The 56,444-nt window shown below is 39.7% G+C and carries 42 protein-coding genes, 1 CRISPR repeat array and 1 riboswitch (1 of these 44 only partly in view); of the genes, 23 read left to right on the plus strand and 19 right to left on the minus strand.

The features are described 5' to 3' along the window. The 8 genes from ABDZ97_RS04960 to ABDZ97_RS04995 form a co-directional block, all read left to right on the plus strand. Window positions 1–306, plus strand: the 3' end of a protein-coding gene (locus ABDZ97_RS04960; protein WP_343785462.1) for a hypothetical protein. Its footprint begins 447 nt before the window's first position; only the last 306 of its 753 coding nucleotides appear in the window; its start codon lies off the left edge, out of view; its stop codon occupies window positions 304–306. A gap of 46 nt (window positions 307–352) precedes the next feature. Further along, on the plus strand, window positions 353–823 hold the full coding sequence (locus ABDZ97_RS04965; RefSeq protein ID WP_343785463.1) for a hypothetical protein: 471 nt from the start codon (window positions 353–355) through the stop codon (window positions 821–823). 86 nt (window positions 824–909) lie between these two features. Beyond that, window positions 910–1,485: a Crp/Fnr family transcriptional regulator gene (locus ABDZ97_RS04970; protein WP_343785464.1), complete on the plus strand. Its 576-nt coding sequence runs from the start codon at window positions 910–912 to the stop codon at window positions 1,483–1,485. 70 nt (window positions 1,486–1,555) lie between these two features. After that, a complete protein-coding gene (locus ABDZ97_RS04975) occupies window positions 1,556–2,014 on the plus strand; it encodes a carboxymuconolactone decarboxylase family protein (protein WP_343785465.1) in 459 nt (152 codons plus the stop codon). A 163-nt stretch (window positions 2,015–2,177) separates the two neighbouring features. Then, entirely contained in the window at window positions 2,178–2,747 is a 570-nt protein-coding gene (locus ABDZ97_RS04980; protein WP_343785466.1) for a GNAT family N-acetyltransferase, read from the plus strand. 227 nt (window positions 2,748–2,974) lie between these two features. Then, window positions 2,975–4,285 (plus strand): carboxypeptidase-like regulatory domain-containing protein, encoded by a 1,311-nt coding sequence (locus ABDZ97_RS04985; protein WP_343785467.1) that lies wholly within the window; start codon window positions 2,975–2,977, stop codon window positions 4,283–4,285. A gap of 50 nt (window positions 4,286–4,335) precedes the next feature. After that, on the plus strand, window positions 4,336–4,866 hold the full coding sequence (locus ABDZ97_RS04990; RefSeq protein ID WP_343785468.1) for a hypothetical protein: 531 nt from the start codon (window positions 4,336–4,338) through the stop codon (window positions 4,864–4,866). A 201-nt stretch (window positions 4,867–5,067) separates the two neighbouring features. Beyond that, on the plus strand, window positions 5,068–6,108 hold the full coding sequence (locus ABDZ97_RS04995) for a collagen-like triple helix repeat-containing protein (RefSeq protein WP_343785469.1): 1,041 nt from the start codon (window positions 5,068–5,070) through the stop codon (window positions 6,106–6,108). Here the strand turns inward: ABDZ97_RS04995 and ABDZ97_RS05000 are convergent. The 10 genes from ABDZ97_RS05000 to ABDZ97_RS05045 all read right to left on the minus strand — a co-directional run bounded on the left by ABDZ97_RS05000 (window position 6,105) and on the right by ABDZ97_RS05045 (window position 22,327). Next, entirely contained in the window at window positions 6,105–7,430 is a 1,326-nt protein-coding gene (locus tag ABDZ97_RS05000; protein WP_343785470.1) for a 1-acyl-sn-glycerol-3-phosphate acyltransferase, read from the minus strand. The genes ABDZ97_RS04995 and ABDZ97_RS05000 overlap by 4 nt on opposite strands. Window positions 7,431–7,465: 35 nt before the next feature. Continuing rightward, entirely contained in the window at window positions 7,466–8,491 is a 1,026-nt protein-coding gene (locus tag ABDZ97_RS05005; RefSeq protein ID WP_343785471.1) for a PorP/SprF family type IX secretion system membrane protein, read from the minus strand. An 11-nt stretch (window positions 8,492–8,502) separates the two neighbouring features. Next, a complete protein-coding gene (locus ABDZ97_RS05010; RefSeq protein ID WP_343785472.1) occupies window positions 8,503–12,678 on the minus strand; it encodes an HYR domain-containing protein in 4,176 nt (1,391 codons plus the stop codon). Between the two features lie 152 nt (window positions 12,679–12,830). Next, window positions 12,831–13,508, minus strand: a complete 678-nt coding sequence (locus ABDZ97_RS05015) for an LOG family protein (RefSeq protein ID WP_343785473.1) — start codon at window positions 13,506–13,508, stop codon at window positions 12,831–12,833. A 6-nt stretch (window positions 13,509–13,514) separates the two neighbouring features. Continuing rightward, complete coding sequence (gene uvrA, locus ABDZ97_RS05020; RefSeq protein ID WP_343785474.1) at window positions 13,515–16,307, minus strand: excinuclease ABC subunit UvrA; 2,793 nt, start codon at window positions 16,305–16,307, stop codon at window positions 13,515–13,517. A gap of 76 nt (window positions 16,308–16,383) precedes the next feature. Further along, window positions 16,384–17,436 carry a glycosyltransferase family 4 protein gene (locus tag ABDZ97_RS05025; protein ID WP_343785475.1) on the minus strand — a complete coding sequence of 351 codons (1,053 nt, stop codon included), beginning with the start codon at window positions 17,434–17,436 and terminating at the stop codon, window positions 16,384–16,386. A gap of 23 nt (window positions 17,437–17,459) precedes the next feature. Further along, window positions 17,460–18,008 carry a dTDP-4-dehydrorhamnose 3,5-epimerase gene (gene rfbC / locus ABDZ97_RS05030; RefSeq protein ID WP_343785476.1) on the minus strand — a complete coding sequence of 183 codons (549 nt, stop codon included), beginning with the start codon at window positions 18,006–18,008 and terminating at the stop codon, window positions 17,460–17,462. Next, on the minus strand, window positions 18,005–20,353 hold the full coding sequence (locus tag ABDZ97_RS05035; protein ID WP_343785477.1) for a GumC family protein: 2,349 nt from the start codon (window positions 20,351–20,353) through the stop codon (window positions 18,005–18,007). The genes rfbC and ABDZ97_RS05035 overlap by 4 nt, the downstream gene beginning before the upstream one ends. Before the next feature lie 4 nt (window positions 20,354–20,357). Then, window positions 20,358–21,137, minus strand: a complete 780-nt coding sequence (locus tag ABDZ97_RS05040; protein WP_343785478.1) for a polysaccharide biosynthesis/export family protein — start codon at window positions 21,135–21,137, stop codon at window positions 20,358–20,360. Between the two features lie 23 nt (window positions 21,138–21,160). Continuing rightward, the gene (locus tag ABDZ97_RS05045; protein WP_343785479.1) at window positions 21,161–22,327 is read right to left on the minus strand and encodes a glycosyltransferase; all 1,167 of its coding nucleotides are present in this window, start codon (window positions 22,325–22,327) and stop codon (window positions 21,161–21,163) included. Between the two features lie 123 nt (window positions 22,328–22,450). On the opposite strand from ABDZ97_RS05045, the gene dacB reads away from it, so the two are divergent. The 6 genes from dacB (at window position 22,451) to ABDZ97_RS05075 (ending at window position 27,053) form a co-directional block, all read left to right on the plus strand. Then, a complete protein-coding gene (gene dacB, locus ABDZ97_RS05050; RefSeq protein WP_343785480.1) occupies window positions 22,451–23,917 on the plus strand; it encodes a D-alanyl-D-alanine carboxypeptidase/D-alanyl-D-alanine endopeptidase in 1,467 nt (488 codons plus the stop codon). A 43-nt stretch (window positions 23,918–23,960) separates the two neighbouring features. Continuing rightward, window positions 23,961–24,557 (plus strand): LemA family protein, encoded by a 597-nt coding sequence (locus ABDZ97_RS05055; protein WP_343785481.1) that lies wholly within the window; start codon window positions 23,961–23,963, stop codon window positions 24,555–24,557. A 5-nt stretch (window positions 24,558–24,562) separates the two neighbouring features. Beyond that, the gene (locus ABDZ97_RS05060) at window positions 24,563–25,000 is read left to right on the plus strand and encodes a TPM domain-containing protein (protein ID WP_343785482.1); all 438 of its coding nucleotides are present in this window, start codon (window positions 24,563–24,565) and stop codon (window positions 24,998–25,000) included. Then, a complete protein-coding gene (locus tag ABDZ97_RS05065) occupies window positions 24,976–25,779 on the plus strand; it encodes a TPM domain-containing protein (protein WP_343785483.1) in 804 nt (267 codons plus the stop codon). Before ABDZ97_RS05060 ends, ABDZ97_RS05065 begins: the two co-directional genes overlap by 25 nt. 51 nt (window positions 25,780–25,830) lie before the next feature. Beyond that, window positions 25,831–26,304: an SRPBCC family protein gene (locus ABDZ97_RS05070; protein WP_343785484.1), complete on the plus strand. Its 474-nt coding sequence runs from the start codon at window positions 25,831–25,833 to the stop codon at window positions 26,302–26,304. 101 nt (window positions 26,305–26,405) lie between these two features. Then, window positions 26,406–27,053 carry a hypothetical protein gene (locus tag ABDZ97_RS05075; protein ID WP_343785485.1) on the plus strand — a complete coding sequence of 216 codons (648 nt, stop codon included), beginning with the start codon at window positions 26,406–26,408 and terminating at the stop codon, window positions 27,051–27,053. Between the two features lie 55 nt (window positions 27,054–27,108). Here ABDZ97_RS05075 and ABDZ97_RS05080 read toward each other — a convergent pair whose 3' ends face one another. Continuing rightward, window positions 27,109–28,611, minus strand: a complete 1,503-nt coding sequence (locus ABDZ97_RS05080) for a T9SS type A sorting domain-containing protein (protein WP_343785486.1) — start codon at window positions 28,609–28,611, stop codon at window positions 27,109–27,111. A 143-nt stretch (window positions 28,612–28,754) separates the two neighbouring features. Here ABDZ97_RS05080 and ABDZ97_RS05085 point away from each other — a divergent pair, with 143 nt between their 5' ends. Then, entirely contained in the window at window positions 28,755–29,762 is a 1,008-nt protein-coding gene (locus ABDZ97_RS05085; RefSeq protein WP_343785487.1) for an SRPBCC family protein, read from the plus strand. A 43-nt stretch (window positions 29,763–29,805) separates the two neighbouring features. On the opposite strand, the gene nadC is transcribed toward ABDZ97_RS05085, so the two are convergent. Together nadC and ABDZ97_RS05095 are read right to left on the minus strand one after the other, a co-directional pair. Beyond that, window positions 29,806–30,642: a carboxylating nicotinate-nucleotide diphosphorylase gene (gene nadC / locus ABDZ97_RS05090; protein ID WP_343785488.1), complete on the minus strand. Its 837-nt coding sequence runs from the start codon at window positions 30,640–30,642 to the stop codon at window positions 29,806–29,808. A gap of 25 nt (window positions 30,643–30,667) precedes the next feature. Beyond that, the gene (locus ABDZ97_RS05095; RefSeq protein ID WP_343785489.1) at window positions 30,668–31,054 is read right to left on the minus strand and encodes a DUF4783 domain-containing protein; all 387 of its coding nucleotides are present in this window, start codon (window positions 31,052–31,054) and stop codon (window positions 30,668–30,670) included. 171 nt (window positions 31,055–31,225) lie between these two features. On the opposite strand from ABDZ97_RS05095, the gene ABDZ97_RS05100 reads away from it, so the two are divergent. The 4 genes from ABDZ97_RS05100 (at window position 31,226) to ABDZ97_RS05115 (ending at window position 40,015) form a co-directional block, all read left to right on the plus strand. Then, window positions 31,226–34,828 carry a DUF7948 domain-containing protein gene (locus tag ABDZ97_RS05100; protein ID WP_343785490.1) on the plus strand — a complete coding sequence of 1,201 codons (3,603 nt, stop codon included), beginning with the start codon at window positions 31,226–31,228 and terminating at the stop codon, window positions 34,826–34,828. Next, window positions 34,828–35,850: a PorP/SprF family type IX secretion system membrane protein gene (locus ABDZ97_RS05105; protein ID WP_343785491.1), complete on the plus strand. Its 1,023-nt coding sequence runs from the start codon at window positions 34,828–34,830 to the stop codon at window positions 35,848–35,850. The genes ABDZ97_RS05100 and ABDZ97_RS05105 overlap by 1 nt, the downstream gene beginning before the upstream one ends. Continuing rightward, window positions 35,832–38,081, plus strand: a complete 2,250-nt coding sequence (locus tag ABDZ97_RS05110; protein WP_343785492.1) for a DUF1573 domain-containing protein — start codon at window positions 35,832–35,834, stop codon at window positions 38,079–38,081. The genes ABDZ97_RS05105 and ABDZ97_RS05110 overlap by 19 nt, the downstream gene beginning before the upstream one ends. A 182-nt stretch (window positions 38,082–38,263) precedes the next feature. Further along, on the plus strand, window positions 38,264–40,015 hold the full coding sequence (locus ABDZ97_RS05115; RefSeq protein ID WP_343785493.1) for a T9SS type A sorting domain-containing protein: 1,752 nt from the start codon (window positions 38,264–38,266) through the stop codon (window positions 40,013–40,015). 442 nt (window positions 40,016–40,457) lie between these two features. Here ABDZ97_RS05115 and ABDZ97_RS05120 read toward each other — a convergent pair whose 3' ends face one another. From ABDZ97_RS05120 to ABDZ97_RS05140, 5 genes are all read right to left on the minus strand, one after another. Then, on the minus strand, window positions 40,458–41,108 hold the full coding sequence (locus tag ABDZ97_RS05120) for a TenA family protein (protein ID WP_343785494.1): 651 nt from the start codon (window positions 41,106–41,108) through the stop codon (window positions 40,458–40,460). After that, the gene (gene thiD / locus ABDZ97_RS05125) at window positions 41,095–41,928 is read right to left on the minus strand and encodes a bifunctional hydroxymethylpyrimidine kinase/phosphomethylpyrimidine kinase (protein WP_343785495.1); all 834 of its coding nucleotides are present in this window, start codon (window positions 41,926–41,928) and stop codon (window positions 41,095–41,097) included. The genes ABDZ97_RS05120 and thiD overlap by 14 nt, the downstream gene beginning before the upstream one ends. Beyond that, complete coding sequence (thiE, locus tag ABDZ97_RS05130; protein WP_343785496.1) at window positions 41,925–42,563, minus strand: thiamine phosphate synthase; 639 nt, start codon at window positions 42,561–42,563, stop codon at window positions 41,925–41,927. Before thiE ends, thiD begins: the two co-directional genes overlap by 4 nt. Then, window positions 42,560–43,363: a hydroxyethylthiazole kinase gene (thiM, locus tag ABDZ97_RS05135; protein ID WP_343785497.1), complete on the minus strand. Its 804-nt coding sequence runs from the start codon at window positions 43,361–43,363 to the stop codon at window positions 42,560–42,562. Before thiM ends, thiE begins: the two co-directional genes overlap by 4 nt. Window positions 43,364–43,418: 55 nt before the next feature. Next, window positions 43,419–43,511: riboswitch (TPP riboswitch) on the minus strand. A gap of 260 nt (window positions 43,512–43,771) precedes the next feature. Then, entirely contained in the window at window positions 43,772–44,845 is a 1,074-nt protein-coding gene (locus ABDZ97_RS05140) for a LamG-like jellyroll fold domain-containing protein (protein WP_343785498.1), read from the minus strand. An 11-nt stretch (window positions 44,846–44,856) separates the two neighbouring features. Here ABDZ97_RS05140 and ABDZ97_RS05145 point away from each other — a divergent pair, with 11 nt between their 5' ends. Further along, window positions 44,857–45,012, plus strand: coding sequence for a hypothetical protein (locus ABDZ97_RS05145; RefSeq protein ID WP_343785499.1), 156 nt, complete (start codon window positions 44,857–44,859; stop codon window positions 45,010–45,012). Here ABDZ97_RS05145 and ABDZ97_RS05150 read toward each other — a convergent pair. Further along, window positions 45,009–47,564: a T9SS type A sorting domain-containing protein gene (locus ABDZ97_RS05150; RefSeq protein WP_343785500.1), complete on the minus strand. Its 2,556-nt coding sequence runs from the start codon at window positions 47,562–47,564 to the stop codon at window positions 45,009–45,011. The genes ABDZ97_RS05145 and ABDZ97_RS05150 overlap by 4 nt on opposite strands. A gap of 280 nt (window positions 47,565–47,844) precedes the next feature. Between ABDZ97_RS05150 and cas9 the strand changes: the two genes are divergently transcribed. From cas9 to cas2, 3 genes are all read left to right on the plus strand, one after another. Beyond that, window positions 47,845–52,221 (plus strand): type II CRISPR RNA-guided endonuclease Cas9, encoded by a 4,377-nt coding sequence (gene cas9 / locus ABDZ97_RS05155; RefSeq protein WP_343785501.1) that lies wholly within the window; start codon window positions 47,845–47,847, stop codon window positions 52,219–52,221. A gap of 80 nt (window positions 52,222–52,301) precedes the next feature. Next, window positions 52,302–53,231 (plus strand): type II CRISPR-associated endonuclease Cas1, encoded by a 930-nt coding sequence (cas1, locus tag ABDZ97_RS05160; protein ID WP_343785502.1) that lies wholly within the window; start codon window positions 52,302–52,304, stop codon window positions 53,229–53,231. Next, on the plus strand, window positions 53,203–53,550 hold the full coding sequence (gene cas2 / locus ABDZ97_RS05165; RefSeq protein ID WP_343785503.1) for a CRISPR-associated endonuclease Cas2: 348 nt from the start codon (window positions 53,203–53,205) through the stop codon (window positions 53,548–53,550). Before cas1 ends, cas2 begins: the two co-directional genes overlap by 29 nt. 153 nt (window positions 53,551–53,703) lie before the next feature. Further along, window positions 53,704–56,408: a CRISPR direct-repeat array (repeat unit 46 nt; unit sequence CCTGTGAATCCTCACTAAATGTACTGACTTTGAAGCAATTCACAAC). Window positions 56,409–56,444 lie beyond the last annotated feature (36 nt).

Genomic DNA, 56,444 nt, shown 5'->3' on the forward strand with positions numbered 1-56,444 from the left:
GTAAATGGTGCAAGTTGGTGTCAGGCTACTTATACTTACTATGAGGAAGAACTGGAAAACCATATCATAGACAATGACCCAAACTATGATCCGGATGAAGATGACTTGTCCGAAATACTTGTCGAAGTAGAAGATGATTATGATATTACAAATTATGAGTTGGAGGTATTCAAAGATGAAAATGGAGATACTTTAGAATTTGTTTTTAGGGCTTCTGACATGTGTGGATTTGATATTTTTGGAGATTATTCTGTATTTTTTTCACCAAAAACCAGACTGGTAAGAATATTTTTCCAGTGCACGTAATGCATTAAATAAAAGACCATAACATAGCTATAAGTAATCGGAGTATATGTGTGATTTTAGTACAGGTATAAAATTATGCACCTGTGAAGGTGACAAAATCAGGTATAGAAAACAGGATCTTTATCGGGAAGTCAAAGGAGAATTGGTGAAAATTCCGAATAAGAAAAATGACAAGATCCCGCTAATGTATATTTGGAGATTATTCAGGTACCTTGGAGAGGAGGAAGAGCTTATGTTGGGGCGATACCTGTTTCCTTCTGACGACATCGGGAATGGTCTGAATACTGAATGGATTGCATTAAACCTGAATGTCGAAAATTGTTTTGACTTTGATTATACGCCTTGTGAAGGAGATAATTTGTTTATTACTCAAAATGTTGAGTTAGCTCCTTACATTTCATTTATTTTCAGGAAAGGGGAATGGACTATTGAACATTACGATCCGTTTACGAATAGAATTGAAGTAATAGATGAAGGCAAAGTTTTGGAAATGAAATCTGAAGATGTTACGAAATAAGAAGGTTGTATGAAGGATAAGGTTTCAATTAGATTGAGTGTGCTTACATCGTCAAATACTGGCAAAATCGTGTAGACAAGTATCCAATGACTGAAAATTTAAAAGAACATATCGATAAATTCATCAGCACAAAAGAGCTTGATTTAATTAGGTTGGATGAATTTTTTGAACGCAAAGTAGTAAACAAAAAGCAACTCCTTTTGAAAGAAGGAGCATTATGCAGAGATCTCTTTTTTGTGAATGCGGGTTGTTTGCAAATTTTTTATCTCAAAGAAAACGGAGTAGAGCAAACCATTGATTTTGCTCTTGAGAATTGGTGGATGACTGATTTTTCTGCCTTTTCGCAACAAACCAGCTCCAAATTTTCCATTCGTACCGTAGAAAAAAGTGAAGTTTTGGTGTTAACACATAGTGCCCGAGAAAAACTACTGAAGGAAATACCTGAATTGGAACGCTATTTTCATCTTGTTTTTCAAAGAGCTTTTGCCGCTTCCCAGTACCGAATGAAATTATTGTATGAATACTCACGTGAAGAACTATACCATCACTTTAAGAATAATTTCCCTGACTTTGTGCAACGCGTCCCTCAATATTTAATCGCTTCTTTTCTGGGGTTCACACCCGAATATTTAAGTGAAATTAAGAAACGGAACGTTTCTTAAACCAGCTTAAGAAAATACAATTTGTTTCGTGTAATCTTTGTACTGTATTTAAAAACAAAATTTAAACAGTATGTCTACAATAACTAATCAGGAACAAAGAGTAAACGTAAAAGCATTGGAACCCAATTGCTGGAAACTGATCATCGACATCGAAACCTATTTGGCCCAAACAAGTTTGGATAAAAAGCTAAGGGAATTGATAAAAATGAGAACCTCCCAAATTAATAAATGTGCATTCTGCATTGATTTGCATACGAAAGACGCAATAAAATTAGGCGAATCGGAACGCCGAATATTTGCGCTTAGTGTCTGGGAAGAAAGTCCGCTATTTACTGATAAAGAACGTGCCGTATTACAATTTACCGAAGAAATTACCGAAATCGCAAAACATGGGGTAAGAGAAGCAACTTATCAAGCTGTTAAAAAATACTTTTCTGATCAAGAAATAGCCCAGATTATCATTTCGGTTAATCACATGAATTTTCTGAACCGGATTGCTGTGTCTACAAAAATGGTGCATCCTTCGTGACAAATTGAGAGCGGTAAGGAGCATTCTAAGGGCTGGATCTGGTTAAAAATTCAGCCCGTTTTACTATCTTGGTCTCTTACAATTACATACAGCCTAAAATGAGCCCGCTTCGTTGGCAGGAAACCATAGTAGAAGCCTGAAATGGATTGTGAACAAAATTTAGATGGTTGTTGGAATAGAACAGGTAAACAAATTGAAAGAAAAGTACATACTGAAATCCAAACGACTTGGTTTCCGAAACTGGACAACAGAAGATGTTACAGAATTTGCTAAAATAAATGCAGATCCGGAAGTAATGGAACATTTTCCCAAACCGTTAACTGAGAAGGAAACTTCGGAACTCATAGAGCGACTTCAAAAGCACTACGAGAAACACGAATACACTTATTTTGCGACTGAACTACTGGAAACCGGAGAATTAATAGGTTTTATTGGTTTAGCCTACCAGGAATACGAAACGGTATTCAATCCCTCGACAGATATTGGGTGGCGTTTGAAAAAATCAGCGTGGGGAAAAGGATATGCTACGGAAGGGGCTAAAAGGTGTCTGGAGTTCGCTTGTACGGATTTACAGTTAAAAAGAATCATTTCCACGTGTACAGTTAGAAACACCCGATCGGAAAATGTCATGAAAAAAATCGGAATGAACAAGAAAGGAGAGTTTAACCACCCAAGATTATCGGACTATCCTGATTTTGAGAAGTGTGTTTGGTATGAGTTTAGAAATGAATAGAGCAGGATGAAAAAAGTAATCAGAAAGAGTTTTTAAAAAGTCAAAGGAATGGCTAAAGAAGATTACAAGAACGAATTAGATTCAATAATTTTCTGACTATATTTAATGAGCTGTTGACTTATGTGGCTGAAAGGAGGTCAATAGATAACCAGGATAAGATATATGTAGATTCTTATATCACTGCTACCAGAAGGAGTAATGACCTGCTAGTACTACAATTGAATAGAATGAGATTACTAATAACATTATTTTTTGCGTTGACTTCCTTTTGGGGGTTTGTTCAGGAAAAGGGGCAGATAACAATTGTAGGACGAGTTGTCGATACTGATAATATTCCTCTGATAGGTGCGACCATTCTTGATACAATCACAAAGAAAGGAACAACGACCAACAAACAGGGGATTTTTTATCTGACACTCCCCAAACAAGCTACAACAATTTATATTTCATATCTAGGGTATTATGCACTGGAAAAGAAAATGACGAGAACAGAAATTGATCAATCAAAAAAGGATACGATTTTACTCGCTATTTCGTTAAAACCAAAGACAGAGGAATTGACAGAGGTCGAGATACGAGCAGCTAATATTGCACGGACTTATGATAAACCCAGTACGTTAATTCTTGACTACGATTTTCATCCTGAAGGATTATTTCTGCTACTTTCAGAAGGCAACCAATATAAGCTTAGATTGATAGATGGTAATAGTAACACGTTGAAAGATATTGCTATTCGAAATAATCCGGAGAAATTATTCAGAGACTGTTTTGGTAATTTACACATTCTGTATGCAGACACTGTCTATCAAATCTATGGAGATCAATCTGATTTGAGTTTACTGAATGGGTTTCCAATTAGGAAATTTGAGGAATATCTTTTGCCCTGTGTGGCAGCCTATGACGATGTTCTGTTCTTTGAGGACTATGGTTTACATAATCAATCGATCATTTACTACCTGATTGAAAAGAATAGTAAGAAAAAGAAACTTGTACAGAAAATTGTTGACAAAGAAAGTTTTACTGCTATTGACGACTATTACAGGGAAACAATGGCAGAAGCAGGAATAGCTCCGAGTACAGTAGGAGATAACAGCCTCGCTCAGCAGGATTTTGCCCGAAAAGTAGAAAAAAAGGTATGGTTTTATCAACTTACTTTGAGTAGGCCAATTTATAATCCCTTATGTAAAGTGAGAGACTCAATATTCATTTTTAACCATATAGTGGATTCAGCATTTGTTCTTAATGAACAAGGTGAGTTACAAAGGACTTTTCCGATCGATTATCAGTATAAAAACGGGTGGAAGAATGAAATAATAATAGACTATTCAGGAGAAGAAATATATGTGAAATGCGTAAGAGGTGGATTGGCTTATTTGTTGCAAATTGATCCTGATAGCGGACAAGTTGTGAATGAATTCAAATTAAAGAGGCATGTTTTCCCGGACAAAATAAAAGTACGTGACGGATTCGCGTATTATTTATACAATGAAAAAATGGAATCTGGCAGAATGAATATATATCGCCAAAAAATAAAATAACCATACGGATAACCAGAGCAATTTTTCCTGATAAGTTTTTTATTTCGATAGTGAAATCAAGAGAAGAAGAAATAGTGGTTCAGATAACGGATTTTTGTTTAAAAAACAGATCGTCTCAATTTGACATTTCTCTGGAAGGAACAACGGGCTCAGTGTTTTTATGTATTGATGAAAATAAGTTTCGTCTTGAGGATCACAGGATCTTTCTTTATGAAATAGAAAGGCTTGAACGGCAAGGTAAAATAGCTCTTATTAAAAAGTATAGCCTGAATGAACTGAGCGACAATGAAACCATGCGATTGACTTACAGTTTGTTTGTTCCTTCAAACAATGAAAATGTAAAACACTATCGAATAGCAAACAGATGGAGTCCATTACCTATTATCTCTCTTTTGGGAGCAATTGTTACTCTTATAATTGGTGTATTTATGAAGTACAACAACGTGCTCGCTATGGGGTATGGTACATTATATGGTGGAGGCTATTGGGAGCCTACATTGAACGCAAATATGGTTTTGTTTTTTAGTGGTATGTTTTTTACGATCGGAATAGCTGGCATCCCCTGGAAAAGAAAGCAATAGTTCTAGCGTATAAGAAATAAAAAGGCTGTACAGGTTAAGAGATTACTTATACGGACAAGAAAGTTAATAAACCAATTGAAGTACTGAAAAAGCAATCGACGGAATAACCGTGTGCGGGAACAATCAGAAAGATAAATGTATCGGTATGGCTTTAACCCTTTGATTATTGGCATAATACTTGTTGGTTTACGTGTGTTTATAATGAACCTAAAAGTAGATATGCGTATGAACCGAACGATACTATTCTCTATACTATTGGTGTTATTTCCGACTTTACTGCATGCGCAGAAAGAAGAACTTATTATTGAATACACGGAACCGAAAGAAATGAACTATGGTACAACCGTACGGTTTGATTTTTTTCTGAAGAAGCTCAAAAACGGCAAAACAAGATCCCTGAGTCAATTTTATATTGACAAGTTTGATATCACATGTGAAAATGGAGGATTCGAATTTGTAGAGGAAGAGAATCGTTTGGTGGGATACCTGACTTTAGCGCCCTACCCCGAAAGTTACCTTGATACCATAACACGATTAAACATAAAAATGGAATATGTACAGGATTTAAAAGGGTATACATACACAAAGGAGGTTGAGTATGAATTCAGGCTCAACCGAAAAGGAAAAATTCAATTGGATTTTAGCGGGAATGCCGGAGCAAAAGGAAAATTCGGGAGGAATAAAAAGTTATTCGGTACTTTGTTTTACTATGGTGCAAATGACGGAGAAGATGGAACCAATGGAGTCAATGCCACAGATCTGGAACTTAGAATTTGCCCGTTTTATACCAGCAATGGTGATAGTCTGATTCTTATTCAGGCGATTGATAAGAAAGATTCTATTGTGGCTGTTTACCAGCTTCCTGAATTATATACGCCCATTCATATTGATGTGCGGGGAGGAGATGGCGGAAATGGTGGTAAAGGACAGCGGGGAAGTAATAAATTTAGCCATAAGAGTGATGGCGGAGATGGCGGTAGAGGTGGCAATGGTGGAAACGGAGGGAGTCTGGTTTGCTATATACACCCCGGAATTGCTTTCCTGAAAGAGAATGTGACCGTAGAATTTGCAGGAGGATTACCCGGTAAAGGGGGAGCCGGAGGACGTGCCGGAAAGAGTAAAGCAAAAGCAGAAACTCAATTTGAAGGTGCTCCCGGTGCAGATGGACAGAATGGTCAGCCTGGAATTCCCGGAAATGCTCCGGAAATTCGAATTGAGAAGATGAACTTCAACTGGAACTAAGCTACCGGAATACGGGATTTGATCTTTTCAAGCAATACTGTACGTCTGGAAACAAATTTACCAAGATCTTTCCCCTGAAGTATTTTTCGGATTTTAAGCTCTCTGAAATTGTTCCACCAGAGATGGAATATCACAAACGTAACTCCGGGAACAACAAAATAGTAACCGATAGCTACCCACCAATTGGGGTAAATCAGATAGTAAACCAGAAAGATGAAAAGAATATTATAAATACCGGCAACTGCGAGTCCTGCTACCATTTTCACACTACTCCAGAATACATCTCTGCGAAATGCTTTTTCAATGAGAGGTTTGATGATAAAATAGGAGGGAGCTCCGTGAATAAGACCCAGTAAAGCAAAAGGGAATCCAAGGAAAAGAAGTAAATAGTTTTTCCAGAGACTGATTTTACCTTTGGTAGCATATTCGTAGATAAATCGTTCTTCCAGCCTTGATTTTTTCAACAGACTGAAATAGCCAGTGACTTCTTCTTTTAACTGATCCAATTCTTCTTCCTTGTCCTCTTCGTGCTCATTCATCCATAGGGCAAGATTTCTGGAATATTCCCAGCGCTTTTTAAGCGGAATGGATTCGTCTTTGTTCTCATTATTCATTCCCTTTCGGGTAAGTGACATAATTCCTTCGTGAAGCGAACACCACTCTTTTTTATCGACATGCGTAATCTGGTCACGCATATCTTTCTCTATTCGTTTGGTGATTTCCGAAATCGTCTTTCCAGAATTTTCCAGATAGACTTCTTTAAAGTCATTCAAACAAATTTTTGGACCATAAGCGACAAGGATTTCACTTCTGAATTTTTTCGGGTTTGTATAATTCAACCCGACTGCCTGCATGGAGATTTCTTTTTTCCAGTTACACTTTTCGAGTGCTTCAAATCCCAAACGGACACTTCCTTTTTTTACCGGTTTAAGACGACGGATAAACTTATCATCTGTAAATCCTTCAGCAAACATGATAATACCTCTACCGCGTCGGAGTTCTTTAGCAGCTGTATCGAAAACTTCCTGATTTTTCCGAACAGCATCTTCTCCGTCATGATTTCTGTAGATGGGTAACATGTGTGCACTCCAGAATACCTGCTTCATAACTCCTTTATAGATATCTCCTCTTGTCATAAAATGAACAATAGGATTCTGCCGCACGGCAATAATCAGCGGATCCATGAAGGAACTGGGGTGATTGGAAGCGTATATCGTTCGGTTTACAAAATTCTTTGGTGCACGCACTCTGGCATGACGTTTATAATAGATTCGTAAACTAAAGTTCAGAACAATTTTAAGAATTAAATACAGAGGTCTCATCTATCTTTATGAAAATAGGGCACAAATATACGTTCTTATTCCTCTTCTTTCTTACTTTTATCGATCTCTTTCTCTAATTTCCTGTTTTTCCCGATCATAAAACCAAGCAAAATTTCATGGCTTCCTCCGGATTGAACATTTCTGTATTTGCCTATACCTGCATCATACGAGTACCCGATACGGAAATTCTTGGCAAAATTAGCTCCGGCACTGATGGTAAGAGAACCTGTATTACGATATCCGACTCCTAACCAGGTCATACGTTTGTATTGTACACGAAGCATTCCCTCAAAATTGAAAGGAGCATTTTTAACGGTTCTCATAAATAAAGCGGGAGAAACGGTCCATGTTTCATTCAGATCAATATTTCCTGCAAGATAAATAAAGTGATGGCGTTCAAAACGAGACCCGGTATTGATGCTTTCCACAGCATATTTATTACCAATAACCTGCGTCATGGAATAACCGATTTCGAAGTACTTACTATAAATCATAGTACCGGCCTGCATATCAAAGAAATTCTGATTACCTCCATTGGTAAGCAAATTCATATAAGAAGCATCATTCTGGTGGTACAGATTAACTTTATCCGGGTTCAGTCCGAAGTTACTCCATCCTCCTGATACACCAAAAGACATGTTTACTGATTTCACTAATGGAAAGTGAAAAGAATAAGAAGCTCCCAGACTCATCTTGTTAAAGGGTCCCATTTGATCTGAATATATTCGTCCTCCGACTACATGCTTCAATACGCCTGTTGAAACTTGTGGCGAAGAGAAAAAAGCACCATCCGGTCTGAACTCCTGAAGAGCATTGCCATCTTTCTTGTTAAACTTAATGCGGGAGTGTACCGTACCGAAAATGGTTCTCGGTGCACCGCTGAAGCCTGCCCATTGTTGTCTGAATCCCAGATTAACATCAATTAGTGAAGTCATTCCTGATGCTGCAGGGTTAAAAATATAAGGATTCAGGTAAAATTGAGTAAACTGACTTTCCTGTTGTGCTGTAAGTGTACCTGAAAGTCCTAAAGTAACCAGTGATATGATAAATAATTTCTTCATGATTCTCTCGATTAATAGATAATGCTGATTGTACCTTTCAGAACGGTATCCTGTTCATCATTGAATTCAATTGTATAGTAATACGTTCCCATAGGAAGGGGCTCCCCTTTGTGTGTACCGTCCCAATTGTACGAATAGCCCTTCGATTCGAAAACGAGGTTCCCCCATCTGTTAAATACACGTACCAGACATTCGGGGTGCATAGCGTCCAGGTTATTGAGTACCCAAACATCGTTGTCCCCATCACCATTCGGGGTAATCATATTAGGGAAATCACCGTATTCACTACAGGCTTCTACTATAATTGCAATCGTATCACGTGTAGCAGGACATTCGTGTTTTTTCAGTTCATAAACCAATTGATTGGTTCCGAATCGGATTTCATTCAGATCGGTTATCGGCTCAAACGGAGCAGAAATAAACGCTGTTCCTTCAATGAAGTACCAACGCACAGATGTGGATGCTTCCGGCTGATTTCCTTCAATAGTAATGGCATTATTTTCAAGACATAATGTAATATCTTCTGAAGGTGTCAGAATAGTCGCCTTTTCTGTACGGTATACATTTGCGGTGTCACGAGATACGGGACAGGAACCGTTAGAGACAGACCATACAATTTCATTCCATCCTTGCTCCAGATTTGACGCTGAAGTAATTGCGCTACCAGGATTTGAGAAGACAACATTGCCACTGGTAGAAGTCCAAAGTCCTGACCCAGCTGAAGGTTGACTGGCTGTTAATTGAACAAAATCCAGATCACAGGCATAAACCGAATCAACTGTTGAAGCCGGAAGAGGAAGTTCAAACACTTCAATTACCAACGTATCAGATGAATTACCACACTGAGCCGTAGATACCGTCCACACGAGTTTATTGATTCCGTAGCTCAGGTTGTTAACGCCTGTGGTAGGAGCAAACTGATTATTGAAGGATCCCGATCCACTGAATACAGTCCACTCTCCTGTACCCTGAGCGGGAGGAGTAGCAGAAATTACCGTTGAGATGGTATCACACAATTGTAAGTCCGTACCTGCATCTGCCTGACCTGGGAAATTGAAAATTTCAACTGTAAATGAACAAGAGGCGATGTTACCTGAAGAGTCAGCTACTTCATAACTTAGTGTTGTAACTCCTACTGGGAAATCATCTCCTGAACCAAGATCACTTGTATCTGTTTGCGTTGTAATCGCAATACAATTATCTGTTCCTACAGGTTCTGTAAATGTAACTGTTGGATCACACGACTGAATATCCGATGGACAAGTGATTTGAGGAGCTGTATTTTCCTGAATAAATAATTCGAAAGTACAGGTAGACTCATTTCCGGCTATGTCCTGAGCAGTTAATGTTATCGGATGATGTCCTGTTATCAGGTTTGTTCCCGGAGCAGGAAGCTGAGAAACGGTAAATCCTGAACAGTTGTCACTGACAACAGCAAGCGATGTATAGTCATTTAGAGAAGTAGTACACGCTGTACCGATATCCTCTGTTTGATCTCCCGGACATGTAATGACCGGTGGAGTGGTATCGTCTGCAATCACCTGAACGATACAGGTACCACTGTTTCCGCTTTCATCAGTTAAAGATACCGTCACATTGGTTGTTCCACTGGATAAACTTCCTGCAGCAGGAACTTGCGAGAAGACAAGATTGGCTGTAGCTGTACAGTTGTCTGTCCCCGATGTTACGGACGCTAAGTCCGGAACCGGGTAATCACAATTACTTACAATAGTTGTTGTGTAAGTTGCATCACAGGTTACGTCGGGTAATGTTGCGTCAACTAGCCCTACATTAAAGGAACAAACAGAACTGTTTCCGGATACATCCATAACCGTTAATGTTACATTTTGATTGGCTGTAATAACCGTTCCCTGTACCGGAGATTGTGTGATTGTCAAATCAACAGTTGGTGAGCAGTTATCAGAAACAGAAATTAAGTTTCTGTAATCACCTAATGTTCCGTTACAGAAATCAGGATCTGCTGTTATAGTTGTGTTTGGCGCACACGAAGCAATTACCGGATCAATATTATCTTCTACTTCCAACGTGAAGTCACATTGGGATATGTTATTGTTTTCATCCTCGGCAAAAAGTGTGATAGTATGTGTTCCGATGGCAAGTGATGTTCCAATTGCCGGAGACTGCGTTCTGATGATAGCAGCCTGCGCTGTACAGTTATCGGTTGCTGTTGCATTAACAGCCATATCTGTTACAGTGTAACTGCATGAAGCATCTGTTGAAACCGTAATTGTACTTGATGTACAAAGTATTGACGGGGCAATGTTATCAATCAGATTGATGTTGAATTGACAATCAGATGTGTTCCCTGCTTCATCTTCAGCTTCCATTGTGATACTAATCGTGTTTCCGTGTCCGGATAAAACTGTTCCTGAAGCAGGTGTTTGTGAAATAAGAATATCAGCTACAGCAGAGCAGTTGTCACTTACGGTAACGTCTCCGGAGAAATCAGCCAGTGTCGCCTGACAGTTTGCGTCCAGATTAATTGTCTGGTCTCCCGGACAGGAAATCGTAGGATTTGTATTATCCACCGCAGAGATAGAGAAATTACATTGATCTGAATTCCCTTGCTCGTCTGTCACTGTAATAGTAATCGGATGAATCCCCGCACCGCTAAGGGTTGCACCCGGAGCCGGAGATTGATTAATAACCAGGTCTGCCGGGGCGGTACAGTTTTCAGTAACAATGATAGAACCTGTGTAATCCGGTACGGTAATGTCACAGGAAGCATTTGAATTTACAACCTGATTAACCGGACAGCTTACTGAAGGTGCTGTTGCATCAACAAAAGTTGTATTAAATGTACATTGACTGTTGTTTCCTGCCTCATCTGTTACTGTAATAGTGATAACTTCATCGGCTGTAACAGTGCCGCCGATACCGGGTGATTGAAGTATCGTAAGGTCTCCAAGTGCAGAACAGTTATCTGACACTACAATAGAACCGGTGTAATCTGCGCGAACAGCTTCACAGGAAGCATCTGCTGTTACATTTTGATCGGCTGGACAAGTAACGGAAGGGTTGATCCCGTCTACCAGTGTAATATCAAAATTACAATTGGTTTGATTTCCTGCTTCATCTTCAATGGTCAGTTGTACCGCCTGCATTGTTCCATGTCCGTTCAACGTGGTTAATGGAGCCGGAGTTTGCGTAATTACAAGGTCGCCGGTTGCGGAACAGTTATCCGAAGGAGAAATCAATGTTGAAAAATCCTGAACCTGATATTCGCAGGAAGCGTCAACATTTACGTTCATATCCGATGGACAGCTGACAGTAGGTGCTGTTGCATCAATCAACACAATATTGACAGTACAGGATGTATTATTTCCTGCTTCATCGTATGCTGTTAGATCTACATTAATATTATCAAGATGACCGGATAGCGTATGGGTTAAAGGTGTTTGTGTAAAAACAATATCAACAGAATCGGTACAGTTATCTGAAACAGTAATTAGTCGTTTCCAAACTTCTCCAATATCACCGTTACAGGTGGCTGTTTGCGTAACTACTGTATCACTTAACGGACATGTGATAACCGGATCAATTATGTCTGTTGCTTCAAGTAGCACATTGTCAATAGCAAGTGGTGGAAGATCAATAATTGAATTATCATACGTATACCGGAACCCCAGGTCGAAAGTAGTTCCTTCCAGCGAAGCAGGAAGAGATACAGACGTGGATGACCAACCTCCGGATAGCGTCAGGTTTGAGCCTGATACAACATTCCAGGATGTTCCACCGTCCGTACTATAAACTACTTCGCCATAATCTCCGGGATTTCCACCTATATTATAATCAAAAGTTAAAAGGAGATTGGTTCCGCAAAAAGCATCAACTTCACGGGATAAAATAATTGAACTACTCGCGGAAGTTGAATTTGTATATGTGTATACAGCTCCGCATGGATCTATTAGACCGTCAGTAATATATGCCGAAAAAGTTCCGGCAGATGACGGACCGTTACCGGCACATTCACCCGTTACCCAACTGTTCTCTCCCGGAACCCCATCTCTTGTCCATTCGGGGGATGCTCCCTCGAAGTCACTGGAAAATAGGGTGACGGTTTGCGCCGAGACCGAGAAAATACCTGTTGAAAATAAAATAAATGAACAAAATGCGAATTTGAAAAAAGAATTTATTCGCATTGTTGAAGTAGTTAATACGTTCATAATCATATAGATTCTCAATGATATTAATGTAGCAGTTACATCAAATTTTCTGCTAATATACAATAGTATGGCAATATTTTAAAATATCTGGTGATAATAGAGGAGGTTGAAAGAGAGGGAAAAAAGAAAAGCCTTCCGAAGAAGGCTTTTTGTTAAAAATTCGGACTCAATTCATGTGTCTTATAGAATTCATCGATGTATTGAACAGCATCTTCAGCAGTATCAACGATACTGAACAGATCAAGGTCTTTCGGTGAAATGTTGTTTTCTGATTCCAACATTTCTGTTCGGATCCAATCAATTAATGGCGTCCAGAACTTTTTACCAACCAATACCACAGGTCTGTGATTGATCTTTTTGGTCTGTATTAGCGTAAGAGCTTCGAATACTTCATCCAGTGTACCAAAACCTCCAGGAAGGATAACAAATCCCTGTGCGTATTTTACAAATATCACTTTGCGGACAAAGAAGTAATCAAAGTCCAGAACACTGTCATAGTCAATATATGGGTTGTGATTCTGTTCAAACGGGAGTGCGATATTTAATCCAACGGATTTTCCTCCACCTTTTTGAGCACCTTTATTTCCCGCTTCCATGATACCAGGACCACCTCCGGTGATTATTCCATATCCTTTTCTCGCCAGTTGTTCAGCAATATCTACTCCTATCTGGTAATACGGGTTATCTGGTTTTGTACGGGCAGATCCGAAGATGGAGATACAAGGACCTATACGGGCCATTCTTTCATACCCCTCTACAAATTCAGCCATAATTTTGAATATGGCCCAGGAATCATTGGTTTTAATTTCGTTCCAATCTTTTTTTGTCATTCTTTTTTAGTTTAATTCTGCTGCGAGGTAACGCGCCGTATGTGAAACCTCACTGTATTTTTTTACAATTTCTTCAGGAGTCCCTTCACAAACAATTGTTCCTCCTCCCCGGCCTCCTTCAGGTCCAAGGTCTGCAATATAATCACTAACTTTTATAATATCCAGATTATGCTCAATAACTACGACGGTATTCCCTTCATCCACCAGTCGTTGAAGGACTTCTATCAGCATACGGATGTCTTCGAAGTGCAATCCTGTGGAAGGCTCATCAAGGATATAAATTGTTTTTCCGGTGCTTTTCTTTGCCAGCTCAGAAGCAAGCTTGATGCGTTGCGCTTCTCCTCCTGATAAGGTTGTGGAGGGCTGGCCTAGTTTGATGTAATTGAGTCCTACAGACGAGAGGGTCTGTAGAATGCGATGTATTTTAGGCACTGCTTCAAAAAAGGAGGTTGCTTCTTCGATATTCATTTCCAAAACATCGTTAATCGACTTTCCTTTGAAGCGAACTTCCAAAGTTTCCTGATTATATCTTTTTCCCTGACAGGTTTCGCATTCGACAAGTACATCCGGAAGAAAATTCATTTCCACCACTTTTACACCTGCTCCCAGACAGGTCTCACATCTTCCGCCTTTCACATTGAACGAGAACCGCCCGGGTTTGTATCCTCTGATCTGGGCTTCGGGCAAGCGAGCAAAAAGACTACGGATTTCGTCGAACACCTTGGTGTAGGTAGCAGGGTTAGAACGAGGGGTTCTCCCGATCGGACTCTGATCAATATCAATTACTTTATCAAGGTGCTCTAAACCGGACACTTTCTTATACGGCATAATTTTCTTAACGCCGTTGTAGTAATGATTGTTTAAAAGCGGGTAGAGCGTTTCATTAATCAGTGTTGATTTTCCACTTCCTGAAACTCCTGTGATACAGGTGAAAGTCCCCAGAGGTAGACTTAAAGTAACATCTTTCAGGTTATTTCCGGAAGCTCCTTTCAGTACCAGCTTTTTACTGTTTCCTTTTCGTCTTTTTTCAGGGATTTCTATCGATTTACTTCCGTTCAGATAGGAAGCGGTTAACGATTTGCCTTTTACAATATCTTTATAAGTACCTGTAGTAACGATTTCTCCTCCGTGAATTCCGGCTCCCGGACCGATGTCAACGATACAGTCAGCGGCTTCAATCATTTCTTTGTCGTGTTCTACTACTATAATTGAATTTCCGGTATCACGCAGTTTTTTTAAGGACTCAATTAAACGGGTGTTGTCCCGTTGATGAAGACCTATACTGGGTTCGTCCAAAATGTAGAGTACATTTACCAACTCTGATCCGATTTGTGTGGCAAGGCGGATACGTTGGGCTTCTCCTCCCGATAGAGATTTTGCAGGGCGATTAAGTGTCAGATAATCAAGTCCAACCTGAAGAATGAAGCCTACTCGGTCTTTGATTTCCTTAATGATTTCCCGACCTATAACTTTTTGGGAATCATTCAACAGGGTATCCAGCGAAAGAACCCATTGATTCAAATCGGACATATCAAGTTCTACGATTTCTCCAATATGTTTGTCGCCTATGCGGAAATAATACGATTCCTGACGTAAGCGATGTCCGTTACAAGACGGGCATGTAATTTTATTCATAAAACCATCCGCCCATCTTTTGATCGGAGCAGAAGGGTTCTCTTCGTAATGACGGCTGATAAATCCTGCAATTCCTTCAAACCCTCTGTTGTCATCCTGATTTCCAAAAAGTAGTTCACGGATCAGTTGCTCGTCGAATTCTTTAATTGGGGTTGTTAGTTTATGCCCGTAACGATTAACGATATATTCGATTTTATCCGTGAGGTGTTTGGATTTCAATTCTCCCAACGGAACAATCCCACCTGATTTGATCGACTTCGTATCATCGGGAATAATTTTGGAAATATCAATCTCCGAAACTTCACCCAAACCATTACAATGCTGACAGGCTCCATACGGAGAGTTAAATGAAAACAAGTTGGGTTCAGGTTCCGGATAACTGATGCCTGTCGAAGGACACATAAGCGATCTGCTGAAATAGCGTTCTTCACCTGAATCAGCATCAAGTATAATTAATGAACTATCTCCTTGTTTCATCGCCAACTGGACCGATTCATTTACCCGCTGTCTTTGATTCGAATCTACTTTTATACGATCGACAACGATTTCAATATCGTGAATTTTATACCGATCCAGACGCATTCCTGCCGTAATATCTCTTAGTTCACCATCTACACGTACTTTATTGAAGCCGAGTTTGGTAACTTGTTCAAAGAGTTCGCGATAGTGTCCTTTTCTTCCTTTTACTTTTGGTGCCAGAAGAATCAGACGTTTTCCTTCAAATTGATCAATAATGAGATCTATAATTTGGTCGTCTGAATATTTGATCATCTTTTCTCCGGTCTTGTAGGAATAAGCTTCAGAAACACGGGCGTATAGCAAACGAAGAAAATCGTAAATTTCAGTGATTGTTCCTACGGTAGAACGCGGGCTTTTGGAAACCGTTTTCTGCTCAATGGATATTACGGGACTCAGTCCGTCGATTTTATCCACATCAGGTCGTTCCAGCCCTCCGAGAAATTGCCGGGCATACGATGAAAATGTTTCGATATAACGTCGCTGTCCCTCTGCAAAAATAGTATCAAAAGCAAGTGAGCTTTTTCCACTTCCGGAAAGCCCTGTAAATACCACAAGCTTATTTCTGGGGATTTTCAGGTCAACATTTTTCAGGTTATGTTCTCTCGCTCCGTAAACCTCTATTTGGTTTTTCGCTTCCAGTGCCATACTATTTTTAAAATCGTAAAAGTTACAAAATTAACCAAATGGATCAGTACACGAACACTGAAAAAAATAAAAATCTTTAGTCTTTCTGTTTGTACTTTTTGGTAGTGTAGAATAAGTACCCGAAAACAAGCGGAAAGTATAGGGCTAACAGAGATGCATACACCAATTGACTGGCTGAAATAAGATAAATCATCGTTGCGGCAATACCGGCGGAAAGAACACTTATTACCAGGAAGAAGATGCCTACCTGTTTATCTTTTAGACCTTTGTAGACCAGGTGATGGGTTGTGTGATCTTTTCCACCAACCATAGGGGATTGGCCTCTTTTCAGGCGATTAATGACAACGGTAAAGGTATCAGCTGCAGCAGGTGTAAAGGCAACTAATGCGACAAGCATTCCCAGCCATCTGTGGTTTTCGTAGTGAACTCCGATATTCCATAATGAATCTACCGCTGTGAAAGCGAGATAAAGTCCCAAAAACATACTTCCGGCATCCCCCATAAACATCTTTGAAGGGTTCCAGTTGTAGTATAAAAAACCAATCAGTGCACCGATGACAGAAAAATTCAGAATCAACCAGATAGACGCTGTTTGATTGTGAATCCAGAAGTAACCAAATGAAGAAGCAAGTAGAATTCCAATAGCAGTAACAGAAGAAATCCCATCCATGTTGTCAAGCATGTTGATCGAGTTCATTACACCCACGACCCAGATAACAGTAAAGATCGTGTCAATCCAAAGAATATTGGAAACGGGTAGGTACGTGCCGGTATAGACAAGAATTAATCCGGTGACGACCTGCGCGCCGAGTTTTAGCAGGGGACGGGTGTTATATGCGTCATCTGCAAGTCCCAGAAGAAAAGCGAGAGATCCGGCTGTTAATAAGCCCAAAAGCTTTGAATTCCGAAAAACATCGTCTTCTCCGAAAATAATCGCATAAAAAATTAAAGAAAAAAGAAAGACGATATAGAAACTGATTCCTCCCAAAGAAGGTTTGGTTTGGGCACTCCATCTGATGATGTAATCCTGATAGTTACGGATCCCAAGATTTTTGGAAAATTTCAGCAATATGCCGCATATCAGAATCGACAAACAGATACTAACAACAAAGAAAGCAAAAATTGTCATGGTGGTTGTTATTTGTTGATTGATTAGTAAGGTGATATAAATTCATTAAAAAGCGGGAGTTTTTCATCTTTTGCCGAGATGGTAATTCCACTGACATCCGGCCAGGGGATATCTAGGTCAGGATCGTTCCAGCGAATACCGGTTTCATGCTCAGGAGCATAATAATTGGTGCATTTATACTGGAAAACAGTGTCATCTTCTAGTGTCATAAACCCATGGGCAAACCCTTCCGGAATGAAGAACTGTAGTTTATTGGTGGCATTGAGTTCAATCATCTGATAGCATCCGTAAGTAGGTGAGTTCTTTCGGACATCAACCGCAATATCTAAAACAGCCCCTCTTGTAACACGAACCAGCTTCCCTTGTCCGTAGGGTGGTTTTTGGAGGTGAAGCCCTCTGAGAATATTTTTGCCGGACATAGATTCGTTGTCCTGAACAAAATCGACCCGTAGTCCTGTTTCGATGTGAAATTGATCTTTTCTGAAACTTTCGAGGAAATATCCCCTGTTATCTCCGAATATTTCAGGCTCAAGAATCCAAAGCCCTTCTATTTCTCCTTTTGTAAATTTCATTTCCCAAATAAGCGTTTCCAGAATTTTTGTTTGGGTTCGTCCTCATAATAATTACCATAACCGTAGCCATAACCATAATGGTTGCGTTTCGGGCTCACGGCATTCAGAACTATACTGAGTCCTTTTATTTTCTGTACTTCTATTAATTCTATTACCCGATTGACAAAGATACGTTTCGAATAATTAGCTTTAAATACATAGATAGGGCAATCGGCTTTAGAAAGTAAACCTATTCCGTCAGAAACCAGCCCGACCGGAGGATTGTCAATAACAATTACATCAAATTGTTTCTTTAACTCCTCCAGTGTTTCATTCATCTTTTCGGAAAGAATTAACTCGGAAGGGTTAGGAGGGATAGGACCTGCAGGAATAAAGTAAAGATCTTCCATTGAACTCTTCTGTAAGCAGTCGGAAATTGTATTCTGCCCACTGAGAATCGTACTCATTCCTTTATTGTTAGATGTTTCGAATCCCATGTGTACTTTCGGTTTCCGGAGATCCATATCAATCAGAACAGTCTTCTTTCCGGTCATCGTAAGAATACCGGCAAGGTTAAGACAGACAAATGTTTTTCCCTCTCCTGATATGGAGGAAGAAACAGCATACACTTTAGCTTCGGGATTAATAAAGTTCAGGTTGGTACGTATCCCCCTGAAAGACTCGGAGATCATGGACTTGGGATTGTCCTGAACAACCAGTTTTGAAAATTCTGATTTCTGTTTGTGTTGGGGTATGGCTCCCAAAAAACTAACATTGCGAAGACGGCTCTTCAGATCATCAATCGTATTAACCTCATTATGCATGAAGTATTTTAATGCGATAATTCCCATACTTAAGAAAAGACCGATGAAAAGCGCAGCGCCATATACCATTTTACGGTTGGGGCTTACTGGGCTTGAAGGTTGTGTCGATTCTTTAAGTACAATATTCTTAGAGGCAAACCCTGCATTGGAGATAGAATATACGGAACGTTTATCCATAAGTAGAAGAAAGTACTTTTCATTCAGTTCCTGGATATTGCGGAGACGTGAAAGTTCCATTTTCTTCTTTGGAATCTCAAAAACCTCATTGTCAAACTCCCGCAAACGGATATTCAGAATGTCAATTTTTGAATTCAATCTCTCTTTTAATGCCTTGATGGATAGTTTGATACTTTCAATGCGTTGCTCTATTCTCAGGTTTGCTTTCTGATATTCCGGACTGTCCTTAGTCATAGAGAAAGCGAGGTCTTCCCGATGTTCCAAAAGACGGTGTAAATCTTCCACCTGCGTATACAATGTAGATTCGAAACTGGTACCGATCAATTCAGGGATCAGTTTGTAGATCTCAAGCCGGTTCGGAGTTGACGTGATTCTCTCTTCCAGATTACGCAGTGTCAGTAACTCAAGTTCGATAGCAAAAATCTCATTTGAAACCGTATTGATTCGTTCCGTTAAACTAATTTCAACTTGTTCCGGATTTGATAAATTACTTTCTCGTTGAAATTGCTCAATGCTATCTTTTGAACTGTGTAATTCTCTCTCCAAAGAGTCCAGTTGTTCATCAATAAACCGGAGAATATTCTGAGAAGATTGCTTTTCAAGTTCTTCATCATATTCAAAGAAGGTTGTATAGACCGCCTGAGTTACATCACGACTTAATGCCCCGTTATTACTTCGGTAGGAAAGTTGAATGGTTTGAGCTTCGGGGTTAAGAGGAGCTACGGTGAGGTGAGGAAGGAGGCGTTGGGTGAGACTTTCAATCGTGTTGAAGACGAAATACACCTGATTTTCCTTCATCTCATTTTGCAGCGCAGGCTCATTATTAATTTTGACAGTAATTCTGAAATCAGGATGGTCGATTATCTTTCCCGGTGTAAAATTAATTTGGGTGTCTTTTCCTTTTGAATTGTATTGCAGAAAGTACCTGTTTTCCGAGTGTCTTATAAAAATAGGTTTTTGACAAAGAGAAGAATCTCTCAGCTCATACGCTGAAACACTGAAGGAAGATTGCAAATAGCGTTCTTCGGTGAGGAATTTTCCTTTGGAAAAATAGGAAACATTCATGTTGAGTTTTCCGATTGCCCGATTGAACAAAAATTCAGAGCGCATTAACTCTACAGCCTCGGACAGCCCTTTTTTAGTGTTCAGATTCTCTAATCCGATTACATCTTTTCCCTGGTCTTTGCTTCCAATCTGCACTATGGCTTTAGATTCGTAGATTGGTTTGGTATAGCGAAGGTACATAAAAGCACCCATGAGCAACAAGAGAACAATCAACGGGATCCAGAGCCAATTGCGCTTGAAAACAGCCAGAAGTATTTGTGGCTCAAAATCTTTATTTATAATAAATCCCTTTTCTTCCAACGTTTTATTTCAATGTTGTTATTACAGTTATAATCACTGCTGCTGAACTTATAACCGTGATAATAGGAGCGATTTCCTGTACGACTTCACGACTGATCTGCTTAACAGGTTCAACATATATGTAATCATTTGCCTGTACAATCATGTCTGCATAGTAGAGACCATCCAATGTGGAAAGATCTACCAGATATACTTCCCGTTTCTGAGGAGTCTGACGCATAATTTTAATATGCTTGGATCGTCCTCTTTCGGCAATACCCCCTGCTAACGCCAATGCCTCCATAAGTGTTGTGTTCTGATTGACAAGAGGAACAACAGCGGCTTCAGCTCCGTTTCCGGAAAAGACAATTACCCGCTTATTAATTACCCGTACCTGAACAAAAGGATCAACATATTGAGAACTGTACAATGTTTTTAATGTCTCCTGAGCTTCTTGTATTGTTTTTCCGGATAAAAGTACATCACCAATGACAGGTAATTCTGCAAAACCATCTTTTCGAACGAGATAATCCAGTGATATGTTGGAAGATCGGGCGATAGCTGTTTCGTTCGTATTTCCCCCGGAAGAAAAATCGATAAGCTTGGAACCGTTATTCGTGTAGATTTTAAGTTCAACACGGTCATCCGGAGAAATGCGGTACTCGTACGCAGGAGACATCGGAATGGAATCATATCCGGCAAAGTCCTTTGGCGTCTTGAACATCAGGTTCGAATTCACTCCGCATCCTGTCATCAAAACAGTTAATACCAAAATAATCGGTGTAATGACCTTTATAATCGTCATATCTAGGTTTTGCTTCGCCAAAGTTATCTTTTTTCCAATAATTCTCTATAATAATCCTCCATATTCTTTACCAAACGGGTATAATGGAATTGTTCTCTTACGTGATCCCATCCATTTTGTGACATTTTTTCGCGTAATTTTTGATCTGTGATCAGTTTTTTCAGCTTTTCAGCATATAATTCAAGGTCATTTACCGGAACAATAAAACCTGTTTTCTCATTTGCGACAATGTCTTTGACTCCTCCCACATCTGTTGATATAACCGGCAGACCTCCAGCCTGAGCTTCGATAAGGCTGACAGGAGTACCTTCATTTTTTGAGGTAAGAGCAATGATGTCCATTCCGGAGTTGAATTCTCCGATATTCGTTATCCATGAAGTCATCGTTATGAGCTCCGGGAAATTTGTATTTATTGCATTTACACGCTCGCGAATTGCTCCGGCCTCAGATCCATCTCCGACAATGAATACACGAATGGGGAGCTTCTCTTCACGCATTATCCTTTCTATTACATTCAGAAAAAAATCATGGTCTTTAATAGGAGCCAGCCGTCCTACAATGGCGATAGCAACTTCATGGGGCTGAATCGTATATTTTGCCCGTATTGCAATGCGGTTTTCCTCGTTGTTCACCCTGAATTTGTCAAGATCAAACCCCAGAGGGATAATTTTGATCTTATCTGCGGAACAGATGTTGTGAATTTCACTAAGTTCATGTTTCTGTTGCTCACTTATGGCAATGATTCCTGTCGATTTTTTAGCAAGATTCCGTTCAATTTTTTTGAAAAGAGTGGTTTTTGCTTTTCCGAAGTAAGAATGAAATACATGTCCGTGAAAAGTATGTACGATTACAGGGACTTTACACTTGTAAGCTGCTCTCCTACCTAACGCTCCTGCCTTTGCAGCATGCGTGTGAACAATATCCGGTTTGAATTCACGAATGATTTCTTTTATCTTTTTATAAGCCTTTCTGTCTGACTGAAAATTGGGGTTTCTTTGTAATTCATCGATGATAATGGGTTGTACTCCATACTCCTCGAGTATATGAAGAGAGTCCGTTTCTCCTTCATCGGGAACTCCCCCGATTAGTAAAGTTTCAAATTCATCACTGATAAAACGAGTCAGGAAAGTGGCGTTATACGTTGGACCACCGATGTTAAATCTGTTGATAATGCGTAATACTTTCGGCATAAAATCTGTTATCTTCTTTTGAGATACGTTGATCGGACGGATTTAGATACTAAAAAGTTGTCTTTTTTTTGATCCGGGTAATGAAATGCTGGATTTGCCAACTATAAATTTTATTTTTGAAGTATGAATAGATGGGGTGTTTTAGTAGGGGTGCTGTTGCAGGTAGTGGTTGGTTTTTCTCAGCAGCAGAGTACAAATTCAGTAGAGACAGCTCTGAAAACATTTGTTGCTCAGAAAGATTTGTCAGGAGCTGCTATTTCTTTTCATGCAATTGATCTGGCTTCCGGTGCAACGATTGCCACGCATAATAGTGAAATGGCAATTATTCCCGCCAGTACAGTTAAATTGTTTACAACTGCGACAGCATTTCAGCGATTAGGTCCTTATTTCCGACCTGAAACCAAACTGTACTACACCGGAACAATATCAGAAGAAGGTGTTCTTACAGGGAATATTATCATAAAAGGGGGAGGAGATCCCACGCTCGGGAGTAAGTATTTTACCAAAGACGGTGAAGAACGAGATTTTTTCCACGATTGGGTAAAATCAATTCGTGAATTGGGAATCACAAAAGTAGATGGATATGTGCTTGCGGATGCTTCTGCTTTAGGCTATGACGGAGCTCCAGCGGGATGGACCTGGAGTGATATGGGGAATTATTATGGAGCATGGCCTTCGGGGCTGACCCTCTTTGATAATATGATTAAATTATATTTTTCTACTTCTGATACTGCCGGAGATAGCTCAAGTCTGGATTGTATCGAACCTTATATCCCTGGTTTATATCTAGAAAACAGAGTACAGTCGGCAAGTGTGAAAGGAGATAATGCGTATGTCTTTGGAGCACCTTATTCGAAAGATTGGTTTGTTGAAGGTCGCTTGCCGTTAAAGCAGGAAGATTTTATGGTGAAAGCTGCTAACCCAGACCCTGAGGAATTGTTTGCATTAGAGTTTACATCCGCCTTGAAAAATTCAGGAATTGATGTGAAATATCATTATCAGACTATGCGAAAAAATCAATCCTTTCGGGATTTGTATTACGATAGTGCTGAGCTGATAATGGAGTATAAGGGGAAGGATGTTACCAACATTGCATACTGGGTAAACCAAAGGAGTGTAAACCTCTTTGCAGAACATTTGGTTTGTCTGATTGGATTGCAGAGATTTGGTCAGGGCAATACATCCAATGGTGTTCAGGCAATGGTAGATTACTGGGCGAACAAGATTGATGTCTCTACAATCCGTTTGACTGACGGAAGTGGTCTTTCCCGGTCAAATGCCGTGTCAGCTAAACATTTTACTTCATTATTAAAGTATATGAATAAAGAAGGTGCAGCCCAGTTTGAGAAATCACTTCCGATTGCCGGAAAGTCCGGTACTCTTGCCAGCGTGTGCAGGGGACAGTCTGGTCAGGGAAGAATTTTTGCCAAGAGCGGAACCATGTCGAGAGTAAAGTCGTATGCAGGGTATGTAAATACGAAGTCAGGAAAAAAACTGGCGTTTGCAATTATTGTGAATAATCATACCAATTCATCTTATTCGCTTACACGAAAAATGGAAGCTATATTTAATGCCATGGCTAATTTTTAATGGATTATCCGTATATTTAACCATCTGAAAAAAGAATGAAAAAATGAAAAAAGGAACGATCGCAATTTTGGTTATTGCAGCATTAGGATTAATCATGTACTTCTGGGTAGTTGGAATCAACAATAAGGCGGTTCAATTAAACGAAGGTGTTTCTGAAGCCTGGGGGAATGTGCAGACATCTTATCAGCGTAGAAATGACCTGATTGGAAACCTCGTAAAAACAGTGCAGGGAGCCGCTGATTTTGAGCGATCCACCTTACAGGCGGTAGTGGAAGCCCGGGCAAAGGCTACTTCTGTTTCTATTGATCCTTCCAATATTACACCGGAACAATTGAATGAATTTAATCAGGCGCAAAGTGGCGTAAGTAGTGCGCTTTCGAGGTTGTTAGTGACTGTAGAGAAGTATCCGGATATTAAATCGAATCAGAACTTCCTGAAATTGCAGGATGAATTGGCAAGTACAGAAAATACGATTCAGACTGCCCGGGTACGATATAATGAAGCTATAAAACCTTACAATACGCATATCAAGCGTTTCCCGAATTCTATATTTGCCGGATGGTTTGGGTTTTCAGAGCGACCATATTACGATGCTGAACCGGGAGCCGAAAAGCCTGTAGATGTAGAATTTAATTTCTGATAGGCATGCCGGAGACACTGGAATTTCTGACATATAAGGACGAGGAAGAGGTGATCACTGCGATTCAGGAAGCAGAGAGTAATACTTCCGGAGAAATCAGGGTGCATCTTGAAAAGCGTTCGGAAAAAGACCACTTTGCAAGAGCAAAAGAAGTGTTTGACGAATTGGGGATGCACCAAACGGACCTCAGAAATGGCGTGTTGATTTATGTGGCTATTGAAGATCATGTATTCTATATTATTGGAGATAAAGGAATAAATGATTTGGTTGAAGATGATTTTTGGGATTGTACAAGAGACACCATGCTTACTCATTTCAAATCAGGACGCTTCAAGGAGGGGTTAATTGCCGGTATCCTGAAAGCCGGAGAGCGTTTGAAAGAGTTCTTCCCGGATAATGGAAAAAATGAAAACGAATTATGCGATACAGTCTCAAGAAGTTAATGTGTAAGCAGTTCCTTATCGTTTTTCTGTTCTCTTTTTTGGTGACAGGTATAGTAACTGGACAATATACTATTCCTGAAAAACCTAAAGGTGAAAAGCAAACAGCAGTATATGATTATGCAAACGTTTTTTCAGAGAAAGAGAAAAATGATTTGGAAGACTATCTTATTCAGTATGCTGATACTACTTCTACCCAAATTGTCGTAATTACGATTAAATCGGCGAAAGGAGAGAATATTGGTATGTTAGCTCCCCGATGGGGACAGGAGTGGGGTATTGGTCAGGCGGATACAGATAATGGAATTGTGATGCTAATCGATATCGGGGGACGGGATATGTGGATTTCTCCCGGATACGGATTAGAGGATAAGCTTCCTGCCGGAGTTGTTGGGGAAATGGTGCGTAATACTATTATTCCACATTTTAAAAAGAAGGATTATTATAAAGGCGTCAGGGCAGGAATTGATGAAATGATTGCCCGGATTGCCGGAACCTATAAAGCAGACGGAAAGAAAAAGAAAGATAATGGCGGAGCTGTGCTCATTATCATTTTTGCTTTTGTGATCTTGTTTTTCCTGTTTTCGAGAAGAGGTGGCGGAAAAGGTCCCGGGGGACGCGGAGGTCGTGGATTTGACGCAACCGATGCCATTATTTTTGGTAGTATGGGAAGAGGTATGTTTGGTGGCGGTTCTTCGGGCGGAAGCTTTGGCGGAGGCGGCTTTGGTGGTGGCTTTGGAGGCGGAGGCTTTAGCGGTGGTGGAGCCGGAGGAAGCTGGTAGGAGCGTGAACATATTGCTATTTTCGTTGTTGCTAGAATAAAAGCAACGAAAATGGTGAAAATAACGCGTCATTCCGGAATTTATACCTTAGAGTCTGAACAGTTTTTGAAAATTTCCCTTAAAGAGGCCTGGGAATTTTTTTCTTCTCCGACAAACCTGACCCGGATTACACCTGAATATATGGGGTTTGAAATTACCTCTCCGTATGAAGAGAGAGCTTTTCCCGGACAGATTATTACGTATAAAATAGGAGTACTCCCCGGTGTAAAATCCAACTGGGTGACAGAAATAACACAGGTGGTTGAAAATCAGATGTTCGTGGATGAGCAGCGATTCGGACCTTATGCTATGTGGCATCACGAACATTGGTTTACGGAAACAGATGATGGAGTAATGATGTTCGACAGAGTTTCCTACAAATTACCTTTTGGAAGGTTGGGTAGATGGTTTCACTTCCTGATCGAAAAACGTTTGATAGCTATTTTTACTTTTCGTTATAAGATATTGGCATCACTTTTTTCCTGAAAAAGTAAGGGTTTTCCCTGTTTTTGTGTTTAAAATCAAGTGTTTACTTTGTTTTGGTATGGGGTTTGAGACTATTTAAGCCAAATTAAAAATCAAAACACATGAAAACAGTAGTTACAATTTTAATGGTATGGTTGGCGGGGATTACAATGGCTCAGGAAGCGGGAGTTTTCTATTTGTACGTCAGAGCAGATGAAACACTTATTGAAGAACACAAAGTTGAAACGACAAGTGATCGTCCCGTTTTGACGGGCTATAGTATCGGAATTAGTATTCCCGACGAATTGCTGGAGACTGTAAAGCAAGTGACAGCAGAACTGGTTTCAGAAAAACTGGGAGTTCAGTCCGGAATGTTGTATGTCAGCAATAAAAAAGGAAAAGAAAAAGTAACGGCAGGTACTGAGTTATTTCCGGGAATGCCTTTTGTGAATAAGGGGACAGCGATAAAGACAGAGGAGAAAAAGTATTATGTGCATATTTATGCTGACATCAGAGCACAGGGAAGTGTGTCAACGAATTTATCCAAAACTAAAAAACGTAAACCGATGATTGAACTGCGACTTACCGTGTGTGATGCATCCGGGGAAACGTATTTCAAAAATAAAGCTGTGTTACGTGATTTTGGAGTGTTACAGTCATCTTCCCGAATAAAAGGTAAAGTGAAGGTGATCAATGCAGAAGTGCTTACACCCGAGTCTATTGTAGGTATGTACATTGCTGCTCTGGAGGCGAGTCTTTTCAATGAGTGAAAATAAAAAAAGGTAGGGACTATCCCTACCTTTTCTATTCTACATTTACAAAGATTTATTCTTTAATCCATTTAATAGTTCTGTCTTCTGTATCCGTACTGATCTTTGCGAAATACATTCCTTCGGAAAGGTGGCTTACAGAAAGATAAGTTGCCGGACTGGTAAGCTTTCCTTCGTACACTTTTTGTCCCAACGCATTGAGTAGGATAAACTCTCCATTAGATGGTGTGTGTATGGTAAGTTTGTCTGAAGCTGGATTCGGAAAAAGCGCAATTTCCTTTTTAGAAATGGGTTTTCCGTTTGACAGAACTTCATCACACGAAGAGGAAATCTGTGAATACGCGTCTTTTAATTCGTAGATATTTGTAATGAGGCTTTCTACCGGAGAAAAAAGATGTTCATACATACTGCTTTTGCCGTAAGAGATAACAAAACTGGACGAGTGACTCTCTCCGGATGGAAGATCTACAGGAGTGTAGCTTGCAAATCCTCTTCGGTCTCCGGGAACTCCTCCTGTCGTTATCTCCGTACGTCCGGTTTCGTAATATCCGTCAAATACATAGTCGTGTTCAAGAGGTGTTCCATCCGGGTTTCTTCCATTGAAGAGATTATACAGTTCCATAACTGTCCAGTTACTTTGAAACGGATAATTAGTATAGCTAAGGTCTTCATTCAGGGCAGTAAGTCCCAAAGCAGGAGGATTTGCTCCGTATCCGGTCACCCCCATAAATCCCTGGTCAATCGTTCGTCCATTGTAAAAATAGAGAGTGGAACTTTCTGCATCCGTCCCGATGAAATCATCGTCAAAACCACCTATGTCTCCATCCATCAAAATACCAAGAACAAAATCGGTGTAATCAGTTTCGGATCGGTTGAACGTCTTCACTTCCATAAAAGTAGCATTATTAACTGCTTCACTCGCTGAATTGAGTTGATACACCATGATGTGCGTTTCCAGTCCTACACTGGGTAGCCCTTCGGTTTGTAAGTCCGGTTTTTGATCATTCATAATGATATAACAAGCCCGGTCTCCCTTAATACAAGGAAAATCTCCGTTCTGAGGTGCATAGATACCATCTCCGTCAATATCTTCGAAAGGTGCAAGTAACCACGTTTCTCCATTTTCCTGATCTCCATGTGCAGGCCATTCCAAAAGACTTCCGGGGATTGTATAGGAAGGAGACGTGTAAGAATGAATGTGGTTCGAGATTTCCGTTCGTGATACACATGAAATACTAGGTGTTACTGATACATTGTAATTATCTCTTACAGGACCTCCTGACCATACACTTATCCCGTATAAGCTTTTGCTAAAGTGAACTGTTTCATTAGGATCTTTTGCTGTATAGTTAATATTAAGACCAAACATTGCACCGGTACCTTCCTGCCTGGGAACAATATAACCGGATTGATCGTTAAGGACATCATTAAATAAAAAGCCATTGTCTGCGATATGGGCTCTGACATTATTTTGTTCGAGAGTTGCTGTTGCTACACCTTGTGCCTGACTTACGCTAATAGAAGAAAACAGGGCAATTGTAAAGTAAAAATGCTTCATGTGTAAAAGTTTAATTGAGCAGTAAATTTAACCTTTTCAGTATCGGAAAAGAAGTAAATAGGATCAGAATTACTGATGTTTCTACCAGTCAAAGTAGTTGACTGGTTTTTCTTTAAATCGTATATTGCTTAAAAACAACGGATATGAAAAAGTTTTTCTTGCGTTTATTGCTGGTGATCGTGTTTTTGATTGCCGCTTTATTGATTACTGCCCTTTTTGTGAAAAAGGAGTATTCGATCGTTCGAAGTGTTCAAATGGAAACACCTAAAAAGGTAGTTTATGAGTATATGGCAGACTTTTCAAACTTCTCAAAATGGAGTCCCTGGGCGGAAATGGACCCTGACATGAAGGTTGAAATTACAGGAGAAAAGGGAGCAGTTGGAAGTCTATATGCCTGGGAAGGGAATGATGACGTAGGAAAAGGGAAAATGGAGATCATCCGTTTAACGGAAGATTCAATTGTTATCCGCCTCAACTTTATAGAACCGTTCGAAAATGAAGACATTACCTATTATGTGATTTCAGATGAAGGAGAAGGTACAAAAGTAGAGTGGGGAATGCAGGGGAGTTCTCCATATCCATTTAATCTGATGATGTTCGTAATGGGAATGGAAAAACAAGTAGGAGCTGATTTCGAAAACGGACTGGGTAAATTGAAAAAAGAACTGGCCGGGCTAAAAGCTATAAAAGGTGATTTTGAAATAGAAGAAATTGATTTTGAACCCCGTTATTTTATCGGAAAAAGAGATACATTGATGTTCTCCGAAATGGGAGCGTTCTACTCGAATAATCTGGGGGATATTTATGCCGGGATTTTAGAACGGGGGTATGAGTTTAAGGGGGCACCTTCCGGGTTATTCTTTTCATGGGATGAGGAAAACGATCGTACGGATATGGCGGCGGCAGTTCCGATTACTCAGGAGAGGAGTATAGGAAACTTTGAAACGTGGAAGCTGGGAGGAAAAGCATTACGAATCGTTTATTTTGGTGATTACGAAGGTTCGGTTAAAGCACACATGGCTATGGACAAATATATTGAAGAACATAAATTACAGGTGAAAATGCCTGTGATTGAGGAATATGTTACAGATCCGATGACGGAGCCTGATACTTCGAAATGGCAGACCAATATTTTCTACCTTGTGGAATAACATGATAAACGGAATCCGCTTCTTCTTACAGAGGCGGATTCTTTTATTCAAAAACGGCTTTTAAACTCATGTCAAGTGAGCGAAAGGAATGAGTCAGAGCTCCTACTGAAATAAAATTCACTCCTGTTTCGGCATACGATCGAATTGTTTCTTTTGTGATTCCTCCCGAAGCTTCTGTTTCATAGGCTTTCGGAATCCGGGTCAGTACCTTTTTAATTTGCTCCGGTGTAAAATTATCGAGCATAATACGATCTACCTTTCCTACCTGCAAAACCTGATCCAGTTCGTTTTCATCACGAACTTCTATTTCGATTTTAAGATTCTTCCCATTTGCATCGAGATAGTCATGAACACGCTCAATTGCTTGAGGAATGCCTCCTGCATAATCAATATGATTATCTTTAATCATAATCATATCATACAATGCAAAACGATGATTATGCCCTCCTCCGATACGAACAGCCCATTTTTCCATGTAGCGAATCCCCGGAGTTGTTTTTCGGGTGTCGAGTAGTTGACAGGTTGTTCCCTGAATAAGATCAACCAGTTCCCGTGTTTGTGTGGCAATTCCACTCATTCGTTGCATGAAGTTCAGTACCAGTCTCTCGGTTGAAAGAATAGATCGTGAAGAGCCCTTCAACTCAAAAACAATATCTCCTGGTTTAACCCATTCTCCATCCTGAATGAATACGGTAACTTCCAGAGACGGATCAAACCGTTTAAAGATGCGATCAGCTAATTCTACACCGGCTATAATTCCTTCGTCTTTTACAAGTAGTCGTGCTGTTCCTTTTCCTTCAACGGGTACACAGGCCAAAGAAGAATGATCTCCTTCTCCGATATCTTCACGCAATGCGTTGTCAATAATCTCGTCTATCATACTTTTGATTTGAAAAGAAGACCGATTAGTCTTCCTCTACGGATAACTGTTCAATTTTAAATGAATTGCCGTTTTCTTTCAGCGTAATGGTTACCCTGAATTTTTTACTGCCGGCTTCAAGAATCCCTACAGCGTAAGCAGAGCTGCTTTTTGCATTCCCTTTAAAAATGAGCTTAAAGGAATTCGGGCGGTTTTTGGAGAAAAAATCGCGTAGTATCATTTCAGCCTGAGAGCGACTGTACATACTTTCTTTTTTGTCTATATCAAGTAATAAACGATCAGAAGCATGCGCAACGATTGATTTTTCGTCTCCGTTTTGAAAAGCCCGTTCAAGGTCAGTATATAATCTGTCCTGACTGAACAAAGAGCCGCTCAGAACTAAAAATGTAACTATGACCGTTAAAAATTTCATTACTTTCTTTTCTTTGATAAGGTTGTCAACAAATACTATGCCGATAAATACGCCATCTAAAACCGTAGGAGCAAATGTACAAATATTTGTCAATCCTGCAGCCCGGAGCAGGTCAACACTGTAACAGGAATTGTTTTACGAACCAAAAAATAATTGTAAATTAGTTTCCGGATGATGAAATTAGCTTCTATACTACTGCTGACGATACTTTCGTTTTCGTTATGTGCCCAGGAAATTCCAGATCATGAAGGAAACTTTAAGTTTTTGGAGAATAAGGGACAATGGCCTGATTTTGTATTGTTTCGTGCGGAATCCAAATACGGAAAAATGTACGTGGAGCAGGGAAGGATTCTCTATCAGTTCGTTGATATGAAAGAAATGCGTCACGCACATTTTAATGAAGTAGAAACTGCTCCTGATCTGAAGCAAGAATTAATTATAGCTCGTTTTCAGGGGGCGAATGAAGTGACAGCTATAAAAAAGACAAAACCTTCCCGGGAATATTATAACTTTTTTATTGGAAATGATCCCGACCGATGGGCTTCAGAGGTAAGAGGCTATGCAGACATCGTTTTAAACGAACTATATGAGGGAATAGATCTCCGGCTGAATAATGAAGGAGACGTTTTAAAATATGATTTTATTGTTGCTCCTCATGCCAGTCCAGATCAGATACGGATTGAATATCCGAATGCGGAAAAAGTATTATTGACAAAGGACGGAGGACTTAGAGTGAAAGGGAAACTGGGCCTTATTGAGGAAAAGAAACCGTACGTATATCAGGTAAGAAATGGTAAGATTGTAGAAATCCCTGCTGCTTACAGGCTTGAAGGGAATATCGTGACCTATGAACTGGAAGAATATGATGAAGCCTTAGAATTGATTATTGATCCGGCTATGATTTTTGCCAGTTATAGTGGTTCAGAATCGGATAATTTCGGAATGACAGCTACGTATGATTCTAATGGAAGTCTGTACTCAGGAGGAATTGCTTTCGGGAATAGTTATCCTACAACAGCCGGTGCTTATGATGAGAACGGAACATTTACTCAGGTCAATGCAGCGGCAAATCAGTCTTTGAGGTATGGGATTACAGATATTTTTATTTCGAAGTACAGTGCCGACGGAACGACAATGGTTTATTCGACCTACATAGGTGGTGGAGATGACTTTGGAGGAACAGAGGTGCCGCACAGTATTATTTGTAATGACAATAATGAGTTGTATTTCTTCGGAACAACCTCTTCCGATGATTTTCCCTTGGTTAACCCTGTTCAGGCTGTTTTCAACGGAGGTCTTTACAGAGAGTTTACCTCAAACGGAACCCACTTTTGGGGAAGTGATGGAACAACCAACTCAGGAGGAACTGACCTTGTTGTGGGAAAGTTATCATCTGACGGAAGTACACTTATGGGAGCTACTTATATAGGAGGATCAGCTAACGACGGTTTGAATTATAACGAATCCGGTGCAGTAAATGGAAATTTCTTTGGTGGTTTACTGTATAACTACGGAGATCCTTACAGGGGGGAAATCATGCTGGACGACGCAGGGAACTGCTATGTGGTAAGTTGTACCTATTCAACTGATTTTCCTCTGGTAAATGCAGCCCAACCGACTTATGGAGGAGCTATGGACGGTGTCATTATGAAATTTTCACCTGACCTTGCTACTCTTTTACAGAGTACGTACTGGGGAGGAAATGGCAGAGATGCCTGCTATGCAATTAAATTTGACAGTAATAATTCAATTTATGTGGCCGGCGGGACACGGTCAGGTGATTTTACTACCACACCGGGTGTAATACAACCCAATCACAATGGTGTTACTCAACCGGATGGATTTATAACCAAATTTGATGCTTCCGGAACCTCTGTTTTGAGTTCTACTCTATTAGGAACTCCTGCATACGATCAGGCTTTTTTCCTTCAGATAGACCGCTACGATGATGTATTCGTTCTGGGGCAAACAACAGGGAGTATAACGCCTTCAGCGGGTGTGTATGGAAATCCGAACAGCGGACAGTTTATTATGCAATTAACTACTGATTTGGATAATGTAATTCGTCAGACCGTTTTTGGAAACGGGAACAGTTTGGTGAATATCTCTCCGACCGCTTTTCTGGTTGATGTCTGCGGAAATTTATATGTATCAGGTTGGGGGGCAGGTATTGCAGGAAGTCTTCAACAAGGATCTCCTCTGAGCGGAATGCCTGTAACATCCGATGCTTATCAGCAAAATCACGGTGACGGATATAATTTCTACCTGATCGTCTTGTCGCGTGAAATGGGAGGTTTGTTGTATGGATCGTACCTGGGAGGAGGGCAGGCTCAGGAGCATGTAGACGGTGGAACCTCCAGGTTTGATGAAATGGGGATTGTATACCATTCGGCATGTGGTGGTTGTGGTGGTCATAGTGATTTCCAGACATTTCCTCCTGATGTATGGTCTTTGACAAATGAAAGTGATAATTGTAATAATCTGGTCTTCAAATTTGATCTGGAAATTGTTCCCAAAGCAGAATTTACCGTAGACCATACGGAAGGGTGTGCTCCTTTTACAGTTCAGTTCCAGAACTTCAGTTCCGATTCAACCAATTATGAGTGGGACTTCGGAGACGGAGTAACCTCTACGACAGACTACAATCCGATCTACACTTTCAATACACCGGGTACGTATGAAGTTACATTATACGTTCAGGATACAATCTGTTTATTAACAGACAGTGCAAAAGTCTATGTGACAGTTCATGATTCCTTATTGTTGGATATTACTCCTGATACGATTGTCTGTGGTGCAGCTCAGGTTCAGCTTTGGGCAAACAGTTATGGAACAGGAGATACATTTTTGTGGAGTTCACAACCCGATTTCTCAGACACGCTCAATAGCTACCCAACGGATTCACTTGCAACTGTATTTCCGGATGAAGATGCGACATACTATGTTCAGGTAACGAATGCCTGGTGTACACGTACGGATAGCATGCAGGTGATATTCCTGTCGGAGGTACTTACGTATGACTACCCGGACACGGTGTGTGCGGGAGATAGTTTTAGTATTACCGCCATTAACTCACTTCCATCCGTATCTTTTACATTTGATTGGGCTCCGGACTCGGTGATCGTTAGCGGGGATGGTGGTTCTACTATAACAGTTCTACTGGAAGAATCTCAGGAAATTACAGTAGAAGCAACTACCAGTACGGGATGCAGTCTGTATGACACATTGTATATTACGGTTACAGATCTGGACGAAACGCAACTTTCTGCTTTTGCAGAACCTGATACATTACCGGTTGGTGGGCAAACAACGCTTACCGGGGAGGCTCCTTCCGGAGTGACTACTTCCTGGATACCACCGGGTCAGGTAAGTTCTCCGGGGAGTTTGATTACAACGGCTACGGTATATGAAGATACGGATTTCTACTTCGTTGTCTCAGATGGCTACTGCACTAAAACGGTATTGGTCCCGGTGAAAGCTCTTGAGTTTATCTGTGACGAACCCTACGTATTTGTTCCAAATGCATTTACACCGGATAACGATAAGACAAATGACATACTTTATGTCAGAGGTCCGTATGTATTTGAAATGATCTTCCGGATCTATAACCGTTGGGGAGAAATGGTATTTGAATCTACCGATCAGTCCTCCGGTTGGGATGGAACCTTCAAGGGCAGAGCTTGTGATCCGGATGTCTATGATTATTATCTGGATGTAAAATGTATTGATGGACAACAATCCATTATAAAAGGTAATGTAACACTGATTCGTTAATGAATACCCTCCTGAAATATCTGGTAGCAATGGCTGGTATTTTACTGGGGAGTTATAGTCTTTCCCAGGATATTCACTTTTCACAGTACATGCACAATCCGTTGTATCAGAATCCCGGAAATACCGGGTTTTTCAGAGGAGACTACCGGGTTAACATGGCATACAGAGATCAGTGGCGATCAGTAACCGTACCCTTCCAGACTCTGTCTTTATCAGGAGATAATGCAGGATTTATCAATGGAAAGCTGGCGGTTGGTTTCTATTTTGTACATGATGTAGTAGGAGATGGAAAATTTCGTACCATCGATTTTTTACCTTCTTTGGCCTATCACATCCGGCTGGATAAGAAAAAGGGAGAAAATAATGTACATAGCTTGCGTCCGGGGATTCAGTTTGGAGTAAACTCAAGAGAAGTCCAACCGGGAAATTTTTCATGGGATACACAATACAATGGTTATTATTATGACCCGAGTTTATCAGGACAGGAGATCTTCCAACGTGAAAGTTATACCAACTTTGCTTTGGGGTTCGGAACGGTATATGAATGGTTCACCTCCTCGCGTAAGAACTTTAATGTCGGATTCGCATGGTACAATATGACCCGTCAGAATCAGGGGTTTTTCGGGCAAAAAATCCAACGGGATATGCGTTTTACTTTCCATGGACGGGGACAGTTTAAAATCGGGCTGGACTGGGATATTATTCCTTCCTTTTCTATGAATTTTCAGGGGAAATATCATGAACTTATTTTTGGAAGTCAATTGCGCTACATCCTGAAAGAGAAAAGAGGGGAGTATATGGCAATGTACTTCGGTGCCTTTTCCAGAACGCGAGATGCAGCTTACCTGATGGTAGGAATGGATTATCAGAACTGGTTTGCAGGCTTGAGTTATGATATTAATTTTTCCAAATTAGTTCCGGCATCACGTGTGCGCGGGGGAATTGAAATAACACTGCAATACATTTTAAAAACGTTTAAACCTAAAAAGGTCAATCATCGAATATGTCCCGTTTACATTTAATTTTCATACCTTTTTTTCTGTTGACTTTTTCCCTGTCCGGTCAGACGGAGCTGAAGCAGATTTTGAAATTTGCAGAAGAACAGTACGAAAAAGGAGACTATTATTATGCCAAAGAGTACTACGAAAAAGCTTTGTTGTATGATTCCTCTTCGGTTTCGATTTTGTGGAAATATGCGGAGACGTTGCGGGCTTATCAGGATTATCCTAATGCTGCTCGTTATTATGGAAAAGTCTATGAAAAGGAAGAGGCCCGGTTGTACCCGAATAGTCTCATTTATTACGGGATGATGCTGAAACAAAGCGGGAATTATGAAGCTGCTCTCGAAGTATTTAAAAGAGCTAAGAAGAGGTATGCGAGAGATAAACGGGGATTCGCCTATAAAAAATCCCGCGAAGAGATTTCAGCTTGTGTTTGGGCAAAGTCGACCATTGATGATTCGGCAGATGTTGTTTTTACTAACCTTCCGGAAACGGTCAATACCAAAAATGCTGAATTTGGTCACCTTGTTTTTGAAAATAAGCTGTTGTTTTCATCCCTGAGAGCCGATTCTGTGCACACGAACGAAGAAGTCTACGAAAACGATTATCACACGCATTTGTATTATTCGGACAAGCAGGACGATAAATACACACGTGCGGATGTCGTAAAAGAGTTATTTTACAAAAAGATGAATTCAGGGAACGGTTCTTTCAGTCTGGATGGAAAACGGTTTTATTTTAGCTTGTGTTCCGAAGGTGAAGCTACCTATCGCTGCAAAATAATGGTTGCCCGGTATGAAGACGGTCGATGGGCTGATATTGATTCATTAGGTGAAATTATTAATGAGCCGGGAACGACTACTACTCAACCGGCGATTGGGGAAGTGATGGGGGATGAGTGGCTGTTCTTCGCTTCAAATCGAGAGGATTCAAAAGGAGGAATGGATATTTACTTCAGTGTGATTAAAAACGGGAATCAGTATGGAAAGGTAAAGAATTTTAAATCGATTAATACAATGGGGAATGAAGTAACCCCCTATTTCGACAGAGAAAATAAAGTATTGTATTTTTCGAGCGATTTTCATGAAGGATATGGAGGTTTTGACGTGTTCGAGGCACGATTTGAGAATAATGAGTTTAGCAAACCGAAGAATCTTGGTGTGCCGGTAAACAGCCCGGCGAACGACTTGTATTATTTCACGTATGGAGACACAGCCTATGTCTCCAGTAACCGGATAGGATCTTTATTTTCGAAGAATCCTACTTGTTGTTCCGATATTTTTAAATTATACCCTACACCCGAACCGGAAATAGAGATTCCCGAAGAAACGCTGGAGGAATTAAATGCACGACTTCCTGTTACGTTATATTTTCACAATGATATTCCAAATCCAAGGTCCTGGGATACGACGACTACCGTGAATTATATTGATTCGTACAATGACTATACGCAAATGCTTCCTACGTATCAGAAAGAGTACGCCAAAGGACTTGGGTCGGAAAGAGCGCGTGATGCAGAAGAGGATATCGAAGATTTCTTTATTGAATATGTTGATCAGGGCGTAAGAGATTTACAGCTGTTCCGTGATTTATTACTCAAGGAATTACAGAAAGGAGCAAAGATTAATGTTCAGGTGAAAGGATTTGCTTCGCCTCTGGCAAAAACAGATTACAATGTGAACTTAACCAAGCGTCGGATAGCTTCACTGGTAAATTATCTCCGGGCGTATGAGGGAGGTGTTTTTGCTCCGTTTATGAAAAATACAGCGGAAAACGGAGGACGATTGGTGTTTACAGAAATTCCTTTTGGAGAATATGTAGCGGATCAGTTGATCAGTGATAATCCAAACGATAAGAAAAACTCCGTGTATTCAAGAGCGGCTGCGATGGAGCGAAAGATTGAAATACAAAGCGTAACATTTATCGTCGAAGAGGACAGTCTGATACAGGCATTGACGGCTGAAAAACGTATAATAGATGCAGGGGTAAGAAAACCGGGAGAAAAAATTGAAGTGGAATTCAGTATCCGTAACCAAACGTCTGTTCCGGTTAAAATTACGGCTGTAACAATTCCATGTAACTGTATCGCTGTCCCTGAATTTGATCGTGAATTCTCACCCGGTGAAACCGTCCGGTTTAAAGCCACGCTCGATACATCCGACTTCATGGGGCATACCGTAAAATCCATCGAAATTACGACCGGATATGCGCAAAACCTTGAGCTAATGATTTCCGTAGAAGTGAAAGAATGAACTGGACGAAATAAGAGAAGCCTAATAAAGTTGCAATTTTTTTGTGTTCGACATGATTTTTTTCGGTAGAGTAGTTTATAATTATCTTGTTCTGAGTCCTGTATGTTTTCTTTGTTTTTTTAGATGTATTTAGGGCTTCGAACTAATTTATAATATTCTATTTTTGCAAAAAAAATATACACATGAAAAAAACTTTAACACTATTCTTAACCTTTTTTCTAACAGGCTTTTTGTTTTCTCAGCATGTTTTTTTAAATGGATCGTATAACGGACAACATTCAAGTTCTTTAATAAATGCTTCGAATTGTTTTATAAGCAGTATTCACTTAACTGTTTCTACAGCTTTAACAGATCCAGTACAACCAGCGAATACTACATATGAATGGACATGGTACAGAAATAATGTTCAAATACACAAAACTTCTTCTGGTACTGCTAATGCGTACACAATTCCTCATAGCCATTTAAATCAACCGGGAGAATATAAGGTGAAACTTACCATTAATGATTACTATGTTTCATGGTCAAACTCACTTACTGTTAACCTGACGGGGATTATTAGTCCTTATGGTGCGGATAACATCAGTGGTCGAGTTGTATCAGGAGACTTCAATCGAAATGGAAAGAAAGATAATTTGGCGGCATTCTACAGGTATAGTAAGTTTTCTACTGCTTTGCATGTTTGGAATGGGGAGACCGATGGTTACTTGAGTTATGAAGGAAATGACGGTTGGTGGAAATCAGATGATTATGAGGCAGGGCAGTTACTTCATGTCGTTTCCGGAGATTTTGATCGAGATGGATATGAAGATGATATTGCGGCTATTTATGACTATGGTAACTTTATGACAAGAATTCACGTTTGGACATCAAATGGTAACTCATTTACGTTTCATGGAAGCGCAGGATGGTGGTACGGAGGAAGCTATGATGCTACTAAATTAGTAGCTTTTGTTGCTGGAGATTTTGACCATGATGGATATGTTGATGATCTGATGGGATTCTATGATTATGGTAACTTCACGACCAGAGCGCATGTCTGGCTGTCTACAGGAAGTGCTTTTGTTTCACAGGGGACATCGACAGGATGGTGGTCTTCTAATCAGTATGATGCGACCAAAATTTCTGGTAGAGTAGTTTCAGGAGACTTCAATAAAGATGGTTATAAATCAGATATTATAGCTTTTTATGATTATGGTAATTTTGTTACAACGGCTCATATGTGGTTGTCGAATGGATCATCATTATCGATGCAGGGGGGAACAGGAGGTGTTTGGACATCTAATAATTACAGTGCATTGAAAATAACAAACCGTTTAGTGAGTGGAGATTTTAATTTAGATGGATTTGAATCTGATGTTGTAGCTCTTTATGATTATGGAAGTGCTACAACAAGAGCTCATAGATGGTCGGCAAATGGGAGTAACTTAAATTATTCTGGGCCAAATGGAATTTGGTATTCAAGTCAATATGATGCTACTAAAATTACAGACAGAATAGTTTCAGGTGACTTCAACTCTAATGGTAGCAATTCAGATATTTCGTGTTTTTATGATTATGGTAATTTGTCAGTTCGAAACCATGTTTGGTTGAATAACCAGTTTCAAGGAACTAGTGGATGGTGGGAAGTTTGTAACCCGGTATTATCAAAAAGTACATTAGGAACTTCAATAGAAGATGTTGTTATTGAAGGTGAGACAATCCTTTTCCCAAACCCTGTGGTAGGATCGCTTTCTATAAAAAGTAGCAAAGGAATGTCTTCAGTTTTTATTTTTGATAATCAAGGAAGGCTTGTTGCAGAATTTGAACCGAAATCGGGAGCTGAAAACGATGATGTTCTTCTTGATCTAAGTCATATTAGTTCTGGTCTTTTTATGGCTGTAGTAACTTATGATGACGGAATAACAGAAAGCTTTAAGCTTGTAAAAGAATAATATTATATCCACAATGTAAAAGGAGGGAGTAAAGTAAGCTTCCTCCTTTTTTTGTATTATTATGTCTAGTCCTGAAATATCGATACACAAAAGAATCGTTATGAAAGAAGACCAAGGATCAGATTATGTAAAACGAACGCAGAAGGATTATTCTCTATCCTTTAAATTGGGAGTTGTCCAGGAAGTAGAGTGTGGTATTAGAATATATAACACTTGTAGACCTTATTACTCTTGTTTTATGAAAACTCCAAAACAGATGCATCAGCATCAGGAAATCAGAATAAAAACAAATATCCCAGCAAATATGTGTTTGCTTGCTGGGATATAATTATTGTTTATTTTAGTCTAAAACCTGTATCGGTTATTTAGGACTAGTCATTACTAATTGTTTTTTGTAGTAGTATGAGTCTTTCAGTGTATTCAAACAGGTGTTTAGAAAGTATCACTTCCATTGCGTAAGCTCATAAGCTGCTTCCCAGAAATAGTATTCCATACGTGAAGCAGTGACAAAAGCCTCCGTCATTCTTTTCCGGATTTCAGGAGTCGTATTTTCAGCTGCGATATCACAAATTCGAATCGCATTTTGAACGGACGCAGCAAACTCTTCGCCGCCATAGGTATCAATCCAGCGTTGGTAGGGGTTTCCTGTTTTTTGTTCCTGGCTGAGAATGTGATCGCCTACCTTCTTGTAAATCCAGAAACAGGGAAGAGTTGCGGCCATGGCTACCTCCACGGGTTCAAAGGCTGCGGTACTTTTCAAAAAATGAACATAATGATGACACACAGGCTGTAAGGTGCCCCGGTCTGTTACAGCAAAATCCTCAAAATAGGATTCATGAAGTGCGTTTTCCACAACAATTGCTGACTCTCCGAAGCGGATATAAGTCAGGGCTTCCTCAATAGCAAAAGCTTTTGCTCCAATGAGTGCCAGTGTTCTTCCAAAGTGTTCCAGATAAAGAGAGTCCTGCGCCATATAAAAACGAAATTTCTCTTTAGGAAGACTCCCGTTTGTCAATTCGGTGATAAATGGCATCTTCAGAATAGATGCGTATTTCTCTTCGATTGTTTTCCATGCGTTTTCAGACCAATTCATGTTTAATTAGTTTTTGAGGGTTAAAAAAGTGATTCAGGGGACCATTGCCCTTACCGGTTTGTACATCCCTTCCGTGTTTGATGGCTTCATAGACATAGTTCTGTGCCAGCTCTACAGAGGAGTAAAGATCTTTTTCCTGTGCGATATAAGAAGCAATAGCAGAAGAAAGCGTGCAGCCTGATCCGTGTGTGTTTTGCGTAGCAAACTTTTCCGCATGAAACGCATGGAAGTTATGATCCTGATCCAGAAAAAGAGAAGTGATCGTCTGGGTTTCTTGATGACCACCTTTCAACAGGATGCTGTTACAACCCAGGGTTTTGATTCGTTCTCCTGCGGTTCGCATTTCGTCCAGTGTTTTTACTTCCATTCCGGCTAGAATAGCCGCTTCATCCATATTAGGAGTAATAACAGAAGCGACTGGAAACAACTGCTGAACAATAGTGGAGATGGTTTCTTCTTCAATCAAACGATGACCGCTGGTGGCGACCATAACAGGATCAAAGACAATCGGTACTTTTTTATACTTCCCCAGTGTCTTTACTATCGTTTCGACGAGTTCGGGAGTATGTACCATGCCTATTTTAATTGCATCGGGAAACACATCGTCAAGGATTGCTTCGATCTGATCGGAAACAGCCTCAACAGGGATGGGATAAATTTTTCGTACTCCTGTGGTGTTTTGAACCGGGAGCGCAGTTAGTACAGAAGTTGCATAGCAACCTAACGCCGAAATTGTTTTCATATCGGCTTGTATGCCGGCTCCTCCGCTACCGTCAAATCCGGCAATGGTCAGGACGGAAGGATATCTGTATGTTTTCATTTTACAAGTTCATTTTTTAACGTGTACGCCGCTTTTTGAGGATCGTGAGCACTGCAGATAGCTGATACGACGGCAATACAGTCAGCGCCTGCCTGTATAACCTCCCGGGCATTACCCGCATGTATATTGCCGATAGCGACTAATGGTTTTTCAGTCAATTGTCGTATGGATGCAATGCCTTTGAGTCCCCATTCCGTAACAGTATCCGTTTTAGTAGGCGTACTAAATACGGGACTAATGCCCAGATAATCCGAGGCGGTAACCTGTTCGTTCTGCAATTGATCCAGGTATTCAATGGAGTAACCGACAAGTTTTGTACGATCCTGCCATTGTTCCCGGATTACTGTAGGAGGCGTATCAGTATTTCCTACGTGTATTCCGGCAGCGTCTGCCTGCATAGCAACGGAGGCATTGTCATTGATAAGCAGGGGGACAGCGTATTTTTCTGTCAGCTCCCGGAGTTGGAGTGCTTTTTTAAGGAAGACTTCCTGAGAACAGTTTTTTTCTCGTAACTGGATCAGGTCCACACCTCCCAGAATAGCCTGTTCAGCTACGTGCAGAAAATTTCGCCCATTACAATCTGCTTCCGAGATAACGAGATACAACTGATAGGGAAACTGCCTGAGCGGAATCACTGCTTTTCAATTTTGATCCGGGAATAAAACTCTTCTTCGGTAAGATTATACAACTTATCGATGAGGTGTTGCTGCAAACTTCCCGGTCCTTTGGACTGTTGTTCTGCCAGTTCTCCGGCTATTCCGATAAGCGCCATCGCAGCTGCTGTTGCTTCTGTTTTATCTGCTGTTATTCCGATGAATGCTCCGATTAACGCAGATGCAGTGCACCCCAGCCCGGTCACTTTGGTCATCAGTGGGTGACCGTTACGGATCAAAATCGTTTGTGAACCGTCCGTAATGATATCCGTAGCACCGGAAATACAAACGATGGATGGGGAGTGTTTGACAATCGTCATTGCAGCAGCTACTGCTTCATTGCTTTCAGCTGTGCTGTCGACTCCTTTGGTTCGGGTAGAATTTGCCTTTGCCAACGCAATAATTTCAGAAGCGTTTCCACGGATAACCGTTGGGCGGAATTGCAGGAGTTGTTGTAACACAGTGTCTCTAAAAGGTGTGGCTCCCGCACCAACAGGGTCCAGTATCCAGGGTTTCCCTTGCGTATGTGCCGCTTCTGCGGCCATAAGCATAGCTTCTGACCAGTATTCGTCTAGTGTTCCGATATTGATAACTAACGAATGTGCAAGTGCTGCCATATCCTGTACCTCCGACTTGGCATGCGCCATAACCGGAGAAGCTCCCGCGGCAAGAAGTGCATTTGCCGTAGTATTCATGACTACATAATTCGTGATATTGTGTACAAGAGGAGCGGTTGCTTTTAACGTTTGAATGTGTTTCCAGAGAATTTTTTCCATTGTCATTGTTTTTACATAAAATGCTTTAGGAAATCTGAAAACAAAAGAAAACACATCCGTAAAGATGTCGTTTGCTTTTCCCTACGTCGGTGTGAGCCGCATCAGGTTCAAAGGGACTCTCTCAATTCTTTTCAGAATACCCCCAAAGCGCATACAAATATAGCTAATTCAGAATGGAAACCACAAAAATACCCTGTAGCGTATGAATCAGATGCTTTTATATGTCGGATCGTTACTTTTTGATGTGGAATAGACAACATTCGGGAATAAAAAATGCTCCCTGATTATGGACAAGGAGCAACCCAAATGTTTTCACAACGGAATAATCCTTATTGTGAATTGCTTCAAATTCAGTCCTCCAAATATGAATATTATAATTGTGAAAAGCAAAAATATTTTGTGATTATTCTAGTATTAGTTAATAATAACCAGCCTATTGGTGAACGTAGTTGCAGCGTTTTTTAAATTTATTCTAATAAGGTAAATGCCTGGAGTTATATTTTCTGTTGTGATTCTGTGACTAGAATTACTGAATACGATTTCCTGTTTAAGAACAACCTGACCTAAGTAGTTTATTAGCTCTACCTGCACCAGATCTTCTGTTGATACATTAATGAAGAAGAACTTTTCTGCTGTAGGATTGGGGTAAATACTATATTCTATTTTTTGTTGTTTGACATCACTGATCTGATCTAGAGCTAGTAGAGTTACACAATTGGCTGTAATAAAATTAGAAGAGGAACCCGTTAAAGAAAAGTTCTTAAGTAGTCCTGACTGTCCTCCTGTAACTTCATTGATTAAGGTTGTTTCATTTGAATTGTCTCCTCCTGCAATTCCTTGATTAAATCGATAGTACGCGAGTAGTCCGTTTTGATAAGAGGGAATTTCTGTATGCATAAATTCTGTTAAGTGTGAAGGACTGACTTCTCTGTCCCAAATTCTGCATTCTTCAAGCTTCCCTTTGAAAAAATCAGTAGGAGTATATCCGGGAGGGTCATATTCCTGACCGAGACTAAAACGATCGGTAGCTTCAAAAGCTAAAAGTTTTACCGTACTTCCCTGAAGATTACCATCTATATAGAGTTTGGATAATCCGTTGTTATATGTCCATGCTATGTGGTGACATTTTCCATCAAATACATCTGTTGATCCAACTATTTTATAGTAGGAACCTCCAGAAGGAATATTGAGAGTAACGGAATTACTGGTAAAATCTTCCGGTCCGGAAAGCCGTAAAACGAAACGATGTAGTTGGTTTCCGACATTATTGCTGTTACCGGAAAAAATCATTCCGTAATCCGATGCCTGAGCAACATCAGGTTTTATCCAGATTTCGAAAGAAAATTCATCCCGCCCTTGCATAAAGGAGGCAATGGAGGTCAGATCGACATAATCATCAGTTCCGTCAAAGTGCAGTGCTGTATTCTGAGAATAGCTTGTTGATAGAAAGCAAAATACCGTTGATAATAAAATCAGAAAGAATTTCATAGCAAGTTTGTTTGTTGGATACAGAGTATCAGGAAAATGAATTTAGCGTCAAAGGAAATAAGAAAAATGGAATCAACCAAGAAAATACTGGTGTAAAAAGAGACAAAAAAACGGGGGAAGTATTCCCCCGTTTTTGGCTTCTATTCTTACTTATTGAAAAAAATTAATGATTAACAACCAGTTTTTTTACAAGAAGTTGATTTGAGTTTTTCAGATAAATTCGGACAAAATAAATACCATTGATCAGATTTTCGGTCTCAATTCTTTTACTGTCGTGATCGAAATTAAACTCTTGCTTGAGTAAAATCTGACCGGAGCTATTTAGTACCTGAATTTGAGCCAGCTCTTTTTCAGGTAAACTGATATAGAAAAAGTTGTCTGCCGGATTAGGATATAATGACGCATCTACAGAGTTTAATGTGTTCATTTGTGTTTCTGCTAAAGCACTCTTGGAAACAATTTTACACATAACCTGAACAAAATTTGAGGTGCTACCTATTAAACCGAAATTATGAAGTGTCCCGGATTGACTAGGATTAACCGTGTTATTTAACGATGTTTCGCCACTATTGTTTCCTCCTGAAATTCCCTGGTTGAATTGGAAGTATGCTTCAAGACCGGAGCTGGCAGGAGAAATTTCCATATTCATGAAACTAGTAATTTGTGTAGAGCTGATTTCATGATCCCAAATTCTGCATTCATCCATACTGCCTTTGAAGAAATCGGAAGGAGTGAAGCCAGGAGGATCAAATTCTTGTCCAAGACTGAATCGGTCTGTCAATTCAAAAACAAGAGTCCTGTTCATTGTACCTTGCAGAATACCATCGATATACAAACGTGAAGTACCATTGTTATATGTCCATGCTACATGATGACATTTCCCATCCATTACATTGGTGGTTCCGGTTAATTTGTGGAAAAATCCGCCAGAAGGAATATTAAGAACAACAGAGTTGCTGACAATATCTTCATCTCCGGAAAGTCGTAAAACAAAACGGTGCAATAACTCTGATTCAGAATCACTGTTGGCAGAAAAAATCATTCCATAAGGTGCTGTTTGTGGAAGGTCTGGTTTAATCCATACTTCGAATGAAAACTCTGTTCGTCCTGTCATAAAGTATGAAATAGAAGAAGTAAGATCTACATAGTCATTAACTCCATCAAAGTGTAGAGCATTTTTGGAGCTTGTTATGGATGAAATACAACAATTCGGATCAATAAAGTTGGAAGAACTACCTGCTAGAGTAAAGTTAGTTAATGTCCCCGACTGATGAGCATTTACAGAGTTGATTAAGTGTGTTTCAGTTGAGTTATTACCTCCTGGAATACCTTGATTACATTGGAAGTAGGCAAATAAACCACTATAGGTAGGTGAGATTTCCGTATTCATCAGATTAGAGATCTGCGTAGAACTTATGGCGTTGTCCCAGATTCTGCATTCATCAATACTTCCTTTAAAGAAGTCCGAAGGAGTATATCCTGGAGGATCAAATTCCTGTCCCAGGCTATATTTGTCAGTTGATTGAAAACTTAATGACCGAATCATACTTCCCTGTAGAACTCCGTCGATGTACAAACGAGAGGTGTCATTATTATAAGTCCATGCTATATGGTGACATTCTCCATCCATTACATTGGTTGTTCCCGTCAGCTTATAAGAAGAACCACTCCAAGGGATATTTAATGTAACAGAGTTTGTTACAGCATCACCAGCTCCTGATAAACGTAATACAAAGCGATGTAATTGATTGGTATTACTATTGGCAGAGAAGATCATCCCGTAAGGATTGTTTTGGACAGCGTCCGGTTTTATCCATGTTTCGAAAGAAAATTCAGTTCTTCCTGTCATAAAAGAAGCAAGAGGCGCTGTAATATCAACATAATCATTTACACCATCAAAGTGTAGTGCATTTCTTGGGGCTTCAGTGTAGTTCGAGACGCAGCAAGAACCTTCAATAAAGTTGGAAGAGCTACCGGTTAATGAAAAATTGTGAAGAGTACCTGACGAACTTATGTCAACCGCATTGATAAGTTGTGTTTCACTGGTGTTGTTTCCTCCGGGGGTACCCTGATTGCACTGGAAATAAGCAAAAAGACCAGTGTGTGTAGGAAGAATTTCTGTATGCATAAGGTCGGAGATCTGCGTAGAACTTATAGCGTTGTCCCAGATTCTGCATTCATCAATACTTCCTTTAAAGAAGTCCGAAGGAGTATATCCTGGAGGATCAAATTCCTGTCCCAGGCTATATTTGTCAGTTGATTGAAAACTTAGTGACTGAATCATAGTACCCTGAAGTACACCGTCAATATACAGGCGAGAGGTATCTTTGTTATATGTCCATGCAATATGATGGCATTCTCCGTCCATTACATTGGTTGTTCCCGTAAGTTTATAAGAAGTTCCCCCTACAGGAATGTTAAGCGTTATTGTATTGCTGGTAGCATCACCAGCTCCTGATAAACGTAATACAAAGCGGTGTAATTGATTGGTGTTACTATTGGCAGAGAAGATCATCCCGTATGGAGCATTCTGAACCACATCTGGTTTTATCCAGGTTTCAAAAGAGAAAGCGTTGCGTCCCGTCATAAACGAGGCTAGAGGAGTAGTAATGTCAACATAATCATTAACTCCGTCAAAATGTAATGTGTTGTTTTGGGATTGACCTTTGTTCCAGACAAAAAGGGTTACCACAGCCAAAAAAAGAATCTTTTTTCTCATCGTATAAAAAGTAAGTTAAACAATTAATGGTTTCAGCAAGGTTTCTTCTGAACCAAAGAAAGGAATAAAATAGCAGGCTTCCAAAATTAAATCTTCATCAACAGCGTAATCAGGTTACGTTATAAAATATGTTTATATAGTATAAATGTGTAAAGAATGAATTTGTAGATGGTAGATAGTACTCAATCTAATTCAAAAAAATAGTATATTGAAGCCGTTTTTGAAAAAGAGCTAAACCACTTTCGAAACAAAAAGAAGAACTACGAAAACATACGATAGCATGAAAAAGATATTAGGACTGGATTTGGGGACTACTTCCATTGGCTTTGCTTATATAAAAGAAGCCGAAAACGATAAAGAAACTTCTTCTATTGAAAAAATTGGAGTCCGTGTAAATCCGCTTACAGTAGACGAGCAAACCAATTTTGAAAAAGGTAAAAGTATTACCACAAATGCTGAGCGAACGCTTAAACGTGGAGCAAGAAGAAATCTTGACCGCTACCAAGATAGAAGAAAAAAATTGATTGCAGTATTACTGAAATCCAATTTGATTTCAGATGAATCCGTACTTAGTGAAAATGGTAAAAATACTACACACCAAACGTGGGAACTAAGAGCGAAGTCTGTTGATGAAAAAATACAAAAAGAAGAGTTGGCTCGGGTATTTTTGGCAATTAACAAAAAACGCGGTTACAAAAGTAGTCGCAAAGCCAAAAACGAAGATGAGGGGCAAATTATTGACGGAATGGCAGTTGCCAAGCAACTTTATGAAGAAAAAAGGACTCCCGGACAATTGGTTTTTCAGCGATTGATGGAGGGCAAAAAATCCATTCCCGATTTTTATCGCTCCGATTTACAGGTGGAATTTGACAGGGTCTGGAATGTTCAGAAACAATTTTATCCTGAAATTCTTACCGATGAATTTTACAAAACCCTGCAAGGGAAAGGACAAAGGGCGACTTCGGCTGCGTTTTGGAGTACACACCAATTTAATACTGCGGATATTAAAGACTTGGAAGAAAGCCTGAAAAATGAGCAAACCATCAAACTAAATAAGCGAGAACAGAAAAAATTACAAGCCTACAAATGGCGGAATGATGCTGTTTCCAAACAACTGGAAAAAGAAGAAATGGCTTATGTCATCACGGAAATCAACAATAACTTGAACAATTCGAGTGGTTATCTTGGAGCTATTTCAGACCGAAGTAAAGAGTTGTATTTCAACAAAGAAACTATTGGGCAAAACCTGTTTAAACAGCTAGAAGAAAATCCGCATACACGATTGAAAAATCAGGTGTTTTACCGCCAAGATTATTTGGACGAGTTTAAAGCGATTTGGAAAGAACAATCCAAACATCATTCGGAATTGACAGACGAATTAAAAACCGAAATTAGGGACATAATCATCTTTTACCAAAGAAAACTGAAATCTCAGAAAGGCTTAATCAGTTTTTGTGAACTTGAGTCGCAGGAAAAAATCATTGTTTCGACAGGCTCAACAACCCAAAAGAAAACCATTGGTTTGCGTGTAGCCCCAAAATCTTCGCCTTTGTTTCAGGAGTTTAAGATTTGGCAAAGCCTGAACAATGTTTTGGTCAAGAAAAAAGGGAGTAAGAAAAGAACTGTTAAAAAACAGGACAACCGGACCGAATTGTTAGAAAAAGAAATTTTTGAGCTCGATTTAGAAGCCAAGGAATTACTGTTTGAAGAATTGAACCTTAAAGGTAATTTAAAAGTCAATAGAATCATCGAATTGTTAGGGTATAAACCTACCGATTGGTCAATGAATTATTCTGAATTAGAAGGCAACCGAACCAATCAGGTACTCTACAATGCTTATTTGAAAATTTTGGAAATTGAAGGATATGACGAAGAGCTGCTTAAACTCTCCAACAAAGACGAAATCAATATCGCCGATTTAAAAACGCCAGCCAATGAAATCAAAACAATGGTAAAATCAATTTTTGAAGTGCTGGATATTGATACAAAAATTCTTGATTTTGATGCAGAACTGGAGGGAAAAGATTTTGAAAAACAAGCCTCTTATCAATTATGGCATTTGCTGTATTCGTATGAAGGGGATGATTCGCCTAGCGGAAATGAAAAGCTGTACGAGCTGTTGGAAAAGAAATTTGGTTTCAAGAGAGAACATGGTCAGATTTTGGCTAATATTAGCTTATCTGATGATTACGGAAACCTTTCAACCAAAGCGATGCGAAAAGTTTATCCGTTTCTAAAAGAAAACAATTATAGTACAGCTTGTGAGTTGGCAGGATACCGACATTCCAAACATTCATTAACCAAAGAAGAACTTGAAAATCGCCCATTAGAGAATACCTTGGAGCTTCTGAAAAAAAACAGTTTACGAAACCCTGTGGTGGAAAAAATTCTCAATCAGGTGGTAAATGTGGTTAATACCTTGATTGAAGAAAACAGTCAAAAAGACGAAAACGGAAAAATCACAGACTACTTTAAATTTGATGAAATCCGTATTGAATTGTCTCGTGAATTAAAGAAAAACGCTGAAGAACGGGCGGAAATGACCGCAGGAATAAATAAAGCAAAAATAGCTCACGAAAAGATTTTTAAATTGTTGCAAACCGAATTTGGCATTAAAAATCCAACCCGAAACGATATTATCCGCTATCGACTATACGAAGAATTAAAAAGCAACGGTTACAAGGATTTATACACAAACACCTATATCCCAAGAGAGAAAGTGTTCTCAAAAGAAGTAGATATTGAGCACATCATTCCACAATCAAGATTGTTTGACGATAGTTTTTCCAATAAAACCATCACCTACCGTAAAGATAACTTAGAAAAAGGAAATAAAACAGCTTACGACTATATAGAAAGTAAGTTTGGTGAGCAAGGAATTGAAGCTTACAAAGAGAGAATTGAAAAGATTTATCAAGAAAAAGAGAACGGAATTTCTAAAGCCAAATACCAAAAATTGCTTAAAAAGGAATCTGAAATCGGCGACGGATTTATACAACGGGACTTGAGAGACAGCCAATATATTGCCAAGAAGGCGAAAGAAATGTTGTTCAAAATTAGTCGTTCGGTGGTTTCTACTTCGGGAAGCGTTACGGATAGACTTCGAGAAGATTGGAACTTAATCAACGTGATGAAAGAACTGAATCTTCCGAAATATAGAAGTTTGGGGATGACCAAAATGGAGGAGCGTAAATTCGGACAAAAAGTAGAAGTGATTAAAGATTGGACAAAAAGAAATGACCATCGTCATCACGCTATGGATGCGTTGACGGTAGCTTTTACCAAACACAACCACATTCAGTATTTGAATTATTTGAATGCCCGGAAAAACGAAAACCACAAATTACACGGTAATATCATTGCTATTGAAAATTTGGAAACCGAGATAAAAATGGAAGACAACGGGAACAAAAAACGGGTTTTTAAAGAACCCATTCCTAATTTCCGTCAGGTCGCCAAAGAACATTTGGAAAATGTCTTGATTTCACATAAAGCAAAAAACAAAGTAGTTACCAAAAACAAGAATAAAACTAAAACTAAAAACGGAGAAAAGATAAAAATCGAGTTAACTCCAAGAGGGCAATTGCACAAAGAATCGGTTTATGGGAAATATCATTATTACGAGAGCAAAGAGGAAAAAATCAGTGCCAAGTTTGATGAGAAAACGATAAACAAAGTTGCCAATCCGCTATATAAAAAATTGCTTTTGGAAAGATTATCAGCTAATGGCAACGACCCGAAAAAAGCGTTTTCAGGAAAAAATTCTGTAAGCAAACAACCTATTTATTTAGATGAATCAAAAAGAAATAGACTACCCGAAAAGGTAAAACTGGTTTGGTTGGAAGAAGATTATTCTATCCGAAAAGACATTACACCCGACAATTTCAAAGATGAGAAACTAATTGACAAAATTTTGGACGAAGGTGTAAAAAGAGCATTAAAAAACCGATTAAAACAATTTGATAACGATCCGAAAAAAGCCTTTTCAGATTTAGACAAAAATCCGATTTGGCTGAACAAAGAAAAAGGAATTTCGATTAAGCGGGTTACTATAAGCGGAGTGAAAAATGCCGAGCCTTTGCATTACAAAAAAGACCATTTAGGCAATTTTATTTTAGATAGAAAGGGAGATGAAATTCCTGTCAATTTTGTAAGTACAGGGAATAATCACCACGTAGCAGTTTATAAAGTACCTGTTTTGGACAAAAATAACCAACCGAAATTGGATGAAAATGGCGAACCGAAATATGAATTACAAGAAAATGTAGTTTCGTTTTTTGAGGCAGTTGAGCGAGTAAATCAAGGTTTACCTATAATTGATAAAAACTATAATCAACATTTGGGGTGGCAGTTTTTGTTTACGATGAAACAAAACGAAATGTTTGTTTTCCCGAATGAAAAGTCAGGATTTAATCCGAATAAAATTGATTTGATAGACCCAAAAAATAAAAAGGAGATAAGTCCGAATTTGTTTAGGGTGCAGAAGTTAGCAACGAAGAATTATTTTTTCAGGCATCATTTAGAAACCACAGTTGAGACACCGAAGGAATTGACAGGTGTAACTTACAAACCCCAATTGGGTTTAAATGGAATAGTAGGAATTGTCAAAGTCCGTGTCAATCATCTTGGGGATATTGTAGGTGTTGGGGAATATTAAGAATAACTGATTGGTTTCGGAGATTTGTAACCATTTTTTGTGGTAAACGTATTGTAAATCAAATCAATACTGCTTATACAATGATCAAACGAACCCTGCACTTTGGTAATCCGACGTATTTGAATACGCGGAATGAACAATTGGTTGTCAACTATCCGGAGAAGGACAGTGTATCGAAAACCGTTCCGATTGAAGACCTGGGCGTGATTGTACTGGAACACGCGCAAATTACGATCAGTAACGCCTTGATGAGTAAACTGATGCTGAATAATGTAGTGGTGGTGCATTGTAACCCGCAACACATGCCACAGTCGATGACGCTTTCTTTATACGGTCATTCTGAGTTTAACGAACGGATCCGACAGCAACTGACGGCCAGTGTACCTCTCAAAAAGAACCTCTGGCAACAAACGGTGGAACGTAAGATTACGAACCAGCTCGCTTACCTGAGGAGTACAGGATATGCCACAAAAAAAGAACTGGATAAACTGACGGATTTGTCGCGAACGGTGCTTTCGGGGGATACACAAAACAATGAAGGGCAGGCAGCAGCGATCTATTGGAATACAATATTCGGGATAGAAGGCTTTACCCGCGGAAGAAAAGAAGGAACGCCGAACAATCTGTTAAATTACGGATACGCTATTCTGAGGGCAGTTTGTGCCCGTGCAATTGTAGGAAGCGGCTTGTTGCCGGGGTATGGTATTTTTCATGCAAACAAGTACAATGCGTATTGCCTGGCGGATGATATCATGGAGCCGTATCGCCCGTATGTAGATACCGTTGTGGGGGACCTGGTAAAAGAGGGGGCGGTACAGAGTGATTTAACTCCGGAACTGAAACGGCGCTTACTGATGATCCCGGCTCTGGATGTGGTAATTGAGGGCAAAAAAAGTCCTCTGTTGGTTGCTATGAGCCGGACAACAAGTTCCCTGAGTGATTGTTTTGCGGGGATCAGCAGAAAAATAAACTATCCCGATTATGGCAGCGGATCGGTACAGTCGGCTTAATCAATATCGTGCCATGTGGGTAATGGTCTTGTTTGACCTCCCGACAGAAAGCAAGAAAGAGCGAAAAGTAGCTGCCAGATTTCGCAAGACCTTGCTGGATGACGGGTTTACGATGTTCCAGTTTTCGATTTATCTGAGGTTTTGCGCCAGCCGTGAAAATGCAGAGGTACACATCCGGCGTGTGAAGAACATATTGCCGGAGAAAGGCAAAATAGGGATTCTGCATATTACCGACAAACAGTTCGGAATGATGGAAATCTTTTACGGTATAAAAAAAGAAGAAATTCAGAGTCCTGCTCAGCAGTTGGAATTGTTTTAGAGAACGGAAAACATCATCTGTTCGAAAAAAAGGATTCAACAACAGAATCGAAAAAATACAACAGAACAGAAGAGAGGAAGAGAAACGGATACATTTTTTGAATGCTATTCAATGAAAGAATCCACAGGATATCAGCCCGTTAACCGGGGGTATCCTGTGAATCCTCACTAAATGTACTGACTTTGAAGCAATTCACAACCCAGACAGGGAGTTGTTTGGGAAACAAGCTCCTGTGAATCCTCACTAAATGTACTGACTTTGAAGCAATTCACAACAATCTTATAGCTATCTTCATAAGCTTCTATCCTGTGAATCCTCACTAAATGTACTGACTTTGAAGCAATTCACAACTGATTATAAAATAGGCATTGCATCTTATTCCCTGTGAATCCTCACTAAATGTACTGACTTTGAAGCAATTCACAACGAAACGTGATTTTAAAATTGAAAACCTGTCCCTGTGAATCCTCACTAAATGTACTGACTTTGAAGCAATTCACAACAACACACTTACCCGACATTAGAATCTCATTCCTGTGAATCCTCACTAAATGTACTGACTTTGAAGCAATTCACAACATAATTTGAGCTTTGAATTAGCAGGTCGTGCCTGTGAATCCTCACTAAATGTACTGACTTTGAAGCAATTCACAACTATTAGTACATAGTGTAACATGGTGTAGTGCCTGTGAATCCTCACTAAATGTACTGACTTTGAAGCAATTCACAACTAGGATGATAAACGCCATTAAATGTGAAAACCTGTGAATCCTCACTAAATGTACTGACTTTGAAGCAATTCACAACATAACGATACAAAGGTAACAGTTTATTCTTCCTGTGAATCCTCACTAAATGTACTGACTTTGAAGCAATTCACAACACCAAGCTCGATATGATTTGAAAAGAAAAACCTGTGAATCCTCACTAAATGTACTGACTTTGAAGCAATTCACAACAATCCAGATAACGTCGTAATGATCGTGAGGCCTGTGAATCCTCACTAAATGTACTGACTTTGAAGCAATTCACAACATAGGACGAAAGCGTAACGGTGTAGGTAATCCTGTGAATCCTCACTAAATGTACTGACTTTGAAGCAATTCACAACAATCCAGATAACGTCGTAATGATCGTGAGGCCTGTGAATCCTCACTAAATGTACTGACTTTGAAGCAATTCACAACTCTAAAGAAGTCGGTAGAAATTGTACTGAGCCTGTGAATCCTCACTAAATGTACTGACTTTGAAGCAATTCACAACTATATCCTGACACTTGTTTTTTCTAAGTTCCCTGTGAATCCTCACTAAATGTACTGACTTTGAAGCAATTCACAACATCATATAGTTTGCAAAAAGTTCTTCAGTACCTGTGAATCCTCACTAAATGTACTGACTTTGAAGCAATTCACAACACCCGTCTTATCATACTTCGGAATCCCTTCCCTGTGAATCCTCACTAAATGTACTGACTTTGAAGCAATTCACAACACACTTAGAATTCAACCTGTAACAGCTCTCCCTGTGAATCCTCACTAAATGTACTGACTTTGAAGCAATTCACAACGTTAGATGCCGTGAATAAATTCCTACCGGACCTGTGAATCCTCACTAAATGTACTGACTTTGAAGCAATTCACAACGTCCCCGGTAATATTGTATAACCAGTATACCCTGTGAATCCTCACTAAATGTACTGACTTTGAAGCAATTCACAACTACAACCCGTATCACCGAAGATTATGTTTTCCTGTGAATCCTCACTAAATGTACTGACTTTGAAGCAATTCACAACGGAACCGATGCAAACGAAAAGCTCAGGCGACCTGTGAATCCTCACTAAATGTACTGACTTTGAAGCAATTCACAACGATAGGAGCGGTTGTAATTGTATTGATCGTCCTGTGAATCCTCACTAAATGTACTGACTTTGAAGCAATTCACAACAAACAAAATGGAACTGCGAGATATTGGAGTCCTGTGAATCCTCACTAAATGTACTGACTTTGAAGCAATTCACAACCAATAGAAAGTTCCCTTCTAATCGTAAGAACCTGTGAATCCTCACTAAATGTACTGACTTTGAAGCAATTCACAACCGTTGTAATCGTCAGATGTCTCCAGTTGCCCCTGTGAATCCTCACTAAATGTACTGACTTTGAAGCAATTCACAACAACTGTTCAACTACAATACTTTCAAGTCACCCTGTGAATCCTCACTAAATGTACTGACTTTGAAGCAATTCACAACCCATGAAAAATTTACTATTCGCTATTCTAGCCTGTGAATCCTCACTAAATGTACTGACTTTGAAGCAATTCACAACAGTCCGTCGACGAGTACGTGTAACTCGAGCCCTGTGAATCCTCACTAAATGTACTGACTTTGAAGCAATTCACAACATTTAGCGACTTTTTTGGAGTTCGCTGCGACCTGTGAATCCTCACTAAATGTACTGACTTTGAAGCAATTCACAACACAGTGATGTGTTTTCAATCAGTAGGCGGGCCTGTGAATCCTCACTAAATGTACTGACTTTGAAGCAATTCACAACACACTGCGGCAACTGATCTATTCAGTGTGCCTGTGAATCCTCACTAAATGTACTGACTTTGAAGCAATTCACAACACTATTGTAATCAGGCTGTAATCGGTTGTCCCTGTGAATCCTCACTAAATGTACTGACTTTGAAGCAATTCACAACGCGTAACCGTTTTCTATCATCATTAATCCGCCTGTGAATCCTCACTAAATGTACTGACTTTGAAGCAATTCACAACATCGTAGCAGCATATAATGAAGGTAAACTACCTGTGAATCCTCACTAAATGTACTGACTTTGAAGCAATTCACAACATAGGACGAAAGCGTAACGGTGTAGGTAATCCTGTG

The sequence above is a fragment of the Wandonia haliotis genome, assembly GCF_039523435.1.
In the GTDB taxonomy this organism is placed as follows: Bacteria; Bacteroidota; Bacteroidia; order Flavobacteriales_D; family Crocinitomicaceae; genus Wandonia; species Wandonia haliotis.

Excerpts from the sequence above, each read along its gene's own strand:
- ABDZ97_RS04965 (WP_343785463.1), top strand. The coding sequence starts at position 353 with ATGTGTGATTTTAGTACAGGTATAAAATTATGCACCTGTGAAGGTGAC.
- ABDZ97_RS04970 (WP_343785464.1), top strand. The coding sequence starts at position 910 with ATGACTGAAAATTTAAAAGAACATATCGATAAATTCATCAGCACAAAA.
- ABDZ97_RS04975 (WP_343785465.1), top strand. The coding sequence starts at position 1,556 with ATGTCTACAATAACTAATCAGGAACAAAGAGTAAACGTAAAAGCATTG.
- ABDZ97_RS04980 (WP_343785466.1), top strand. The coding sequence starts at position 2,178 with ATGGTTGTTGGAATAGAACAGGTAAACAAATTGAAAGAAAAGTACATA.
- ABDZ97_RS04985 (WP_343785467.1), top strand. The coding sequence starts at position 2,975 with ATGAGATTACTAATAACATTATTTTTTGCGTTGACTTCCTTTTGGGGG.
- ABDZ97_RS04995 (WP_343785469.1), top strand. The coding sequence starts at position 5,068 with ATGAACCTAAAAGTAGATATGCGTATGAACCGAACGATACTATTCTCT.
- ABDZ97_RS05000 (WP_343785470.1), bottom strand. The coding sequence starts at position 7,430 with ATGAGACCTCTGTATTTAATTCTTAAAATTGTTCTGAACTTTAGTTTA.
- ABDZ97_RS05005 (WP_343785471.1), bottom strand. The coding sequence starts at position 8,491 with ATGAAGAAATTATTTATCATATCACTGGTTACTTTAGGACTTTCAGGT.
- ABDZ97_RS05010 (WP_343785472.1), bottom strand. The coding sequence starts at position 12,678 with ATGAACGTATTAACTACTTCAACAATGCGAATAAATTCTTTTTTCAAA.
- ABDZ97_RS05015 (WP_343785473.1), bottom strand. The coding sequence starts at position 13,508 with ATGACAAAAAAAGATTGGAACGAAATTAAAACCAATGATTCCTGGGCC.
- uvrA (WP_343785474.1), bottom strand. The coding sequence starts at position 16,307 with ATGGCACTGGAAGCGAAAAACCAAATAGAGGTTTACGGAGCGAGAGAA.
- ABDZ97_RS05025 (WP_343785475.1), bottom strand. The coding sequence starts at position 17,436 with ATGACAATTTTTGCTTTCTTTGTTGTTAGTATCTGTTTGTCGATTCTG.
- rfbC (WP_343785476.1), bottom strand. The coding sequence starts at position 18,008 with ATGAAATTTACAAAAGGAGAAATAGAAGGGCTTTGGATTCTTGAGCCT.
- ABDZ97_RS05040 (WP_343785478.1), bottom strand. The coding sequence starts at position 21,137 with ATGACGATTATAAAGGTCATTACACCGATTATTTTGGTATTAACTGTT.
- ABDZ97_RS05045 (WP_343785479.1), bottom strand. The coding sequence starts at position 22,327 with ATGCCGAAAGTATTACGCATTATCAACAGATTTAACATCGGTGGTCCA.
- dacB (WP_343785480.1), top strand. The coding sequence starts at position 22,451 with ATGAATAGATGGGGTGTTTTAGTAGGGGTGCTGTTGCAGGTAGTGGTT.
- ABDZ97_RS05055 (WP_343785481.1), top strand. The coding sequence starts at position 23,961 with ATGAAAAAAGGAACGATCGCAATTTTGGTTATTGCAGCATTAGGATTA.
- ABDZ97_RS05060 (WP_343785482.1), top strand. The coding sequence starts at position 24,563 with ATGCCGGAGACACTGGAATTTCTGACATATAAGGACGAGGAAGAGGTG.
- ABDZ97_RS05065 (WP_343785483.1), top strand. The coding sequence starts at position 24,976 with ATGCGATACAGTCTCAAGAAGTTAATGTGTAAGCAGTTCCTTATCGTT.
- ABDZ97_RS05070 (WP_343785484.1), top strand. The coding sequence starts at position 25,831 with ATGGTGAAAATAACGCGTCATTCCGGAATTTATACCTTAGAGTCTGAA.
- ABDZ97_RS05075 (WP_343785485.1), top strand. The coding sequence starts at position 26,406 with ATGAAAACAGTAGTTACAATTTTAATGGTATGGTTGGCGGGGATTACA.
- ABDZ97_RS05080 (WP_343785486.1), bottom strand. The coding sequence starts at position 28,611 with ATGAAGCATTTTTACTTTACAATTGCCCTGTTTTCTTCTATTAGCGTA.
- ABDZ97_RS05085 (WP_343785487.1), top strand. The coding sequence starts at position 28,755 with ATGAAAAAGTTTTTCTTGCGTTTATTGCTGGTGATCGTGTTTTTGATT.
- nadC (WP_343785488.1), bottom strand. The coding sequence starts at position 30,642 with ATGATAGACGAGATTATTGACAACGCATTGCGTGAAGATATCGGAGAA.
- ABDZ97_RS05095 (WP_343785489.1), bottom strand. The coding sequence starts at position 31,054 with ATGAAATTTTTAACGGTCATAGTTACATTTTTAGTTCTGAGCGGCTCT.
- ABDZ97_RS05100 (WP_343785490.1), top strand. The coding sequence starts at position 31,226 with ATGATGAAATTAGCTTCTATACTACTGCTGACGATACTTTCGTTTTCG.
- ABDZ97_RS05105 (WP_343785491.1), top strand. The coding sequence starts at position 34,828 with ATGAATACCCTCCTGAAATATCTGGTAGCAATGGCTGGTATTTTACTG.
- ABDZ97_RS05110 (WP_343785492.1), top strand. The coding sequence starts at position 35,832 with ATGTCCCGTTTACATTTAATTTTCATACCTTTTTTTCTGTTGACTTTT.
- ABDZ97_RS05115 (WP_343785493.1), top strand. The coding sequence starts at position 38,264 with ATGAAAAAAACTTTAACACTATTCTTAACCTTTTTTCTAACAGGCTTT.
- ABDZ97_RS05120 (WP_343785494.1), bottom strand. The coding sequence starts at position 41,108 with ATGAATTGGTCTGAAAACGCATGGAAAACAATCGAAGAGAAATACGCA.
- thiD (WP_343785495.1), bottom strand. The coding sequence starts at position 41,928 with ATGAAAACATACAGATATCCTTCCGTCCTGACCATTGCCGGATTTGAC.
- thiM (WP_343785497.1), bottom strand. The coding sequence starts at position 43,363 with ATGACAATGGAAAAAATTCTCTGGAAACACATTCAAACGTTAAAAGCA.
- ABDZ97_RS05140 (WP_343785498.1), bottom strand. The coding sequence starts at position 44,845 with ATGAAATTCTTTCTGATTTTATTATCAACGGTATTTTGCTTTCTATCA.
- ABDZ97_RS05150 (WP_343785500.1), bottom strand. The coding sequence starts at position 47,564 with ATGAGAAAAAAGATTCTTTTTTTGGCTGTGGTAACCCTTTTTGTCTGG.
- cas9 (WP_343785501.1), top strand. The coding sequence starts at position 47,845 with ATGAAAAAGATATTAGGACTGGATTTGGGGACTACTTCCATTGGCTTT.
- cas1 (WP_343785502.1), top strand. The coding sequence starts at position 52,302 with ATGATCAAACGAACCCTGCACTTTGGTAATCCGACGTATTTGAATACG.
- cas2 (WP_343785503.1), top strand. The coding sequence starts at position 53,203 with ATGGCAGCGGATCGGTACAGTCGGCTTAATCAATATCGTGCCATGTGG.